Annotated in this window: 60 protein-coding genes and 1 tRNA gene (2 of these 61 running past the window's edge); 42 read left to right on the top strand and 19 right to left on the bottom strand. The window is 68.2% G+C overall.

All coding sequences use genetic code 11. The annotated features are described in order from the left end of the window. On the top strand, positions 1-573 hold the 3' portion of the coding sequence (locus tag JI739_RS12455; RefSeq protein WP_201684237.1) for a uracil-DNA glycosylase. It extends 243 nt beyond the left edge of the window; the window shows 573 of its 816 coding nt (coding positions 244-816); its start codon lies beyond the left edge, outside the window; it ends in the stop codon at positions 571-573. A gap of 71 nt (positions 574-644) precedes the next feature. Here the strand turns inward: JI739_RS12455 and JI739_RS12450 are convergent, their stop codons facing one another. After that, complete coding sequence (locus JI739_RS12450) at positions 645-2,138, bottom strand: FAD-linked oxidase C-terminal domain-containing protein (RefSeq protein ID WP_201684236.1); 1,494 nt, start codon at positions 2,136-2,138, stop codon at positions 645-647. Between the two features lie 9 nt (positions 2,139-2,147). Then, the gene (gene purU, locus JI739_RS12445) at positions 2,148-2,996 is read right to left on the bottom strand and encodes a formyltetrahydrofolate deformylase (protein ID WP_201684235.1); all 849 of its coding nucleotides are present in this window, start codon (positions 2,994-2,996) and stop codon (positions 2,148-2,150) included. A 149-nt stretch (positions 2,997-3,145) separates the two neighbouring features. Here purU and aptA point away from each other — a divergent pair, with 149 nt between their 5' ends. Then, positions 3,146-4,483, top strand: a complete 1,338-nt coding sequence (gene aptA / locus JI739_RS12440) for an omega-aminotransferase AptA (protein WP_201684234.1) — start codon at positions 3,146-3,148, stop codon at positions 4,481-4,483. 128 nt (positions 4,484-4,611) lie between these two features. On the opposite strand, the gene JI739_RS12435 is transcribed toward aptA, so the two are convergent. The 4 genes from JI739_RS12435 to JI739_RS12420 all read right to left on the bottom strand — a co-directional run bounded on the left by JI739_RS12435 (position 4,612) and on the right by JI739_RS12420 (position 7,585). Then, positions 4,612-5,349, bottom strand: a complete 738-nt coding sequence (locus tag JI739_RS12435; RefSeq protein ID WP_201684233.1) for a ChaN family lipoprotein — start codon at positions 5,347-5,349, stop codon at positions 4,612-4,614. 56 nt (positions 5,350-5,405) lie between these two features. Continuing rightward, on the bottom strand, positions 5,406-5,678 hold the full coding sequence (locus JI739_RS12430) for a BTH_I0359 family protein (protein WP_201684232.1): 273 nt from the start codon (positions 5,676-5,678) through the stop codon (positions 5,406-5,408). Between the two features lie 111 nt (positions 5,679-5,789). Further along, positions 5,790-6,824: a DUF3108 domain-containing protein gene (locus JI739_RS24700; protein ID WP_201684231.1), complete on the bottom strand. Its 1,035-nt coding sequence runs from the start codon at positions 6,822-6,824 to the stop codon at positions 5,790-5,792. Then, positions 6,821-7,585, bottom strand: coding sequence for an IclR family transcriptional regulator (locus tag JI739_RS12420; protein WP_354003723.1), 765 nt, complete (start codon positions 7,583-7,585; stop codon positions 6,821-6,823). Before JI739_RS12420 ends, JI739_RS24700 begins: the two co-directional genes overlap by 4 nt. A gap of 107 nt (positions 7,586-7,692) precedes the next feature. Between JI739_RS12420 and JI739_RS12415 the strand changes: the two genes are divergently transcribed. Beyond that, a complete protein-coding gene (locus JI739_RS12415) occupies positions 7,693-8,709 on the top strand; it encodes a fumarylacetoacetate hydrolase family protein (protein WP_201684229.1) in 1,017 nt (338 codons plus the stop codon). Positions 8,710-8,721: 12 nt separating this feature from the next. Here the strand turns inward: JI739_RS12415 and otsA are convergent, their stop codons facing one another. The 3 genes from otsA to JI739_RS12400 form a co-directional block, all read right to left on the bottom strand. Beyond that, positions 8,722-10,140, bottom strand: coding sequence for an alpha,alpha-trehalose-phosphate synthase (UDP-forming) (gene otsA, locus JI739_RS12410; RefSeq protein WP_201684228.1), 1,419 nt, complete (start codon positions 10,138-10,140; stop codon positions 8,722-8,724). Positions 10,141-10,157: 17 nt separating this feature from the next. Further along, entirely contained in the window at positions 10,158-10,898 is a 741-nt protein-coding gene (gene otsB / locus JI739_RS12405; protein ID WP_201684227.1) for a trehalose-phosphatase, read from the bottom strand. Between the two features lie 86 nt (positions 10,899-10,984). After that, entirely contained in the window at positions 10,985-11,398 is a 414-nt protein-coding gene (locus tag JI739_RS12400) for a VOC family protein (RefSeq protein ID WP_201684226.1), read from the bottom strand. 150 nt (positions 11,399-11,548) lie between these two features. Here JI739_RS12400 and JI739_RS12395 point away from each other — a divergent pair, with 150 nt between their 5' ends. The 4 genes from JI739_RS12395 (at position 11,549) to JI739_RS12380 (ending at position 14,686) form a co-directional block, all read left to right on the top strand. Beyond that, positions 11,549-12,058 (top strand): copper chaperone PCu(A)C, encoded by a 510-nt coding sequence (locus JI739_RS12395; RefSeq protein WP_201684225.1) that lies wholly within the window; start codon positions 11,549-11,551, stop codon positions 12,056-12,058. A 165-nt stretch (positions 12,059-12,223) separates the two neighbouring features. Then, positions 12,224-12,916 carry a PhaM family polyhydroxyalkanoate granule multifunctional regulatory protein gene (locus tag JI739_RS12390; RefSeq protein WP_201684224.1) on the top strand — a complete coding sequence of 231 codons (693 nt, stop codon included), beginning with the start codon at positions 12,224-12,226 and terminating at the stop codon, positions 12,914-12,916. A gap of 19 nt (positions 12,917-12,935) precedes the next feature. Further along, positions 12,936-14,207: an FIST signal transduction protein gene (locus JI739_RS12385; RefSeq protein ID WP_201684223.1), complete on the top strand. Its 1,272-nt coding sequence runs from the start codon at positions 12,936-12,938 to the stop codon at positions 14,205-14,207. Continuing rightward, complete coding sequence (locus JI739_RS12380; RefSeq protein WP_236589529.1) at positions 14,207-14,686, top strand: DUF456 domain-containing protein; 480 nt, start codon at positions 14,207-14,209, stop codon at positions 14,684-14,686. The genes JI739_RS12385 and JI739_RS12380 overlap by 1 nt, the downstream gene beginning before the upstream one ends. A gap of 63 nt (positions 14,687-14,749) precedes the next feature. Here the strand turns inward: JI739_RS12380 and tgt are convergent, their stop codons facing one another. Beyond that, complete coding sequence (gene tgt / locus JI739_RS12375; RefSeq protein WP_201684222.1) at positions 14,750-15,910, bottom strand: tRNA guanosine(34) transglycosylase Tgt; 1,161 nt, start codon at positions 15,908-15,910, stop codon at positions 14,750-14,752. Positions 15,911-15,912: 2 nt separating this feature from the next. Next, on the bottom strand, positions 15,913-16,944 hold the full coding sequence (gene queA / locus JI739_RS12370) for a tRNA preQ1(34) S-adenosylmethionine ribosyltransferase-isomerase QueA (RefSeq protein ID WP_201684221.1): 1,032 nt from the start codon (positions 16,942-16,944) through the stop codon (positions 15,913-15,915). A gap of 65 nt (positions 16,945-17,009) precedes the next feature. Here queA and recG point away from each other — a divergent pair, with 65 nt between their 5' ends. The 3 genes from recG to ubiA all read left to right on the top strand — a co-directional run bounded on the left by recG (position 17,010) and on the right by ubiA (position 21,049). Further along, positions 17,010-19,076: an ATP-dependent DNA helicase RecG gene (gene recG / locus JI739_RS12365; protein ID WP_201684220.1), complete on the top strand. Its 2,067-nt coding sequence runs from the start codon at positions 17,010-17,012 to the stop codon at positions 19,074-19,076. Positions 19,077-19,160: 84 nt separating this feature from the next. After that, positions 19,161-20,114 (top strand): LysR substrate-binding domain-containing protein, encoded by a 954-nt coding sequence (locus JI739_RS12360; RefSeq protein ID WP_201684219.1) that lies wholly within the window; start codon positions 19,161-19,163, stop codon positions 20,112-20,114. Between the two features lie 41 nt (positions 20,115-20,155). Beyond that, positions 20,156-21,049 (top strand): 4-hydroxybenzoate octaprenyltransferase, encoded by an 894-nt coding sequence (ubiA, locus tag JI739_RS12355; protein ID WP_201684218.1) that lies wholly within the window; start codon positions 20,156-20,158, stop codon positions 21,047-21,049. Here ubiA and proC read toward each other — a convergent pair whose 3' ends face one another. Further along, positions 21,050-21,892 carry a pyrroline-5-carboxylate reductase gene (gene proC, locus JI739_RS12350; protein WP_201684217.1) on the bottom strand — a complete coding sequence of 281 codons (843 nt, stop codon included), beginning with the start codon at positions 21,890-21,892 and terminating at the stop codon, positions 21,050-21,052. Between the two features lie 34 nt (positions 21,893-21,926). On the opposite strand from proC, the gene JI739_RS12345 reads away from it, so the two are divergent. The 19 genes from JI739_RS12345 to JI739_RS12255 all read left to right on the top strand — a co-directional run bounded on the left by JI739_RS12345 (position 21,927) and on the right by JI739_RS12255 (position 32,561). Then, positions 21,927-23,534, top strand: a complete 1,608-nt coding sequence (locus JI739_RS12345) for a glycerol-3-phosphate dehydrogenase/oxidase (protein ID WP_201684216.1) — start codon at positions 21,927-21,929, stop codon at positions 23,532-23,534. Positions 23,535-23,721: 187 nt separating this feature from the next. After that, complete coding sequence (gene rplN / locus JI739_RS12340; protein ID WP_201684215.1) at positions 23,722-24,090, top strand: 50S ribosomal protein L14; 369 nt, start codon at positions 23,722-23,724, stop codon at positions 24,088-24,090. An 11-nt stretch (positions 24,091-24,101) separates the two neighbouring features. Continuing rightward, the gene (gene rplX, locus JI739_RS12335) at positions 24,102-24,419 is read left to right on the top strand and encodes a 50S ribosomal protein L24 (RefSeq protein ID WP_201684214.1); all 318 of its coding nucleotides are present in this window, start codon (positions 24,102-24,104) and stop codon (positions 24,417-24,419) included. Positions 24,420-24,430: 11 nt separating this feature from the next. After that, positions 24,431-24,970, top strand: coding sequence for a 50S ribosomal protein L5 (gene rplE, locus JI739_RS12330; RefSeq protein WP_201684213.1), 540 nt, complete (start codon positions 24,431-24,433; stop codon positions 24,968-24,970). A gap of 9 nt (positions 24,971-24,979) precedes the next feature. Continuing rightward, entirely contained in the window at positions 24,980-25,285 is a 306-nt protein-coding gene (rpsN, locus tag JI739_RS12325) for a 30S ribosomal protein S14 (protein ID WP_201684212.1), read from the top strand. Between the two features lie 19 nt (positions 25,286-25,304). Continuing rightward, on the top strand, positions 25,305-25,700 hold the full coding sequence (rpsH, locus tag JI739_RS12320; RefSeq protein ID WP_201684211.1) for a 30S ribosomal protein S8: 396 nt from the start codon (positions 25,305-25,307) through the stop codon (positions 25,698-25,700). A gap of 15 nt (positions 25,701-25,715) precedes the next feature. Continuing rightward, entirely contained in the window at positions 25,716-26,249 is a 534-nt protein-coding gene (rplF, locus tag JI739_RS12315; protein ID WP_201684210.1) for a 50S ribosomal protein L6, read from the top strand. Between the two features lie 11 nt (positions 26,250-26,260). Next, positions 26,261-26,626: a 50S ribosomal protein L18 gene (gene rplR, locus JI739_RS12310; protein ID WP_201684209.1), complete on the top strand. Its 366-nt coding sequence runs from the start codon at positions 26,261-26,263 to the stop codon at positions 26,624-26,626. Positions 26,627-26,644: 18 nt separating this feature from the next. After that, positions 26,645-27,166 carry a 30S ribosomal protein S5 gene (gene rpsE, locus JI739_RS12305; protein ID WP_201684208.1) on the top strand — a complete coding sequence of 174 codons (522 nt, stop codon included), beginning with the start codon at positions 26,645-26,647 and terminating at the stop codon, positions 27,164-27,166. Between the two features lie 14 nt (positions 27,167-27,180). After that, entirely contained in the window at positions 27,181-27,363 is a 183-nt protein-coding gene (rpmD, locus tag JI739_RS12300) for a 50S ribosomal protein L30 (protein ID WP_201684207.1), read from the top strand. A gap of 1 nt (position 27,364) precedes the next feature. Continuing rightward, positions 27,365-27,799: a 50S ribosomal protein L15 gene (gene rplO / locus JI739_RS12295; protein WP_201684206.1), complete on the top strand. Its 435-nt coding sequence runs from the start codon at positions 27,365-27,367 to the stop codon at positions 27,797-27,799. A gap of 21 nt (positions 27,800-27,820) precedes the next feature. Then, positions 27,821-29,137 (top strand): preprotein translocase subunit SecY, encoded by a 1,317-nt coding sequence (gene secY / locus JI739_RS12290; RefSeq protein ID WP_201684205.1) that lies wholly within the window; start codon positions 27,821-27,823, stop codon positions 29,135-29,137. Positions 29,138-29,175: 38 nt separating this feature from the next. After that, on the top strand, positions 29,176-29,289 hold the full coding sequence (rpmJ, locus tag JI739_RS12285) for a 50S ribosomal protein L36 (RefSeq protein WP_011481465.1): 114 nt from the start codon (positions 29,176-29,178) through the stop codon (positions 29,287-29,289). A 25-nt stretch (positions 29,290-29,314) separates the two neighbouring features. Beyond that, positions 29,315-29,680: a 30S ribosomal protein S13 gene (gene rpsM / locus JI739_RS12280; RefSeq protein WP_013902953.1), complete on the top strand. Its 366-nt coding sequence runs from the start codon at positions 29,315-29,317 to the stop codon at positions 29,678-29,680. An 18-nt stretch (positions 29,681-29,698) separates the two neighbouring features. Beyond that, the gene (gene rpsK / locus JI739_RS12275) at positions 29,699-30,103 is read left to right on the top strand and encodes a 30S ribosomal protein S11 (protein WP_201684204.1); all 405 of its coding nucleotides are present in this window, start codon (positions 29,699-29,701) and stop codon (positions 30,101-30,103) included. 110 nt (positions 30,104-30,213) lie between these two features. After that, complete coding sequence (gene rpsD, locus JI739_RS12270; protein WP_201684203.1) at positions 30,214-30,837, top strand: 30S ribosomal protein S4; 624 nt, start codon at positions 30,214-30,216, stop codon at positions 30,835-30,837. A gap of 134 nt (positions 30,838-30,971) precedes the next feature. Beyond that, the gene (locus JI739_RS12265; protein WP_201684202.1) at positions 30,972-31,961 is read left to right on the top strand and encodes a DNA-directed RNA polymerase subunit alpha; all 990 of its coding nucleotides are present in this window, start codon (positions 30,972-30,974) and stop codon (positions 31,959-31,961) included. Positions 31,962-32,051: 90 nt separating this feature from the next. Beyond that, a complete protein-coding gene (gene rplQ, locus JI739_RS12260) occupies positions 32,052-32,447 on the top strand; it encodes a 50S ribosomal protein L17 (protein ID WP_201684201.1) in 396 nt (131 codons plus the stop codon). Between the two features lie 37 nt (positions 32,448-32,484). Continuing rightward, positions 32,485-32,561 (top strand) — tRNA-Met (locus JI739_RS12255). A 134-nt stretch (positions 32,562-32,695) separates the two neighbouring features. On the opposite strand, the gene JI739_RS12250 is transcribed toward JI739_RS12255, so the two are convergent. Then, positions 32,696-33,106 (bottom strand): RNA-binding protein, encoded by a 411-nt coding sequence (locus JI739_RS12250; RefSeq protein ID WP_201684200.1) that lies wholly within the window; start codon positions 33,104-33,106, stop codon positions 32,696-32,698. A 255-nt stretch (positions 33,107-33,361) separates the two neighbouring features. Between JI739_RS12250 and JI739_RS12245 the strand changes: the two genes are divergently transcribed. Genes JI739_RS12245 through JI739_RS12225 form a run of 5 tightly spaced genes read left to right on the top strand, consistent with a single transcriptional unit; the run spans position 33,362 to position 38,423 of the window. Continuing rightward, on the top strand, positions 33,362-34,714 hold the full coding sequence (locus JI739_RS12245) for a c-type cytochrome (RefSeq protein ID WP_201684199.1): 1,353 nt from the start codon (positions 33,362-33,364) through the stop codon (positions 34,712-34,714). A gap of 16 nt (positions 34,715-34,730) precedes the next feature. Next, complete coding sequence (locus tag JI739_RS12240; RefSeq protein WP_201684198.1) at positions 34,731-36,530, top strand: cytochrome c oxidase subunit I; 1,800 nt, start codon at positions 34,731-34,733, stop codon at positions 36,528-36,530. A gap of 4 nt (positions 36,531-36,534) precedes the next feature. Continuing rightward, positions 36,535-37,233: a cytochrome c oxidase subunit 3 gene (locus JI739_RS12235; RefSeq protein WP_236589527.1), complete on the top strand. Its 699-nt coding sequence runs from the start codon at positions 36,535-36,537 to the stop codon at positions 37,231-37,233. 36 nt (positions 37,234-37,269) lie between these two features. After that, positions 37,270-37,998 carry a heme-copper oxidase subunit III family protein gene (locus tag JI739_RS12230; RefSeq protein WP_201684197.1) on the top strand — a complete coding sequence of 243 codons (729 nt, stop codon included), beginning with the start codon at positions 37,270-37,272 and terminating at the stop codon, positions 37,996-37,998. A 14-nt stretch (positions 37,999-38,012) separates the two neighbouring features. Further along, complete coding sequence (locus tag JI739_RS12225) at positions 38,013-38,423, top strand: cytochrome C oxidase subunit IV family protein (RefSeq protein ID WP_201684196.1); 411 nt, start codon at positions 38,013-38,015, stop codon at positions 38,421-38,423. 20 nt (positions 38,424-38,443) lie between these two features. On the opposite strand, the gene JI739_RS12220 is transcribed toward JI739_RS12225, so the two are convergent. After that, the gene (locus JI739_RS12220; protein WP_201684195.1) at positions 38,444-39,394 is read right to left on the bottom strand and encodes a LysR family transcriptional regulator; all 951 of its coding nucleotides are present in this window, start codon (positions 39,392-39,394) and stop codon (positions 38,444-38,446) included. Positions 39,395-39,507: 113 nt separating this feature from the next. On the opposite strand from JI739_RS12220, the gene JI739_RS12215 reads away from it, so the two are divergent. Genes JI739_RS12215 through gtdA form a run of 3 tightly spaced genes read left to right on the top strand, consistent with a single transcriptional unit; the run spans position 39,508 to position 42,587 of the window. After that, complete coding sequence (locus tag JI739_RS12215; RefSeq protein WP_354003721.1) at positions 39,508-40,686, top strand: 3-hydroxybenzoate 6-monooxygenase; 1,179 nt, start codon at positions 39,508-39,510, stop codon at positions 40,684-40,686. Positions 40,687-40,705: 19 nt separating this feature from the next. Beyond that, on the top strand, positions 40,706-41,557 hold the full coding sequence (locus tag JI739_RS12210; protein ID WP_201684193.1) for a fumarylacetoacetate hydrolase family protein: 852 nt from the start codon (positions 40,706-40,708) through the stop codon (positions 41,555-41,557). Between the two features lie 4 nt (positions 41,558-41,561). Further along, complete coding sequence (gene gtdA / locus JI739_RS12205) at positions 41,562-42,587, top strand: gentisate 1,2-dioxygenase (protein ID WP_201684192.1); 1,026 nt, start codon at positions 41,562-41,564, stop codon at positions 42,585-42,587. Positions 42,588-42,684: 97 nt separating this feature from the next. On the opposite strand, the gene JI739_RS12200 is transcribed toward gtdA, so the two are convergent. From JI739_RS12200 to JI739_RS12190, 3 genes are read right to left on the bottom strand one after another with little or no spacing between them, the layout of a single operon-like run. After that, positions 42,685-43,653 carry a Bug family tripartite tricarboxylate transporter substrate binding protein gene (locus JI739_RS12200; protein ID WP_201684191.1) on the bottom strand — a complete coding sequence of 323 codons (969 nt, stop codon included), beginning with the start codon at positions 43,651-43,653 and terminating at the stop codon, positions 42,685-42,687. Positions 43,654-43,694: 41 nt separating this feature from the next. Then, positions 43,695-44,753: a Rieske 2Fe-2S domain-containing protein gene (locus JI739_RS12195; protein WP_201684190.1), complete on the bottom strand. Its 1,059-nt coding sequence runs from the start codon at positions 44,751-44,753 to the stop codon at positions 43,695-43,697. Next, positions 44,750-45,709 (bottom strand): amidohydrolase family protein, encoded by a 960-nt coding sequence (locus tag JI739_RS12190; protein WP_201684189.1) that lies wholly within the window; start codon positions 45,707-45,709, stop codon positions 44,750-44,752. The genes JI739_RS12195 and JI739_RS12190 overlap by 4 nt, the downstream gene beginning before the upstream one ends. A gap of 239 nt (positions 45,710-45,948) precedes the next feature. Here JI739_RS12190 and ilvD point away from each other — a divergent pair, with 239 nt between their 5' ends. From ilvD to JI739_RS12175, 3 genes are read left to right on the top strand one after another with little or no spacing between them, the layout of a single operon-like run. Continuing rightward, positions 45,949-47,631, top strand: a complete 1,683-nt coding sequence (ilvD, locus tag JI739_RS12185; protein ID WP_201684188.1) for a dihydroxy-acid dehydratase — start codon at positions 45,949-45,951, stop codon at positions 47,629-47,631. Between the two features lie 47 nt (positions 47,632-47,678). Further along, positions 47,679-48,662, top strand: coding sequence for a tripartite tricarboxylate transporter substrate binding protein (locus JI739_RS12180; RefSeq protein ID WP_236589525.1), 984 nt, complete (start codon positions 47,679-47,681; stop codon positions 48,660-48,662). 16 nt (positions 48,663-48,678) lie between these two features. After that, on the top strand, positions 48,679-49,566 hold the full coding sequence (locus JI739_RS12175; RefSeq protein WP_201684187.1) for a TauD/TfdA dioxygenase family protein: 888 nt from the start codon (positions 48,679-48,681) through the stop codon (positions 49,564-49,566). 143 nt (positions 49,567-49,709) lie between these two features. Here JI739_RS12175 and JI739_RS12170 read toward each other — a convergent pair whose 3' ends face one another. Together JI739_RS12170 and JI739_RS12165 are read right to left on the bottom strand one after the other, a co-directional pair. Then, complete coding sequence (locus JI739_RS12170) at positions 49,710-50,894, bottom strand: ATP-binding protein (RefSeq protein ID WP_201684186.1); 1,185 nt, start codon at positions 50,892-50,894, stop codon at positions 49,710-49,712. 50 nt (positions 50,895-50,944) lie between these two features. Further along, the gene (locus tag JI739_RS12165) at positions 50,945-51,601 is read right to left on the bottom strand and encodes an AlbA family DNA-binding domain-containing protein (protein ID WP_201684185.1); all 657 of its coding nucleotides are present in this window, start codon (positions 51,599-51,601) and stop codon (positions 50,945-50,947) included. 299 nt (positions 51,602-51,900) lie between these two features. Between JI739_RS12165 and JI739_RS12160 the strand changes: the two genes are divergently transcribed. Further along, positions 51,901-53,331, top strand: coding sequence for an FAD-dependent oxidoreductase (locus JI739_RS12160; protein WP_201684184.1), 1,431 nt, complete (start codon positions 51,901-51,903; stop codon positions 53,329-53,331). 5 nt (positions 53,332-53,336) lie between these two features. Further along, positions 53,337-53,562, top strand: the 5' portion of a protein-coding gene (locus JI739_RS12155; protein WP_354003720.1) for a feruloyl-CoA synthase. 1,616 nt of this gene lie beyond the right edge of the window; the window shows 226 of its 1,842 coding nt (coding positions 1-226); it begins with the start codon at positions 53,337-53,339; the stop codon falls past the right edge of the window.

The following is a 53,562-nucleotide window of genomic DNA, read 5'->3' as shown; positions in this document are numbered from 1 at the left end:
CGCTTCGCCGAGATGGACTGGGATGAGCTTCAACAGGCTGCGGCCGGCTGCCAGGCCTGTGCGTTGGGCGAGACGCGGCGCCAGGTGGTGTTCGGCTCCGGACCCCGGCAGGCCGACTGGCTGGTGGTGGGCGATGCGCCAAGCGAGCAGGACGAGTTGCAGGGCGAGCCCTTCGCGGGCGAGGAGGGGCGCCTGCTCGACCAGATGCTGCGGGCCGTCGGCCTGGCTCGCGGCGAGGGCGTCTACCTCACCCACCTGCTCAAGTGCCGGCCCCCTGGCAACCGCAACCCGGCGCCCGAGGAGATCGCCAGCTGCGAGCCCATCCTGCGCCGCCAGCTGGCGCTGCTGCGGCCCAAGGTCGTGCTGCTGATGGGCCGGCTGGTGGTGCCATCGCTGCTGCAGACCACCGAGCCGCTGGGCCGGCTGCGCGGCCGCGTGCACCAGTGGCAGGGCGTGCCGGTGGTGGTGACCTACCACCCGTCCTTCCTGCTGCGCAATCCGGCCGAGAAGGGCAAGGCGTGGGCGGACTGGTGCCTGGCGGATGAGGCACGGAATACAGGGTTCAGGGGCTAGGGCCTGGGGTCCCGGGACACAGCCGGGGGACGACGGCTTCTGCGCACAGGCCCGGTCCCTATCCCTGATCCCTAGAACCGCGGCAGCTCGGGGTGCGCCAACCGCCCGCCACGCACCAGCATCTTTCCGTACTCGGCGCAGCGGACCAGCGTGGGGATCACCTTGCCGGGATTGAGCAGTCCGGCGGGATCGAAGGCGCGCTTGACGCCCAGCATCTGCTCGCGCTCCTCGGGTGAGAACTGCACGCACATCGAGTTGAGCTTTTCGACGCCGACGCCGTGTTCTCCGGTGACGGTGCCGCCCATGGCGACGCTGGTCTCCAGGATGTCCGCGCCGAACAGCTCGCAGCGGCGCAGCTGGTCGGGGTCGTTCGCATCGAACAGGATCAGCGGGTGCAGGTTGCCGTCGCCCGCGTGGAACACGTTGGCGCAACGCAGGCCGTACCGCTGCTCCATCTGCTGGATGGCCAGCAGGATGTCGGCCAGCCGCTTGCGCGGAATGGTGGAGTCCATGCACATGTAGTCGGGGCTGATCCGCCCGGACGCCGGAAACGCGTTCTTGCGGCCACTCCAGAAGCGCAGGCGCTCGGATTCGTCGCGGCTGACGGCCAGCGCCGTGGCGCCGGCGGCACGCAGCACCTCGCTCATGCGGCCGATCTCCTCTTCGACTTCCTCGGGCGTGCCGTCGCTCTCGCACAGCAGGATGGCTTCGGCCGCGAGGTCGTAGCCCGCGTGCACGAAGTCCTCCACCGCCGCCGTCATGGGCTTGTCCATCATCTCCAGCCCGGCCGGGATGATGCCGGCCGCGATGACCGCTGCCACGGCATCGCCGGCTTTGCGCACGTCGTCGAAGCTGGCCATGATGCAGCGGGCCAGCTGCGGCTTGGGCACCAGGCGCACGGTCACCTCGGTGGTGACGGCCAGCATGCCCTCGCTGCCCACCACCACCGGCAGCAGGTCGTAGCCGGGCGCCTCCAGCGCCTCGCTGCCGAATTCCACCGGCTCGCCGTCGGCGGTGAAGCCGCGCACCCGCAGCACGTTGTGCAAGGTCAGGCCGTACTTCAGGCAGTGCACGCCGCCGGAGTTCTCGGCGACGTTGCCGCCGATGGTGCAGGCGATCTGGCTGGATGGGTCGGGCGCGTAGTACAGCCCGTGCGGCGCGGCCGCCTCGCTGATGGCCAGGTTGCGCACCCCGCACTGCACGCGGGCGGTGCGGGCGAGCGGGTCCAGCGACAGGATGCGGTTGAAGCGCGCCAGCGACAGCGTGACCCCCTGCGCGTGCGGCATGGCGCCGCCGGACAACCCGGTGCCGGCGCCCCGGGCCACCACCGGCACGCCCAGGCGGTGGCAGGTGCGCAGCACCGCCTGCACCTGCGCCTCGGTCGCCGGCAAGGCCACGGCCAGCGGCCGCTGCCGGTAGGCGGTGAGCCCGTCGCACTCGTAGGGCGTGGTCTCCTCGGCGCTGGACAGCACGGCGTGCGGCGGCAGCACCTCGCGCAGCGCCTGCAGCACCTCGGCCGGCGAGGGCGCCGGGGCCAGTCGATTCGGCTCGAGGGGCGCGTTCATGGCCGCAACCTACTTGAAGATCACCGTTTTATGGCCGTTCAGCAGCACCCGGTGCTCGCTGTGCCACTTCACGGCCCGGGCCAGCACCAGGCTCTCGGTGTCCCGGCCGATGGCGGTGAGGTCTTCGACGGTCTTGCTGTGGTCCACCCGCGCCACGTCCTGCTCGATGATGGGCCCCTCGTCCAGGTCGGCCGTCACGTAGTGGGCGGTGGCGCCGATGAGCTTCACGCCGCGGTCGTGCGCCTGGTAGTAGGGCTTGGCACCCTTGAAGCTGGGCAGGAAGCTGTGGTGGATGTTGATTGCGCGCCCGGCGAGCCTGCGGCACAACTCGTCCGACAGCACTTGCATGTACCGGGCCAGGACCACCAGATCGGCGCCCTCGGCTTCGATGATCTCGTACTGCCGGGATTCGGCCTGGGGCTTGGTCGCCGCCGTCACCGGGATGTGGTGGAAGGGCACGTTGTAGCTGGCGGCCAGTTGGTAGAACTCGCGGTGGTTCGACACGATGGCGCGGATGTCCAGCGGCAGCAGCCCGCTCTTCCAGCGGAACAGCAGGTCGTTCAGGCAATGGCCCTCGCGGCTGACCATGATCACGGTGCGCATGGGCGCGCCGGCCGGGTGCAGCTGCCACTGCATGCCGAAGCCCTGGGCGAAGTCGCGCCACTGGGAGCGCAGTTCTTCGTGACCCGGCTTGTCGCAGGCGAACTGCACCCGCATGAAGAACAGGCCGGTGTCGGGGTCGTTGTACTGCGCGGCCTCTTCGATGTTGCCGCCGCGCTCGAACAGGAAGCCGGACACCGCGTGCACGATGCCGGGCCGGTCCGCGCACGAGAGGGTGAGGATGAAGGCGTGGCTCATAACCGCTCGATTGTCGCAGCCGCGCGGGTGTGCCGGCCGGCCCATGGCCCGGCCGGGCTAGCCCCGGGCAGGCCAGGGTCCGCAGCCGAGTCGATCGACGGCACAATGGTCCGGGCAGCCCGCTGCACGGGATGAAAGGAGACAAAGGCATGGCCTACAACGAAACCGAATTCGACACCGGCAGTCACTGGCTGCCGTTCACCCCCAACCGTCACTTTCGCAAGGAGCCGCGCGTCTTCGTCGCCGCCTCCGGCATGCATTTCACCACCCACGACGGCCGCCAGGTGATCGACGGCATCTCCAGCCTGTGGTGCGTGGGCGCCGGCCACGCCCGGGCCCCCATCAACGAAGCCATCAAGAAGCAGCTGGACACGCTGGACTACGGCACCACCTTCCAGGCCACCAACGACCGCGCCTTCGAGGCGGCCGACATGATCACGGCCCTGGCGCCGGGCGACCTCGACAAGGTGCTGTTCTGCAACTCGGGCTCCGAGGCGGTCGATACCGCGCTGAAGCTGGCGCTGGCCTACCACCGCGCCCGCGGCGAGGGCCACCGCAACGTGTTCATCGGCCGCGAGCGCGGCTATCACGGCGTGGGCTTCGGCGGCATCAGCGTGGGCGGCATTCCGGCCAACCGCAAGGCGTATGGCACGTCCATGCTGCCGCGGGTGGACCACATGCGCTTCATCCACGACCCGGCCCAGGCCGCCTACATCCATGGCGAGGAGCCGGTCTGGAAGGACGATCCGCTGCTGGAGCTGGAGCAGCGCATCCTGCCCCTGCACGACCCGAGCAACGTCGCGGCGGTCATCGTCGAGCCGGTGGCGGGCAGCGCGGGCTGGTACCTGCCGCCCAAGGGCTACCTGCAGCGGCTGCGCGAGATCTGCGACAAGCACGGCATCCTGCTGGTGTTCGACGAGGTCATCACCGGCTTTGGCCGGATGGGCACCAATTTCGCCGCCGATTTCTACGGCGTGGTGCCGGACATGCTCACCTTCGCCAAGTGCGTGACCAACGGCGTCATCCCCTTGGGCGGCGTGATCTGCCGGGGCAAGCTGTACGACCAGATGATGAAGACCGACGCCCCCGAGCACATGGTCGAGTTCTTCCACGGCTACACCTACTCCGGCCACCCGGTGGCCTGCGCGGCGGCGGTCGCCACGCTCAAGCTCTACAAGGAAGAGAACCTGTTCGCCCGCGCCGGCGACATGGGCAAGGTGCTGGGCGACGCCTTCCACGCCACGTTCAAGGGCCTGCCCAACGTGGTGGGCATCCGCAGCCTGGGCTGCGCGGCGGCGGTCGAGCTGGCGCCGATCGCCGGCGCACCGGGCAAGCGCGCCTACGACATCTTCATCGACTGCTACAAGCGCGGCGCATTGGTGCGCCCGGCAGGAGACGTGATCGTGATCGCGCCTCCGTACATCGTCGAGAAGCCGCACATCGAGCAGCTGGTCGACACCCTGGCCGGCTCGATCCGGAAGCACTAGGTCCACCCCGGAAGTAGGACCACCCCGAAGCGCCTTCGGCGCCTCCCCTCGAGGGGCGCCACCGGCGGCCCGGCAAAGCCGGTTCCGCGGTGGCCCTGGGGTGGCCTGCCGCTGCGCGGCGGCGGTGATCAGGGGCGCGGGCGGAAGTGCTGGCGCAGTTCGGCGCAGGCGTCTTCGACGCTGCGCGAACCTTCGGCCGGTGGCCAGGCGCGGGGCTCCACGCTCAGCCCGGGCGGCAGGTGCCGCGGCACGCCCAGCGCCTCGTCCACGTGGCCGCTGCCGGCCAGCAGCACCACGGTGCGGCCGCGCGTGGCGGCAGCCGCCACGCCCTCGGCCATGCTGCGGTCACGGGCGATCTGCACGCGCACCATGGGCAACACCTGCGATTCGGGCAGCAGGTCGCAGTGGCCCTCACGCACCGCCGTCTGTTGCCTCGCCAGCGCCTCGGCGGGCAGTGCCCGCTCCAGGTTCGCGTCCGCCATCGCGGCCCGCATGTGCGCGCGTGGCAGGTTCACGCCGATGACCGGCACGCCGGCCCGCACGGCTTCCATCACCGCCGGGCCATAGGCCGCCCAGGGCCAGGCGCGCTCCTCCCAGCGCAGCGCGGCTCGCACCTGCTCCTGGGACGCCTCGCGGGGCAGGTGCGCGGTGGAGGCGCCGCGCTCGGCCATCTCCAGCGCCAGCGCAGCCAGGCGCTCGCGCCTGGCGAGGTCGCGCACGGTCTCATGGTGCCAGCGCTTGTGCTGCGGCGCATCATGCTGCTCGCCGAGCAGCAGCGCGTCGGGCAGCGTTGTGGAAGCGGGGGCAAGGTGGCCGCAGGCGGCAAGTGCGCCAGCCAGGCCGAGGGGGGTGATGAGGCGCAGCATGGGACGGCGCGCGAGGCCCGGAAGAAAAAACCGCCGGCGGGGCCGGCGGTCGGGGTTCAGTGCATCACGAGCGGGTTCTGCGCCAGCTCGGCGTACCGGTCGAGGGTTTCCTCGACCTCTTCCTGGGTGGGCGTGTTCGCCTGCCAGGCGTTGATCTGGCGCTGGAAAGCCTCGGCCCAACTGCCGTCCAGGTAAACCTCCTTGTTGGATCGCTTGTCGACGATCTCGAAGCCGTGCCGAACGATGCTGGGCTCAGCCTCGCCATCTGACGGGGCGTTGGCCTGCATGTGCACGACCACGAACGAGTCGGAGTCATAGAGCATTTGCATGTGTCTGGTTTCCCTTCTGGCCAGTTAGATGGGCCGTGACGCAATCGGTTCAAGAGGTTCAACCGTGAAGTCGCGCCACATGCGACGACTTCAGGCTAAGGCGCGGGGCGCTCAGGACCTGTCGGTTCCAGACCATTGCTGATCCAGCCAATCCCCATGCGCCCATGTCAGACGCAGGCGCACCGGGGCGTAATCAAGCTCAGGGGCCAGCCAAAGCTCCAGCCTGTAGTCGAATTCCATCCGCGGCAGGCGAACCAGCCGCAGCGTGGCCAGGCTGCCGCCCGGCAGTTGCAGGGCATCGCGCGCCTGCACCTCGAAGTGCCAGGTCTCCGCCTCGTGCAGCCCCGCCACCTGCATGGCCAGCGAGGTCCCCAGCGGCACCGGTGCCTGCTGGCGGGCGAGCAAGGCCCCCAGTTGCATCAGCACGCTGAGGCGGTCCTGGGCGCCGGCTTCCAGCGCCGCCGCCGCGCGGTTGTTGCTGAACACGATGCGTTCGCGATCACGATCGAAGTGCACCGCCTCCTCGGTCCGGCGCCGCTCGGAAAACCGCACCGGTTCCAGCCCGCGCGCCGAGAGCTGGCCGGTGCTGCGCTGGGTGCGGGTGGGCAGCAGCGGCACGCGCAATTCGAGCAGCGCCTCGTAGCTGCGGCCGTCGGGGCGCCAGTTCAGGACGCCTTCGCCGGTGGGGAAGTCGATGCCCCGGGTGCGGCCGCGCACTTCGTAGCGCAGGCGCATGGGCGGCGCCACGCGGGCCGCCGGCTCACGGGTGCCCGCGGCGGCGGCGGGCGCAGCGGGCGTGGCCGTCGGTTGCCATCCTTGCTCCGGCAGCACGGCCGGATCGGGTGAAGGCTCTTCGGATGCGGAGGGCGTCCGACGGGCCTGCGCCTCGTGCGGGATCGGCGGCAGGTGGCTGGCCGATGAGGCGGGGGACCGGGTGGGTCGACGCGCCGGTGCGGCCTCGTCGCCCGCAGGGGCGAACTCGAGCGGCGCAGCCACATGCCGCACCGACACGGCAATCGCTTCAGGCGTGGACGCGCGCTGTGGCCGGGCCGGTGGCGAGATCTGCTCGAGCAGCAGCAGGTGCGCGACCAGGAGCAAGGCGGCCAGCAGGGCCAACCGCCGCCCCGGCGACTGCCTGGTGTTCACGGCCGGTACCCCAGCTCCTGCGAGAGCCGCGCCGCCTCGGTCCGCATCGGCCTCGCGACGGCGCCGTTCCAGTCCGTGTCGAAGCTGCCATTCGGACCCATGGCCAGAATGCCCAGCACCAAGTGGCTGTCGGCGTCGAACACCGGCGCGCAGAAGCCCGAGACGCCGGGCAGCAGCACGTCGACGACGCGCGCGATACGGTGTTCGCGCACCTCCTGCAGCATGCGTTCCACCTCCGCCATGGTGGCGGGCACCTCGCGCAGGCCTTGGCGCCGGGCCCGCGCGAGCTCGTCGCGCAGCAGGGGGCCGATGGCTTCCTGGGCGTGCCAGGCCGCGAAGCAGCGGCCGGTGGCGGAGGTGAGCAGCGGCATGACGTCGCCCAGGCGCAGGTTGACCGTGATCGCGTGGGGCGACTCTTCCCAGTGGACGATGGTGGGCCCATGGTTGCCCCAGACCGCGATGGCCAGGGTGTGCTCGACCTGCGCCATGAGGGCCGGCAGGCGCTCCCGCGCGAGCTTCACCGCATCGAGCCGCGACAGCGCCGCCAGCCCCAGTTGCAGCGAACCGGGACCGAGGTCGTAGCGCGTGGAGGCCGGGTCCTGCACCACCAGGGCCAGGCGCTGAAAACTCACGAGGTAGCGATGGGCCTTGGCCGCGCTCATGCCGGCGGCGGCGGCCAGGTCGCGCAGCATCAGCGGACCGCTGGCACGACCCAGCGCGTTCAGGAGCGTGAAGCCCACCTCGACCGATTGGATGCCCACGCGCTCCTTCACGGCCGTCCCGTACAATTTCGTTTAGTTGAATTCATTTCACCAAGCGTAATGGCGGGCTGACTGTAGCACCGCTGCATCCGACAGGAGATCAGGCAATGAAGCTCGCCACCTACAAGGACGGTTCGCGCGATGGCCAGCTGGTGGTCGTCTCGCGCGATCTCGGTTCGGCCCATTATGCGACCGGCATCGCCAGCCGCCTGCAGCAGGTCCTGGACGACTGGAGCTTCCTGTCGCCCCAGCTGCAGGACCTGTACGACAGCCTGAACCAGGGCCGAGCGCGCCACGCCTTCGCGTTCGATCCGGCGCGTTGCATGGCACCGCTGCCGCGCGCCTATCAGTGGGCCGACGGCTCGGCCTACATCAACCATGTGGAGCTGGTGCGGGCCGCGCGCAACAGCGAGGTGCCGGCCAGCTTCTACACCGATCCCTTGATGTACCAGGGCGGCAGCGACGACTTCCTCGGCCCGTGCGACCCGGTGGTGGTGCCGCGCGAGGAGTTCGGCATCGATTTCGAGGCCGAGATCGCCGTCATCACCGGGGACGTGAAGATGGGCGCGAGTCCCGAACAGGCGTTGGACGGCATCCGCCTCGTGATGCTGGCCAACGACGTGAGCCTGCGCAACCTGATTCCGGCCGAACTGGCCAAGGGCTTCGGCTTCTTCCAGAGCAAGCCCGCCACGGCCTTCAGCCCGGTGGCCGTCACGCCCGATGAACTCGGCGACGCCTGGCTAGGCGGCCGGGTGCACCTGACCCTGCAGAGCAGCTGGAATGGCCGCAAGGTCGGCCTGTGCGAGGCCGGTCCCGACATGACCTTCCACTTCGGCGAGCTGATCGCCCACATCTGCAAGACGCGCAACGTGCGCGCCGGCAGCATCGTGGGTTCGGGCACCGTGAGCAACAAGGGCGTGGCCGGCGAGGGCGGCCGGATGGAATGGCCGCGCGGCTACAGCTGCATCGCCGAGAAGCGCGCCATCGAGACCATCCAGGACGGCAAGCCCAGCACCGGTTTCATGAAGTTCGGCGACACCATCCGGATCGAGATGAAGGGCAAGGACGGCCAGTCCGTCTTCGGCGCGATCGACCAGGAGATTCGCGCGCCGGGCGAGGCCTGAGCAGCCGCACGACTACAGCCGCAGCCAGGGGGTGCCCGATTCCTCCGCCTGCGACTTGTTCAAGGTGTCCAGGAAGCTGTCGCACCACCAGTGCACGTCCCAGCGCTTGCAGCTGGCCAGCAGCGCCTGGTGGCGCGTGATGCGCTCCTCCAGCGGCATCTGCAGCGCCAGGTGGATGGCCTCGGCCGTGCCCTCGGAGTCGTAGGGGTTGACCAGCAGCGCCTCGCCGAGCTGCTCGGCAGCGCCGGCAAAACGCGACAGCACCAGCACTCCCGGATCGGCCGGGTCCTGGGCCACCACGAATTCCTTGGCGACCAGGTTCATGCCGTCGCGCAGGGGCGTGACCAGCCCCACCTGGCTCGCCCGGTACAGGCCGGGCAGGCGGGCCCGGGCCACGGTGCGGTGCATGTAGCGCACCGGCATCCAGTCCAGCTCGCCGAAGTTTCCGTTGATCGAGCCGCACAGGCTTTCGAGCTGGTGGAGGATGTCCGTATAGGCGGTGACGTCCTCCCGGCTGGGGGACGCGATCTGGATCAGCGTGGCGCTGCGGTGGGTGTCGGGGTACTTCTGCAGCAGCTCGCGGAATGCGCGCAGCCGGTGTGGCAAACCCTTGGAATAGTCCAGGCGGTCCACCCCCACGAGGAGCTTGCGTCGCGAGTACTCGCGCTTCATGCGCTGGTACAGCTCGCGCGCTTCCGCGCCTTCGGCCAGGGCGTTGAACTCCTCCACGTCGATGCCGATCGGGAATGCGCCGGCGCGCAGCGTGCGGTTGAAGACGCGCCACTGGCCGTCACCCAGGTCTTGCGCATGGGCCTCGCGCTGGATGTAGCGGCAGAAGTGCTCGTGGTCGGCCTCGCTCTGCAGGCCGACCAGGTCGTACGAGCACAGCCCGCGCATCAGCCAGTCATGCCCAGGGATGGCGGCGAACATCAGCGGCGGCGGCAGCGGCACGTGCAGGAAGAAGCCGATGCGCTGGCGGCAGCCCAGGGCGCGCAGCTCGCTGCCCAGGGGGATCAGGTGGTAGTCGTGTACCCAGATCACGTCGTCGGGCTTGAGCAGTGGCGCGAGCTTGCGCGCGAACATCTGGTTGACCCGTCGGTAGCCCGCGATGTAGCTGGACTCGAAATCGGCCAGGTCGAGGCGGTAGTGGCACACCGGCCAGAGCACGCCGTTGGAGTAACCGAGGTAGTAGGCGTCGTGGTCCTCGCGGCTGAGGTCCAGCGTGACCAGCTTCACCGGTCCGGCCTGGTGGGTGTGCAACTCGGCTTCCCCGGCGCGCCCGCCATGGGCCGATTCGACGACCTTGCCGCTCCAGCCGAACCAGAGCCCGCCGGTGTTGTTCAGGAATTCGGCCAGCGCCACGGCCAGCCCCCCGGCTGCCGTCTTGCGCGGATCGGCCACCCGGTTGGAAACGACGACGAGTCGGGACATGTGGGGCTCTCTCCTGGTCAGGTCAGGCTCGTCCGGGTTGTCCTTGCCATTCGCACGAGTTGTTCGCGGACCGCAGCCGCACTCGGCAGCCGGTGCCGGGCGACGCTGGCGCCCTCGCCCACCTTGATGCCGAGGCCGCCCGAGCGCTGCACGGCCGAGAAGCCGACCTCGTCGGTGACGTCGTCGCCGATGAACACGGGGCGGCGATCGCGAAAGGGCGCCTCGCCCAGGAAGGCCTCGATCGCGCGGCCCTTGCTGGCGTCGGCCGGCTTGGCCTCCGCCACCATCTTGCCGCGCAGCAGGATCAGCCCGGGCGACGCATCGACCGCCGCCTGCATGGCGGCGACGCACAGCGCTTCGAGTTCCGGGGCACCCCGGTAGTGCAGTGCGATCGAGCCGCGCTTGATCTCCAGCTGCAGGCCGGCATGACGCGCCGCCAGCTCTTCGGCCGCCTGCCGCACGCGATCGGGCACGGCCGCGTCGACCACTTCCACGCCGCCGTCGGAGCGCCGGCGCTCGACCCCATGCACGCCCGCAGCCGGCAGGCGCAACGGATGCAGGAAGGCGTCGATCTGCTCGATCGGGCGCCCGCTGATGACTGCCAGGGCACCCCCCAGCCGTTCGTGCAGCTCCCCCAGCGCGTCGATCAGGCCCGGCGGCACGACCACGGCATCCGGCGTGGGCGCAATGTCCACCAGCGTGCCGTCGAAATCGAGGAAAAGGGCGCTGTCCTGCCCCAGCTGTTCAAGAAGATTCATTTGATGTCGACGCTAATCGAGCGGTGAAGCCGCGTCAGTACCCGCTGGCCCCTGCGTTCGTAGGAGGTGGCCGACAGCGCAGGCGTTCACCGGGCGTACAGGCCTTCCAGCGAGGCGAAGCCCTTGACCTCGATCGGGTTGCCGAAAGGGTCGCAGAAGAACATGGTCCATTGCTCGCCGGGCTCTCCGGCGTAGCGCAGCTGCGGCTCCAGGACGAAGTCGGTATTGGCGGCGCGCAGCCGTTCGGCCATGGCCTGCCAGTCGGGCAGCGCGAGCACCAGCCCGAAGTGCGGCATGGGCACCAGCTGGTCGCCCACCCGCCCGGTGCGGCGCGTGGCAAACGGCTCGCCCAGGTGCAATGACAGCTGGTGGCCGTAGAAATCGAAGTCGACCCAGCTGTCGGCACTGCGGCCTTCGCCGCAGCCCAACACGCCACCGTAGAAACGACGGGCGATATCCAGGTCGGTCACGTTGAAGGCCAGGTGGAAGATGCTGCGCATGGCCGCGAGCTTAACGGCTGCGCAGCACCGGCAGGCCGCCGGAATCCGAGGCGCCGCGCCGGTCAATGGCGGGCAGGCACAATGCCGGCGGCCCTCTCGGCATGCTGCCGACCGCGGCCCGAACCCTCTCAATTCCAGTTCCTGTTCCACATGCTCTCCCTGCTGTCGCGCCTGCCGGCGCTCGTCCTTTCCCTCCTGGCCGTCACGGCAAATGCCCAGACGGCGCCAGTCCAGGTCGACGGTGCCTGGGCGCGCGCAAGCGTCCCCGGCCAGAAGTCCAGCGGCGCCTTCATGCGCCTGACCGCCCGCGAGCCGCTCAGCCTGGTGGGCGTGCAATCGCCCGTGGCCGGCGTGGCCGAGGTCCACGAGATGCGGCTGGATGGCGACGTCATGCGCATGCGCCCCCTGCCCAGCCTGCCGCTGCCGGCGGGTCGGATCGTCGAGCTCAAGCCCGGCGGGCTGCACCTGATGCTGATGGACCTGAAGGAGCCTTTGCGTGCCGGTACCCGGGTGCCGGTCACACTGCTGGTGCGCGATGCCCAGGGCGTCGAGCGGCGCGTCGAACTCGAGCTGCCGGTCGCCACCCGGGCGCCCGGACCGGCCGCTGGCGAACGCCACCCGGCGCCGCATGGCGAAGCCGGCCATGGCCACCGGCACTAGTCCACTGAAACACTGGAATCAGGCGGTGCTGTGCAGCCGATGCGGGCTTCGACCGCCCCAACATCCATTCCCATGTTTCAGCGCACTAGCCGATGGTTACCTCGGGGGAACACGCCGCATGCGCCCTGCTAAGCTGATTTCTCCATCCTGGAGGGGGCCATTTCGATGAACGACGGACAAGACTTCGCCTTCGGCCGCTTCGTGCCGGGCTTCGACTTCCTGCAGAGCCTGGCGAAGGGCGCCAGCGAGGCCATGCCGCAAATGCCGGGTCTGTCGAACTGGATCGCGCCCACGCTGAGCGTGGAGGAACTGGACAAGCGCATTTCCGAGTTGCGCGCGGTGCAGTTCTGGCTGGAGCAGAACGGCAAGGCCCTGGCGGCCACGATCCAGGCGCTCGAGGTGCAGAAGATGACGCTGTCCACCCTCAAGCACATGGACGTGACCATGGCCGACCTGGCCGAAGCGTTGAAGGCCCAGCCGCAGGCTGCGGCCGAACCCGAGCCCGCCAAGCCGGCCACGGGTGGCGTCGGGAAGCCGCCCGGCGTCGGGCGAGAGCCGGCCAGCCCTGGCGACGGCGCCCCGAAAAGCGGCGGACCCGCTCCGGTGGACCCGATGCAGTGGTGGGGCGCCTTGACCCAGCAATTCCAGCAGATCGCGGCCAGCGCGATGCAACAGGCCGCGCAGCAGCCGCCCGCGCAAACCGCCGGCGCCGCGACGGCCACGGCGGAGCCGGCCGACGTGCCCAAGTCCGCGGCCGGAGCCAGGCCGACCGCCGCGGCCAAGAAGGCGCGCAAATCCGCGCCGCGCAAGAGCGCCACACGCAAGAGCGCTGCCAGCGGAGCCGGGGGCGGCAGCTGACGCAGCCCAGGTAGGTGCCATGAAGCTGTTCCCCTTCGGCCATGCCACGCACCCGCAGTGGGCCATGGCCTGCGGGCTGGTGCTGGCGCAGCTCCGTGCCCAGATGGCGCGGCCCGAATACGCCAGCTCGCCGTCGCTTGGGCTGCTCTACATCACCGATCACTACGCCGACCAGGCGCGCGACATCCTCGATCACCTGTCGGCCGAACTGCCGGAGGTGACCGACTGGTCGGGCACGGTGGGCGTGGGCATCTGCTCTAGCAACGTCGAGTATTTCGATGAACCGGCACTCGTCGTGATGCTGTGCGAGTTGCCCTCCGACCAGTTCCGGGTGTTCTCCGGCGTCGCGCCGCTGGGCGTGGGCGAAGGCATGGGCTTCGAGGCGCACACCGCCCTCGTGCACGCCGACGCGTCCACCCCCGAGCTGGCCGAGCTGGTGGCCGAAATGGCGGGGCGCACCACCACCGGGTACCTGTTCGGCGGCCTCTCATCCAGCCGTGGCGACACGGTGCAGTTCGCCGTCGGCGGCAACGGCAACATGCGCGGCCAGGGCGCCGCCGGTGGCGTGTTCCGCGGCGGATTGTCGGGCGTGGCCTTCGGCGAAGGCGTGGCGCTCGTCTCGCGCGTGACCCAGGGCTGCCTGCCGGTCACGCCGCAACGGCGCGTCACCGCAGCCGAGCAGAACCTGATCCTCACGCTGGACGACGAGCCGGCGCTCGACCTGCTGCTGCGTGAGCTGGACATCAGCCTCGACGAACCGCAGCGCGCGATGGCGGTCTTGCGCGCGACCCTGGTCGGCCTGACCTCGCCGGGCTCGCGCGCGGTCTCTCGCACCGGCAGCTTCGGCACCGACGTGCGGGTGCGCCACATCATCGGACTGGACCCCGGCCGGCGCGGCGTGGCCGTGGCCGATCGGGTGGAGGTCGGCATGCCCATGGCTTTCTGCCAGCGCAATGCCCGCGCCGCCCGTGCCGACCTGATGCGGGCCTGCGCCGAAATCCGCGAGGAGCTCGAACCCGAGGACATGAGCCTGCCGATGGCCACGGCCCTGGCGGCCGACGAGGCCATGTCCGCGCCCAGTCCAGCGCGGCGAATCGCCGGCGCCATCTATGTCAGCTGTTCAGGCCGCGGCGGTCCGCATTTCGGCGGCCCCAGCGCCGAGCTGCAGATCGTGCGCCACGCGCTGGGCGATGTGCCGCTGGTGGGCTTTTTCGCCGGCGGAGAGATCGCCCGCCATCACCTCTACGGCTACACCGGGGTGCTCACGGTGTTCACGGGCGGCGCGCCCTGATGGACGCGCTGCTCTGGGTCCTGAGCGGGCTGCTCATCGTTGCCGGCGTGGCCGGCACGGTGCTGCCCGCCTTGCCAGGTACGGCGCTGGTGCTGGCCGGCATCCTGCTCGGCGCCTGGATCGACGACTTCACGCGCATCGGCTGGCTGGCCGTCACCTCGGTGAGCATCCTCGCCGTGGCCAGTTGGGTACTCGACTACATCGCGGGCCTGATCGGCGCCAGGCGCGCCGGGGCCAGCAGGCTCGCGGTGATCGGGGCCGCCATCGGCACCGTGGCCGGCATCTTCATGGGCTTCGTGGGCGTGCTGTTCCTGCCGCTGGTCGGCGCGGCGGTCGGCGAGTGGCTGGCCCGGCGTGACCAGCAACGCGCCATGCGCGTGGGCATCGCCACCTGGGTCGGGCTGATGGTGGGCATGGTGGCCAAGGTGGCCCTGGCCTTCGTGATGATCGGCGTCTTCGTGGTCGCCCTGCTGGTCTAGGGCCCGTTCACACTGTTCTCGCCCCGTTCGCACACGTGACAACCGTGTGAACAGGCCCTAGCCTCAGACGCCGCGGGCACGGTCCTCGCGGAAGCGCGCGGCGAACTCCGCGAACCGCCCTTGCTCCAGTGCCAGCCGCACCTCAGCCATGAGGTTCAGGTAGTAGTGCAGGTTGTGGATGGTCGCCAGCATGGGAGCCAGCATCTCGCCGCAACGCTCCAGGTGATGCAGGTAGGCGCGCGAAAAGCCACCCGAGACCGTGCCGTCGGGGGCGGTGCTGCCGCGGCAGGTGTAGCAGCCACAGCTTTCGTCCAGCGGGCGTTCATCGCTGCGGTGCCGCGCGTTGCGGATCTTGAGGTCGCCGAAGCGGGTGAAAAGATGGCCATTGCGCGCGTTGCGCGTGGGCATCACGCAGTCGAACAGGTCCACGCCCTGTGTCACGCCCTCCACCAGGTCCTCGGGCGTGCCCACCCCCATCAGGTATCGCGGCTTGTGCGCGGGCAGCCGGTGCGGCGTGTGCGCCATGATGCGGCGCATCTCCTCCTTGGGCTCGCCCACGCTCACCCCGCCGATCGCATAGCCGGGGAAGTCGATCTCGACCAGCGCGTCCAGTGATTCCTGGCGCAGGTGCTCGAACATGCCGCCCTGGACGATGCCGAAGAGCGCGTTGCGGTTTTCCAGCCGCGCGAACTCGGTCTTGCAGCGCACGGCCCAGCGTCGGCTCAGCTCCATGGAAAAGCGCGCCTCGGACTCGGTGGTGAGGTGGCCGCGGGTCTCGTAGGGCGTGCACTCGTCGAACTGCATCACGATGTCGCTGTCCAGGATGGTCTGGATCTGCATCGAGATCTCGGGCGTGAGGAACAGCCGGTCGCCGTTGACGGGCGACGCGAACTTCACGCCTTCCTCGCTGATCTTGCGCATCTCTCCCAGGCTCCAGACCTGGAAGCCGCCGGAGTCGGTGAGGATCGGACGGTTCCAATTCTCGAAGCGGTGCAGGCCGCCGAACTGCTGCAGCACGTCCAGTCCCGGGCGCATCCAGAGGTGGAAGGTGTTGCCCAGGATGATCTGCGCGCCCATCTCCTCCAGGGATCTCGGCGTGACGCCCTTGACGGTGCCGTAGGTGCCCACGGGCATGAAGATCGGCGTCTGCACCACGCCGTGGTTCAGGGTGAGGCGGCCGCGACGCGCGCGGCCTTCGGTGGCGAGGATGTCGAACTGGAGCATGGTCAATCGGGCTGGCGCGCGAGCAGCATCGCGTCGCCGTAGCTGAAGAAGCGGTAACGCGCTTCGATGGCGTGGCGGTACAGCGCCATCACGTGCTCGTAGCCTGCGAAGGCGCTGACCAGCATCATCAGCGTCGAGCGGGGCAGGTGGAAGTTGGTCAGGAGCCGGTCGACCAGTCGGAACTCGTAACCCGGCGTGATGAAGATGCTGGTGTCGCCCGTGGCCTGGCCGGAGCCGGCCCACGATTCGAGCGTGCGCACGGTGGTCGTGCCCACGGCCACGATGCGCCCGCCACGGCGCCGCGCGGCGGCGATCGCCTCCTGCGTCGCGGCGGGCACGTCGTACCACTCGCTGTGCATGCGGTGCTCGGCGATGTTCTCGGTCTTGACCGGCTGGAAGGTGCCGGCGCCCACGTGCAGCGTGACGCTGGCCCGTTCGATGCCGCGCGCCTGCAGCGCCGCCAGCACCGGCTCGTCGAAGTGCAAGGCGGCCGTAGGCGCGGCGACGGCGCCCGGGTGGCGCGCGAACACCGTCTGGTAGCGGCGCTCGTCCTCGGCGCTGTCGGCATGCTCGATGTAGGGCGGCAGAGGCACGTGGCCGTGCTGTTCCATCAGCGCGTGCGGCTCGTCGCTGAACTCGAACCGGAACAAGGCCCCGAACTCGTCGGGCCAGCGCCCGAGCAGCCGCGCCGTGAAGTCGCCATGCATGGCCAGCACGGTACCCACCGGCGGCTTCTTGCTGACTTTCATGTGGGCCACCACCTCGCGGCCTTGCAGCACGCGCTCGACCAGCAATTCGAGCTTGCCGCCGCTGGGCTTTTCGCCGAACAGGCGGGCCTTGACCACGCGGGTGTCGTTGAAGACCAGCAGGTCGCCGGGTGCCAGCAGCGAGGGCAGGTCGCGGAAGCCGCGATCCACGGGCTGGCTGCCGGTGCCATCGAGCAGGCGCGAGGCGCTGCGCTCCGGCGCGGGGTGCTGGGCGATGAGTTCGGGAGGAAGGGCGAAGTCGAAGTCGCCGAGGGTGTAGCTGCGCATGCTTGAGGGCTGGACGAGCCCGTGCCAAGAGGTGGGACGAGTGGCGGAAGAGGCAGAATTCTCCCATGCCCGGCAGCGCCTCCCTGTCCGCTCCCCAGAAGGCCCTGCGCAAGCTGGGCCTGGCGCGCGACATCGACCTGGCCTTGCACCTGCCGCTGCGCTGGGAGGACGAAACCCGCATCACCCGGCTCGCGCAGGCGCGCGAGGGCGAGGCCGTGCAGATCGAAGGGACGGTGACCGACAGCCAGCTCGCCTATCGCCCGCGTCGGCAGCTGGTGGTCACCATCGATGACGGAAGCGACACCTGCCAGCTGCGGTTCTTCAGCTTCTACCCTTCGCAACAGAAGGCACTGGCGGTGGGCCAGCGCATCCGAGCCCGCGGCGAGTTGCGCGGCGGCCTCTACGGCTGGCAGATGGTGCACCCCACCTGCCGGCCCGCGGGCGAGCCGCTGCCCACCGCGCTCACGCCCGTGTATTCCACCGTGGCGACGCTGCCGCAGGCCTACCTGCGCAAGGCGGTGATGGCGGGCCTGGCGCGGGCCGACCTCAGCGATTCGTTTCCGCCGGGCCTGGCGCGGCACCTCGGGCTGGACGAAGGCTGGAGCTTGCGCGAATCGCTTCAGTTCCTGCACCACCCGGCGCCGGATGTCTCCATGGCGAGCCTGGAGAACCGCGAGCATCCGGCCTGGCAGCGGCTGAAGGCCGAGGAGCTGCTGGCGCAGCAACTGTCGCAACTGGTCAGCAAGCGCGAGCGCGACGCGCTGCGCGCGCCGCGGCTGGCGCCGACGCCGGGCGGGCTGCACGAGCAATTGCTGCAGGCGCTGCCATTCGCGCTGACGGCGGCCCAGCGCCGGGTGGCCGAGGAGATCGCACGGGACCTGGGCCGCTGCGTCCCCATGCACCGCCTGCTGCAGGGCGACGTGGGATCGGGCAAGACGGTCGTGGCGGCGTTGGCGGCGGCGGTCACCATCGATGCGGGTTGGCAGTGTGCGTTGATGGCGCCCACCGAGATCCTGGCCGAGCAGCACTTTCGCAAGTTGATCGGCTGGCTCGAGCCGCTGCTCGCACCCCGGGGGCTGTGCGTGGCCTGGCTCACCGGTAGCCAGAAGAAGAAGGAACGCACGGCCATGCTGGCGCCGATCGCCAGCGGCGAGGCGGCCTTGGTGGTCGGCACGCACGCCGTGATCCAGGAGCAGGTGCAGCCGCCGCGGCTGGCGCTGGCCATCATCGACGAGCAGCATCGCTTCGGCGTGGCCCAGCGCCTGGCCCTGCGTTCCAAGATGCTGGCCGAAGGGCAGGAGCCGCACCTGCTGATGATGTCGGCCACGCCAATCCCGCGCACGCTGGCCATGAGCTACTACGCCGACCTCGACGTCTCCACCATCGACGAGTTGCCACCGGGCCGCACGCCGGTGGTGACCAAGGTGGTCAGCGACAGCCGCCGGGGCGAGGTGATCGAGCGCATCCGCGCGCAGTTGCAGCAGGGCCGCCAGGTCTACTGGGTCTGCCCGCTGATCGAGGAGAGCGAAGTGCTCGATCTGAGCAACGCCACCGAGACCCACCAGTCCCTGAGCGAAGCACTGCCAGGGGTGCAGGTGGGACTGCTGCACTCGCGCATGCCGGTGGCCGAGAAGAAGGCGGTGATGGCGCGGTTCGAATCCGGCGAGATGGGCGTGCTGGTGTCGACCACCGTGGTGGAGGTGGGCGTGGACGTTCCCAATGCGTCGCTGATGGTGATCGAGCACGCCGAGCGCTTCGGCCTGTCGCAGCTGCACCAGCTGCGCGGGCGCGTGGGCCGCGGCGCCGCGGCCTCGGCCTGCGTGCTGCTGTATGCGCCGGGCGAAAACGGCCGCTTGGGCGAGACCGCACGCGAGCGCCTGAAGGCCATGGTGGAAACCAGCGACGGCTTCGAGATCGCCCGTCGCGACCTGGACATCCGCGGGCCCGGCGAGTTCCTGGGGGCCCGGCAGTCGGGTGCGCCCCTGCTTCGTTTCGCCGACCTGGAACTCGATCGCCCCTTGCTCGAAGCGGTGCGTGCGGTTGCCCCGCGCGTGCTCGAACGCCACCCCGAGATGGCGGCCCGCCATGTCGCCCGCTGGCTCGGTGGAAAATCGGAGTATCTGAAGGCCTAGGGATCAGGGCCTTGGGGCCAGGGACCAGGGAAAGCCCGGTTTCTCCCTAGCCCCCAGGCCCCAGCCCCTAACCCCTGCATTCCAATGACCCTCACCGAACTCAAGTACATCGTCGCCGTGGCTCGCGAAAAGCACTTCGGCAAGGCGGCCGAAGCGTGCTTCGTGTCGCAGCCCACGCTGTCGGTGGCGATCAAGAAGCTGGAGGAGGAGCTGGAGGTGAAGCTCTTCGAGCGCAGTGCCAACGAGGTGGCGGTCACGCCGCTCGGCGAGGAGATCGTGCGGCAGGCGCAAAGCGTGCTGGAGCAGGCGGCGGCGATCAAGGAGATCGCCAAGCGCGGCAAGGATCCGCTGGCCGGGCCGCTGCGGCTCGGGGTGATCTACACGATCGGCCCGTACCTGCTGCCGGATCTGGTGCGCCAGGCGATCTCGCGCACGCCGCAGATGCCGCTCATGCTGCAGGAGAACTTCACGGCGCGGTTGCTGGAGATGCTGCGCACGGGCGAAATCGACTGCGCGATCATGGCCGAGCCCTTCGCGGACACGGGACTGGCCATCGCGCCCCTGTACGACGAGCCCTTCCTGGCCGCGGTGCCCAGCACCCATCCGCTGGCCGCGCGGGAGACGGTGAACGCGCAGGAACTCAAGAGCGAGACGATGCTGCTGCTGGGAACCGGCCACTGCTTTCGCGACCATGTGCTGGAGGTGTGCCCCGAGTTCGCGCGGTTCTCCAGTAACGCCGAAGGCATCCGCAAGAGCTTCGAGGGCTCGTCCCTCGAGACCATCAAGCACATGGTGGCCGCCGGCATGGGCGTGACCCTGGTGCCGCGGCTGTCGGTACCCAAGGAGGCGCTCGGGCCCAAGCCCAAGCGGCGCCGCGAGGACCAGTCTTTCGTGAAGTACATCCCCTTCGACGGCGACGTGCCCTCGCGCCGCGTGGTGCTGGCCTGGCGCCGCAGCTTCACCCGCTACGAGGCCATTGCCGCGCTGCGCAACGCGATCTACGCCTGCGAGCTGCCGGGCGTGCTTCGCCTGTCCTGATTGCCGGTCCCGCTTCGACGGTCGAGTCCCGAGGAGATCCGATGAACCATCCAGGCATTCCCGCGAACGGGCAGTCCGGCACGGCGCGATGGCGGCTGTACCTCGACCTGATCCGCTGGGACCGGCCGGCCGGGTGGCTGCTGCTGCTCTGGCCGAGCCTGTCGGCCCTGTGGATCGCGGCCGATGGCTTTCCCGGCCTGCATCTGCTGGCGGTGTTCGTGGGGGGGACCATCCTCATGCGCAGTGCCGGGTGCTGCGTCAACGACGTGGCCGACAAGGAATTCGACCGTCACGTCAAGCGCACGGCTCGACGGCCGGTGACCGCCGGCCTGGTGTCCTCGCGGGAGGCCCTGGTGCTGGGCGCGGTGCTGGCGTTGCTGGCCTTTGCCCTGGTGCTGACCACCAACCGCACCACGGTGCTGTGGTCCTTCGCCGCGCTGGCAGTCACCCTGCTCTACCCCTTCGCCAAGCGGGTGGTGTCGATGCCGCAGGCGGTGCTGGGCGTCGCCTTCAGCTTCGGCATACCGATGGCCTTCGCGGCGGTGCAGGCGCAGGTGCCGCCGCTGGCCTGGCTGCTGCTCGCCGGCAACCTGTTCTGGGTGCTGGCCTACGACACCGAATATGCGATGGTCGATCGGGACGACGACCTGCGCATCGGCATGAAGACCTCGGCCATCACGCTGGGCCGCGCCGATGTGCCGGTGGTGATGGCTTGCTATGGCGCCTACCTGGCGGTCTGGGCGGCCGCCTTGCTGCCGCGAGTGGCGGTCGTGCCCTTCGTGCTGGCGCTCGGCGCGGCTGCGGCGCAGTCCGCATGGCACTTCACGCTGATCCGCGGCCGTACCCGCGAAGGCTGCTTCCGCGCCTTCCGGGTGAACCACTGGCTCGGGTTCACCGTGTTCGCGGGCGTGGTGCTCGGCTACGCCATGCGCTGATCAGGCGCTGCCGAACTCGTCGCCCAGCTCCCTGGCCCGGGTGCGCGCGGCATGCAGCGCCTTGACGAAGTGCGCCGGCACCTGGTCCTGCTGCATGGAGGTGATGGCGGCGTAGGTGGTGCCGCCTTTCGAGGTGACCCGTTCGCGCAGCACCGTGGGTGGCTCCTGGGAGCGCCGGGCCAGTTCGGTGGCGCCGGCAAAGGTGCCGACGGCCAGCCGCGCCGCCTGCTCGCGCGCGAGCCCCATTTCGGCGCCGGCCTGGATCATGGCCTCCAGGAACAGGAAGACGTAGGCCGGACCGGAGCCGGACAGCGCCGTCACCGCATCCAGTTGTTCCTCGGCATCGACCCAGATCCATTCGCCGCTGGGCGCGATCACCTGCTCGACCTGGGCCCGGTCCGCGGCCGTGACCGCATCGCGTGCGAACAGGCCGGTCATCCCCTGGCCGACCAGCGCGGGCGTGTTGGGCATGGCGCGCACCACGCGCGTCGTGCCCAGCCAGGTGCCGATGCTGTTGGAGCGGATGCCGGCGGCCACGCTCAGGTGCAACGCGCCGGGATCGACGAAGGGTCGGGCCTGGGCGGCTGCTTCGGCGAAGGTCTGCGGCTTCACCGCCCACACGACCAGTCCTGCGTCGGCCAGCGCCGCCTCGGGCGCGAGTGCGGCGGCGATGCCGAACTGCTGGCGAAGCCGGTCACGCGCGCCCTCGAACGGCTCCACCACCTGGATCGACGCCGGTTCCAGGCCGCGCGCGAGCAGCCCGCCGATCAAGGCGCTGGCCATGTTGCCGCCGCCGATGAAGGCAAGGCGCGTGGACGGGACGGAGGGGGCTGCTGCGGTCATCGGGCAAGTCTAGCCGGGGGCCGTTCGCGCCCTGATGCGCGGACAGGCTGCCAGAATCCAGCTCGTGCACAGACAAGACATCGTGGCGCGGTTGTCCCGGCCCGAACCCTTCGATCTGGTGGTGGTCGGCGGCGGCGCGACCGGACTGGGCGTGGCGCTGGATGCCACGCTGCGCGGGCTCTCGGTCGCCCTGGTGGAGTCACACGATTTCGCCGGCGGGACCTCGTCCCGCGCCACCAAGCTGGTGCACGGCGGGGTGCGTTATCTCGCGCAGGGCCGTATCGGGCTGGTTCGAGAAGCGCTGCGTGAGCGGGCGCTGCTGTTGCGCAACGCACCGCACCTGGCGGGTCCGATCGCCTTCGTCATGCCGGCCTACGACCTGTGGGAGAAGCCGTTCTACGGCGCCGGGCTCAAGCTCTATGACACGCTCGCCGGCCGCGCCGGCCTGGGCGCCACTCGTTGGTTGAACCGTACCGAGACGCTGGAACGGATGCCGGGGCTACGGCCCGAGGGGCTGCGCGGTGGCATCGAGTACTGGGATGGTCAGTTCGAGGACGCCCGCCTTGCGTTGGCCCTCGCGCGCACCGCCCAGCGGCATGGCGCCACGGTCCTGAACTACTGCGCCGTCACGGATCTCTGGCGCCGCGACGGGCGCCTGGCCGGTGTCCGCTGCCAGGACCGTGAAGAAGGCCGCTCGTTCGAGATCGGGGCGCGATGCGTGGTCAATGCCACGGGTGTCTGGGTCGATGCCCTGCGGAGCATGGACGGCGAGGCCGACGGCTTGCCGGCGCCCGCCTTGGTCAAACCCAGCCAGGGCCTGCACGTGGTGGTTGACCGGCACTTCCTGCCGGGCCGGGGCGCCCTCATCGTGCCGCGCACGGCCGATGGCCGGGTGTTGTTTGCCGTACCCTGGCTCGGCAAGCTCATCCTGGGTACGACGGACACTCCGCGCGACGACCTGCCGCGCGAGCCGGTTCAGTTCCCCGGCGAACTTGATTTCATCCTGCGCGAGGCGGGCCGGTACCTGGCACGCCCACCTTCGCGCGAGGACATCCGCAGCCTGTGGGTCGGGCTGCGGCCGCTGGTCAAGCCGCTCCAGGCGATGGACCGCGACACCGGCGCCATCAGCCGCGAACACCTGATCGAGGTCCGTCCGAGCGGGCTGGTGACGGTGACGGGCGGCAAGTGGACCACCTATCGTTCAATGGCGTCGGCCGTGCTCGAACGCTGCGCCAGTGAAGGCCTGGTTCCCGCCCATGCTGCCGCAGCGTCCGCACACGAGCGGCTGCTGGGAGCGGGTGAGGCGGTCGCGCCATCGGACCTGACGCTGCCTCCCGGCCCGCACCTGTACGGCACGGAAGCTGCAGCGGTGAATCGCCTGCCAGGGGCCGGCAACGAGTTGGGGGGTGGCCTGACCGAGGCGATGGTCCGCTTCGCGGCCCGCGAGGAATACGCGCGAACGGTCGAGGATGTGCTGGCTCGACGCTCGCGCCTCCTGTTCCTGGACGCCCGGCTCGCCGCCCGCCTGGCCGGCGATGTGGCGACGATCCTGCAGGAGGAGACGGGCGTCGATCCCGCGCGCGCCGCCTTCGCCGACCTCGCCGCGCGCTACCTGCCCGCGGCTTCACGGCGAGTCGCTTGACAGCGATCAGTTTCATGCCACAATCGCGGGCTCGCCTATTTTTGGGCGAGAGTTCGTTCATGAACTTTCAGCCTACTCGGATGCCTTCAGGCCCTCGGCCTGGGTGCGGACGACAGGCCCAAGACTGACTCGATGATCCCGGCGGCGCGTTGCCGCGGGGCGTTGGGTACAAGTTGGGAATACCGAAATGATCCAAACTGAATCCCTGCTCGAGGTTGCCGACAACACGGGCGCGCAGGAAGTCCTGTGCATCAAGGTGCTCGGCGGCTCCAAGCGTCGCTATGCCGGCGTGGGCGACATCGTCAAGGTCGCCATCAAGAAGGCTGCGCCGCGCGGTCGCGTCAAAAAGGGCGAGATCTATAGCGCAGTGGTTGTCCGTACCCGCAAAGGTATCCGTCGCGACGACGGCTCCCTCGTCAAGTTCGACGGCAACGCCGCCGTTCTCCTCAATAACAAGCTGGAGCCGATTGGCACCCGCATCTTCGGCCCGGTCACGCGCGAGCTGCGTACCGAGAAGTTCATGAAGATCGTGTCGCTGGCCCCTGAAGTTCTGTAAAGGACGCGTTCATGAACAAGATTCGCAAAGGCGACGAAGTGATCGTGCTCGCGGGCCGCGACAAGGGCAAGCGGGGCCGGGTGGTGCTGCGTACCGATGACGACCATGTCATCGTCGAGGGCATCAACCTGGTCAAGAAGCACACCAAGCCGAACCCCATGAAGGGCACGACCGGCGGCATCGTGGAAAAGTCCATGGCCATCCACCAGTCCAATGTGGCCATCTACAACCCCGCTTCCGGCAAGGCCGACCGGGTGGGTATCAAGGTCGAGGGTGACAAGCGCGTGCGCGTGTTCAAGTCCTCCGGCGAAGAAATCAAGGCGGCCTGAGGGATAGCGACATGGCACGACTCAAACAGCATTACCTCGAGAAGGTGGTCCCCGAACTGACCGCCAAGTTCGGCTACAAGTCGCCAATGGAGGTGCCCCGCATCACCAAGATCACCCTGAACATGGGTGTGTCCGAGGCGGTCGCCGACAAGAAGGTCATGGACAACGCCGTGGGCGACCTGACCAAGATCTCCGGCCAAAAGCCGGTGGTGACCAAGGCCAAGAAGGCCATCGCCGGCTTCAAGATCCGTGAGGGACAGGCGATTGGCACGATGGTCACGCTGCGCGGTACGCGCATGTACGAGTTCCTCGATCGCTTCGTCACCGTGGCTTTGCCCCGGGTGCGCGACTTCCGCGGTATCTCGGCTCGCGCCTTCGACGGCCGCGGCAACTACAACGTCGGGGTCAAGGAGCAGATCATTTTCCCCGAGATCGAGTACGACAAGGTCGATGCCCTGCGCGGCCTGAACATCAGTATCACGACGACGGCCAAGACCGACGAAGAGTGCAAGGCGCTGCTCTCCGGCTTCCGTTTCCCGTTCAAGTCCTGAAGGTGCATCGTGGCTAAGAAAGCTTTGATCGAGCGCGAGCTCAAGCGAGAGAAACTGGTTGCCAAGTTCGCGAAGAAGCACGCCGAGCTGAAGGCGATTGCCGATGACGCCAGCAAGAGCGACGAAGAGCGCGGCGCCGCCCGCCTGGCGTTGCAGCAGTTGCCGCGCAACGCCAACCCGACCCGCCTGCGCAACCGCTGCGAAATCACGGGTCGTCCGCGTGGCACGTTCCGTCAGTTCGGGCTGGCCCGCAACAAGATCCGCGAGATGGCCTTCACCGGCGACATCCCGGGCGTCATCAAGGCCAGCTGGTAAGCGGGCAGGAGAGACGAATATGAGCATGAGTGATCCCATCGCCGACCTGCTGACCCGCATCCGCAATGCGCAGATGGTGGCCAAGGCTACGGTGAGCGTGCCCTCTTCGAACCTGAAGGTGGCCATTGCCCAGGTCCTGAAGGACGAGGGCTACATCGACGGCTTCCAGGTCAAGCAAGACGGTGGCAAGAGCGAGCTTGAGATCGCGCTCAAGTACTACGCCGGACGTCCGGTGATCGAGCGCATCGAGCGTGTGAGTCGTCCTGGCCTGCGCATCTACAAGGGCCGCGACGCGATTCCGCAGGTCATGAACGGCCTTGGCGTCGCCATCGTCACCACGCCCAAGGGTGTGATGACCGACCGCAAGGCGCGTGCTAGCGGCGTCGGTGGCGAAGTGCTTTGCTACGTCGCCTAAGGGAAGGAACAACGCATGTCCCGAGTTGGAAAAAACCCCGTTGCCGTCCCGCAGGGCGTGAACGTGGAAATCAAGGAAGACCAGATCAGCGTCAAGGGCTCTGGCGTGCAGCTTGCTTTGGCTGCCAATGCCTTGGTGACGGTGGCGCAGGCCGATGGCAAGCTGACCTTCACGCCGGCAGACGAGTCGCGTGAGGCGAATGCGATGTCCGGCACCATGCGGCAGCTGGTCAACAACATGGTGGTCGGCGTGACCAAGGGCTTCGAGAAGAAGCTCTCGCTGGTCGGCGTCGGCTACAAGGCCACTGCCCAGGGCAACAAGCTGAACCTCGCGGTCGGCTTCTCCCATCCGGTCAACATCGAGATGCCGGAAGGCATCACCGTGGCGACCCCCGCGCCGACCGAAATCGTGGTCAAGGGCGCTGACCGCCAGCGCGTCGGCCAGGTGGCCGCCGAGATCCGTGCGATTCGTCCGCCCGAGCCCTACAAGGGCAAAGGCATCCGCTACGCGGACGAAAAGATCACGATCAAAGAGACCAAGAAGAAGTAAGGGGCAGCACGATGTTGACCAAGAAAGAGCAGCGGCTGCGCCGCGCCCGCCAGACCCGCATCCGCATTGCCCAGCAAGGCGTTGCGCGTCTGACCGTCAATCGCACCAACCTTCACATTTACGCTGCCGTCCTCTCCGAAGACGGCAGCAAGGTCCTGGCTTCCGCTTCGACGGCCCAGGCCGATGTGCGCGAGTCGCTCGGCGGCTCCGGCAAGGGGGGCAACACCGCCGCCGCCCAGGTCGTCGGCAAGTTGATCGCCGAAAAGGCCAAGGCCGCGGGTGTCGAGAAGGTTGCATTCGACCGGTCGGGTTTTGCCTATCACGGCCGCGTCAAGGCGCTGGCCGAGGCGGCCCGCGAAGCCGGCCTGCAGTTCTAAACGGACACGGATACACACATGGCAAAAGTTCAAGCGAAGACCCAGGGTGACGGTCCGGAAGACGGCCTGCGGGAGAAGATGATTGCGGTCAACCGCGTCACCAAGGTGGTCAAGGGCGGCCGGATCCTCGGCTTCGCCGCGTTGACTGTGGTGGGCGACGGCGACGGCCGCGTCGGCATGGGCAAGGGCAAGTCCAAGGAAGTGCCGGCGGCCGTGCAGAAGGCGATGGAAGAAGCCCGCCGCAACATGACCAAGGTGCAGTTGAAGAACGGCACCATCCACCACAACGTGGTGGGTCACCACGGTGCCGCCCACGTCATGATGGCGCCCGCTCCCAAGGGTACCGGCATCATCGCCGGCGGCCCGATGCGCGCGGTGTTCGAAGTCATGGGCATCACCGATATCGTGGCCAAGAGCCACGGTTCGACCAACCCGTACAACATGGTCCGCGCCACCTTCGATGCGCTGCGCAACTCCACCACCCCGGCGGAAGTGGCAGCCAAGCGCGGCAAGTCGGTCGAAGACATCTTCGCCGCCTGATGGGAGACCCCGACATGGCCAACCAACAAACCGTCAAGATCCAGCTGGTCCGCAGCCCGATCGGCACCAAGGAGTCGCACCGCGCCACGGTGCGCGGCCTGGGCCTGCGCAAGGTGAACAGCACGAGCGAACTGGAAGACACGCCCGCAGTGCGCGGGATGATCAACAAGGTCGCCTACCTGGTGAAGGTGCTCTGATATGGAACTCAATAACCTCAAGTCCGCCCCCGGCGCCCGCAAGGCGCGCCGACGCGTGGGCCGCGGTATCGGCTCGGGCCTGGGCAAGACCGCTGGTCGCGGCCACAAGGGCCAGAAGTCGCGCGCGGGCGGCTACCACAAGGTCGGCTTCGAAGGCGGGCAGATGCCGCTGCAGCGGCGCCTGCCCAAGCGCGGCTTCAAGTCGCAGAAGCTGAAGTACAACGCCGAGATTTCGCTGGCAACCCTCGACCAGCTGGGCGCTGCCGAAGTCGACCTGCTGTCCTTGAAGGCAGCCGGCCTCGTGCCGGAGCTCGCCAAGGTGGTCAAGGTCATCAAGACCGGCGAAATCAGCCGCGCCGTGAAGCTGACCGGTATCGGTGCCACCGCAGGTGCCAAGGCGGCCATCGAGGCCGCTGGCGGCAGCTTGGCCGAGTGATCCAGGAAGAGGTAGCAATTCGTGGCAACTAGCGCAGCCCAGATCGCCAAGACCGGGAAGTTCGGCGACTTGCGTCGCCGGCTGGTCTTCCTGTTGCTGGCGCTCGTGGTCTATCGGATCGGTGCACACATTCCCGTGCCCGGCATCGACCCCGGCCAGCTCCAGGCGCTGTTCCAGCAACAGGGCGGCATCCTGAACCTGTTCAACATGTTCTCGGGTGGTGCGCTCTCGCGCTTCGCGGTGTTCGCGCTGGGGATCATGCCGTACATCTCGGCCTCGATCATCATGCAGCTGCTCACCTATGTCGTCCCGACACTCGAGCAGCTGAAGAAAGAGGGCGAGGCGGGCAGGCGCAAGATCACGCAGTACACGCGCTACGGCACCTTGGGTCTCGCGATCTTCCAGTCGCTGTCCATCGCGATTGCGCTGGAGTCGTCGGCCGGTCTGGTTCTGAACCCCGGCTTCGGATTCAGGATGACGACGGTGGTGAGCCTCACGGCCGGCACCATGTTCCTGATGTGGCTGGGCGAACAGATCACCGAACGCGGTCTTGGCAACGGCATCTCGATCCTCATCTTCGCCAGTATCGTGGCCGGCCTGCCGGCTGCCGTGGCGGGGCTGCTGGAGCTGGTGCGCACCGGGGCCATGAGCATCCTGGTCTCGCTGCTGATCGTCGCCCTGGTGGCCTTGGTCACCTGGTTCGTGGTGTTCGTCGAGCGAGGCCAGCGCAAGATCCTCGTCAACTATGCGCGGCGGCAGGTAGGCAACAAGGTGTACGGGGGCCAGTCCTCGCACCTGCCACTGAAGCTGAACATGGCTGGCGTGATCCCGCCGATCTTCGCCTCGTCGATCATCCTGCTGCCGGCGACGGTGGTGGGCTGGTTCTCGGCGGGTGAGGGCATGCGCTGGCTCAGGGACATCGCGGCGACGCTGTCGCCGGGACAGCCGATCTACGTGATGCTCTATGCGGCGGCCATCATCTTCTTCTGCTTCTTCTACACCGCGCTGGTGTTCAACAGCAGGGAGACGGCGGACAACCTGAAGAAGAGCGGCGCGTTCATTCCGGGCATTCGTCCGGGTGACCAGACGGCTCGCTACATCGACAAGATCCTGGTGCGCCTCACGCTGGCGGGAGCCGTCTACATCACGGCCGTCTGCCTGCTGCCGGAGTTCCTGATCCTTCGCTACAACGTGCCGTTCTATTTCGGTGGCACGTCCTTGCTGATCATCGTGGTCGTCACGATGGACTTCATGGCTCAGGTGCAGAACTACCTGATGTCGCAGCAGTACGAATCGCTGCTGAAGAAGGCCAACTTCAAGACCACCTTGGGCGGCTGAACCACGGTCCCCGCCGCAGAGTATTTAGGAGAAAACCAATGAGAGTTTCGGCTTCCGTCAAGAAGATCTGCCGCAACTGCAAGATCATCCGTCGCAAGGGCGTTGTCCGCGTGATCTGCACCGATCCGCGCCACAAGCAGCGCCAGGGCTGACGACAACGTTTCAGGAAAGACGCACATGGCACGTATTGCTGGCATCAACATTCCGCCGCACCAACACGCCGAGATCGGCCTGACGGCCATCTTTGGCATCGGCCGTACCCGGGCGCGCAAGATCTGCGAAGCCTGCGGCATCGCCTACTCCAAGAAGGTCAAGGACCTGTCGGACGCGGACCTCGAGAAGATCCGCGACCAGATCGCCCAGTTCACCATCGAGGGTGACCTGCGCCGCGAGACCACGATGAACATCAAGCGCCTGATGGACATCGGGTGCTACCGCGGTTTCCGCCATCGCCGCGGCCTGCCGATGCGCGGCCAGCGCACGCGCACCAATGCCCGCACCCGCAAGGGTCCGCGCAAGGCGGCTCAGGCTCTGAAGAAATAAACGGGAAAGAGATTCGATATGGCCAAGGCTCCCGCCAGCAACGCCGCGCAACGTGTGCGCAAGAAGGTTCGCAAGAACGTGTCCGATGGCATCGCGCACGTGCACGCATCCTTCAACAACACCATCATCACGATCACCGATCGCCAGGGCAATGCGCTGTCCTGGGCCTCCTCCGGTGGCCAGGGCTTCAAGGGTTCGCGCAAGTCGACTCCCTTTGCTGCACAGGTGGCCTCCGAAGTGGCCGGTCGCGCTGCGATCGACCAGGGCATCAAGAACCTGGACGTCGAGATCAAGGGTCCCGGCCCGGGTCGCGAGTCGTCGGTGCGTGCGCTGGCTGCCCTGGGCATTCGCATCACCTCGATCGCCGATGTGACGCCGGTGCCGCACAACGGTTGCCGGCCTCAGAAGCGCCGTCGCATCTGATCCTCGATCAGGTCGATTCGGCTCACCCACCAAGACCACCGCCGGCCTCTCCGGAGGATCGGCTCCCGCGGCAATAGGCCGCGGCAGTCTCGAGCAACAAGGATTCACAAGTGGCACGTTATCTCGGCCCCAAGGCCAAACTATCCCGCCGCGAAGGCACCGACCTGTTCCTGAAGAGCGCCCGCCGTTCGATCAGCGACAAGGCGAAGTTCGACTCCAAGCCCGGCCAGCATGGCCGCACCTCCGGCCAGCGCACCTCCGATTTCGGCCTGCAGCTGCGCGAGAAGCAGAAGGTCAAGCGCATGTACGGCGTGCTCGAGAAGCAATTCCGGCGCTACTTCGCCGAAGCCTCGCGCCGCAAGGGCAACTCGGGCGCCAACCTGCTGTCCATCCTCGAGTCCCGCCTGGACAACGTGGTGTTCCGCATGGGTTTCGGGTCGACTCGCGCCGAAGCTCGCCAGTTGGTGTCGCACAAGGCCATCACGGTGAACGGCCAACCGGTCAACATCCCCTCCTACCTGGTCAAGGCAGGTGACGTGGTCGCCGTCCGCGAGAAGTCCAAGAAGCAGAACCGCGTGGTCGAGGCCCTGCAACTGGCGCAGCAAGTCGGCATTCCGGCCTGGGTCGAGGTCAACGCCGACAAGGCCGAGGGCACGTTCAAGAAGGTGCCGGACCGCGACGAATTCGGTGCGGACATCAACGAATCGCTGATCGTCGAACTGTATTCGCGCTAAGCGACCGTCGAGGCTGCGCCGCCTGGCCAGCCTCGGCCCAAAGTTTTTTGGTACCTGTCAGGCCCGCATCCCTGGCAGGCGCTTCACCAGCCTTACCGGTGTAACGAGCCGGGGGTATTGAGAGGAAGTCCTGCATGCAAACCAATTTGCTGAAACCCAAGTCCATCAACGTGGAGCAGCTTGGCCCCAACCGTGCCAAGGTCACGCTGGAGCCGTTCGAGCGTGGCTATGGCCACACGCTGGGCAATGCCCTGCGGCGCGTGCTGCTGTCCTCGATGGTCGGGTATGCGGCAACCGAAGTCACCATTGCCGGTGTGCTTCACGAGTATTCCTCGATCGATGGCGTCCAGGAAGACGTCGTGGCGATCCTGTTGAACCTCAAGGGCGTGGTGTTCAAGCTCCACAACCGCGACGAGGTCACGCTCTCGCTGCGCAAGGACGGTGAAGGTCCCGTCACAGCCGCCGACATCCAGACGCCGCACGACGTCGAGATCATCAACCCGGACCATGTCATCGCGCACCTGTCGCAGGGCGGCAAGATCGACATGCAGATCAAGGTCGAGAAGGGTCGCGGCTATGTGCCCGGCACGATGCGCCGCTATGCCGACGAGCCCACCAAGTCCATCGGCCGGATCGTCCTCGATGCCTCGTTCTCGCCCGTCAAGCGCGTGAGCTACACGGTCGAGAGCGCACGGGTCGAGCAGCGCACCGACCTGGACAAGCTGGTCGTCGAGATCGAGACCAATGGCGCGATCACGGCTGAAGACGCCGTGCGGGCTTCGGCCAAGATCCTGGTCGAACAGCTCGCTGTGTTCGCGCAGCTCGAGGGCAGCGAACTCGCCGCCTTCGACCAGCCGGTGCAGCGCACCTCGCAGCAGTTCGACCCGATCCTGCTGCGTCCGGTCGACGAGCTCGAGCTCACGGTCCGTTCGGCCAACTGCCTGAAGGCCGAGAACATCTACTACATCGGTGACCTGATCCAGCGTACCGAGAACGAGCTGCTCAAGACCCCCAACCTCGGTCGCAAGTCGCTCAACGAGATCAAGGAAGTGCTCGCCTCGCGCGGTCTCACCTTGGGCATGAAACTCGAGAGCTGGCCTCCGGCCGGCCTCGACAAGCGTTAAGAGAATCGAGGAGGGGCATGTGCCCCTCCGGATGGTGAACTGGCAGTACCTGATCCGGCTGCCTTTGATCGATAAGGAAAGGAACACACCATGCGTCACGGACACGGCCTTCGCAAACTCAATCGCACCAGCGAGCATCGCCAGGCGATGCTGCGCAACATGATGAACTCGCTGCTCGAGCACGAAGTCATCAAGACCACGGTGCCCAAGGCAAAGGAACTTCGTCGCGTCGTCGAACCGATGATCACGCTGGCCAAAGAGCCCACGGTCGCCAACAAGCGACTGGCCTTCGACCGCCTGCGCAATCGCGACATCGTGACCAAGCTGTTCGCCGAACTGGGCCCGCGCTTCAAGGAGCGTCCGGGTGGCTACACGCGCATTCTGAAGATGGGCTTCCGCGTGGGCGACAACGCCCCCATGGCCTTGGTCGAGCTGGTGGATCGCCCCGAACCCACCGAAGGTGAAGAATCTTCGGCAGCTGAGTAAAAAGAGCCTTTCAAGCCCCTATAATCTCGAGTTCTGACGCGCGGTGGAGCAGCCTGGTAGCTCGTTGGGCTCATAACCCAAAGGTCGCAAGTTCAAATCTTGCCCGCGCAACCAATTCAAAGCCGGTCGATTCAATCGACCGGCTTTTTTCTTGCCAGCCAGAAACAACGCCCAGCGGGTAACGGGCGGATGGCGGGCTTCGCGATCGGGTCAGGTCAATGCCGGGGCACCGGCAGCGCGCCCGGTGGTCAGCAGACCAGGTCTTCGATGACGAGGAATCGGTAGCGCTGTCCGTACGAGCAGTGCGTGTCCTTCAGCAACTCAACCACGTGGTGAGAGGTGAGCTTGGCGCCCGCGTGCACGATGAGGGCGTGGTGCCCCTGATGGGCGAGTCGCCGCAGGTGCTGCGCAGTTTCGGCCTCGGTGCCGACCGATGGCAACAGCACGTCGGGGTGGTCCTGGCACAAGCCCTTGATCTCCCGCTCGAATTCCTCCGGAGTCGCGACCGACAGATCGTCCTCCGAAACGCCGTCCTGTCGCAGCAGGTCCGCTGCCATCAGAACGTCCTGCTCCGTCGGGAACATCAGGACGATGTGTCCGCGCGGATAGAAGACGCCACGCATCGTCGTCATGCCGGAAGAGAGGCTGAAGTGCTTCATCCGAACCTCCAAAGGCGAACCCTGAGACACACAGCATAGGCCTGTGCCGTCCCGCGCTTCGCAAGACCCTTCCGGCGACCCCGGAAGCGTCGCATCGACCGCGCCTGAGCCTGCTGCTGAATTTGCAATGTGGCGCGGCGGGATGTACAAGTGAATCTCTGCACTATCGCGTGCGAAGGAGGCTGCCATGCACAGGCCCCTGCGTTTGCGTGCCGCGTCCGCCCGTCCGGGGCTCTGTCGAACGCGGGCCTAGCCATGGCAATCGCGATCGTTCTGGTGGTGCTGGCCCTCGGGTCGGTCCTCTTCCACTTCCTGAGCCCCTGGTACTTCACGCCCATCGCATCGAACTGGGGCGCGATCGACACCACGATCGCGATCACCTTCTGGGTCACCGGCGTGGTCTTCGTCGCCGTGAACCTGTTCATGGCCTGGGCCCTCGTGCGCTACCGGTACCGCCGCGAAGGACGGGCCGCCTACGAGCCTGAGAACAAGAAGCTCGAATGGTGGCTCCTCGTGCTCACCGGTGGCGGCGTAGCCGCGATGCTGGCGCCGGGCCTGATGGTCTGGGCCGACGTGATCGGCGTGCCGAAGGATGCGCAGGTGGTGGAGGTGGTCGCCCAGCAATGGAGCTGGAGCTACCGGCTCCCCGGCAAGGACGGCCAGCTGGGCCGGGTGCATGCGAGGCTGGTGACGGATGCCAATCCCTTCGGCCTGGACCGCCACGATCCCCATGGTCGTGACGACATCCTCGTGGCCGGCCCCGAGTTGCACGTGCCCCTCGGTCAGCCGATCAAGCTGCTGCTGCGGTCCAAGGATGTCCTGCACAACTTCGGCGTGGCCCAGCTGCGGGTGAAGATGGACCTGGTCCCGGGCCAGGTCACCTACACCTGGTTCACGCCCACGCGGACCGGCTCGTACGACCTCCTGTGCGAAGAGCTGTGCGGCGTCGGTCACTTCGCGATGCGGGGTCGCGTCGTGGTGGATGAGCCCGCCGTCTATGGCGAATGGCTGGGTCGGCAGACCACGTTTACGCAATCCGCCGACCGCCCGGCCGGCAGCGTCTCGGCCGGCCGGGCGCTGTACGCGAGCTGTGCCGCCTGTCACGGCGCGAACGGCGAGGGCAACGTGGCGCTCCATGCGCCTCGCCTGGGCGGGCAGCCCGCGTGGTACCTCGCGCGCCAGTTGCAACTGTTCAAGGCCGGTGCGCGCGGCACGCACGAGCAAGACACCTTCGGAAAGATGATGGCGCCCATGGCGGCCACGCTGCCCGACGACCAGGCCATGGCCGACGTCGCTGCCTACATCGCCGCACTGCCCGAGGCGCCACGAACGGCCACCATCCAGGGCGACCTCGACCGGGGACGACGCCTTTACGCGACCTGTGCGGCGTGCCACGGTGCCGACGGGCGCGGCGTGGCAGCGACCCATGCGCCGCGGCTGCAGGGCATGAGCGACTGGTACATGGCGCGGCAGTTGAAGAACTTCCGCGACGGGGTGCGGGGCGGGCACCCGCAGGACACCCACGGTGCGCAAATGGCCCTGATCGCCGCCATGCTGAACGACGACGCGGCGATCGGCGACACGCTGGCCTACATCAACTCGCGCTGACCACGGAGACCGCCCCATGAGCAGCCATGTCGCGCACGACGAAACCGGCTTCGCGCCGCCGGCCGAAATTCCCGAGGCCGAGCTCTATCACCCGAAGACGTTCATCGGCAAGTACATCTGGAGCCAGGATGCCAAGGTGATCGCGATCCAGTACGCGCTCACCGCGATCGGCATCGGCCTGGTGGCGCTCGTCTTCTCGTGGCTCATGCGCCTGCAACTCGGCTTCCCCGGCCGCGTCGCGTTCATCAACCCGTCGACCTACCTGCAGCTGGTGAGCATGCACGGGATGATCATGGTCGTGTACCTGCTCACCGCCTTGTTCCTGGGCGGCTTCGGGAACTACCTGATCCCACTGATGGTGGGCGCCCGTGACATGGTGTTCCCCTACCTGAACATGCTGAGCTACTGGATGTACCTGCTGGCGGTCATCCTGCTCGTGGCCAGCATGCTCGTGCCGGGTGGTCCCAGCGGGGCAGGCTGGACCATGTACCCGCCTCAGGCCATCCTGGAGGGCACGCCCGGCGCGAGCTGGGGAATCATCCTGCTGCTGGTCTCGCTCCTCGTCTTCGTGGTCGGGTTCACCATGGGTGGACTGAACTACGTGGTCACGGTGCTCCAGGCGCGCGCGCGTGGCATGACGCTGATGCGCATGCCGCTCACCGTCTGGGGCATCTTCATGGCGACCATCCTGGCGCTGCTCGCCTTTCCGGCGTTGTTCGTGAGTGCCGTCATGATGCTGCTGGACCAGACCTTGGGGACCAGTTTCTTCATGCCTTCGCTGGTGTCCCAGGGAAAGCAGCTGGCCTACACGGGCGGAAACCCGCTGTTGTTCCAGCACCTGTTCTGGTTCTTCGGCCACCCGGAGGTCTACATCGTGGCCCTCCCGGCCTTCGGCATCGTCTCGGACCTGATCAGCACCCACGCCCGCAAGAACATCTTCGGCTACCGGATGATGGTCTGGGCCATCCTGGTGATCGGTGGCCTCAGCTTCGTCGTGTGGGCGCACCACATGTACGTCAGCGGCATGAATCCCTACTTCGGCTTCTTCTTCGCGACCACCACGCTGGTGATTGCAGTACCCACGGCCATCAAGGTCTACAACTGGGTGCTGACCCTCTGGCGCGGCAACATACGCCTCACGGTGCCGATGCTGTTCGCCATCGCCTTCATCTTCACCTTTGTCAACGGCGGCCTCACTGGCCTCTTCCTGGGCAATGTCGTGGTCGACCTGCCGTTGTCGGACACCATGTTCGTCGTCGCACACTTCCACATGGTCATGGGCATCGCCCCGGTGCTGGTGGTGTTCGGCGCCATCTACCACTGGTATCCGAAGATCACGGGTCGGATGCTGGACGACCCGCTCGGCAAGCTGCACTTCTGGGTGACTTTCGTCGGCACGTACGCGATCTTCTATCCCATGCACTACCTGGGCTTCATGGGCGTCCCGCGGCGCTACTACGCCATCGGCGGAACGAGCTTCATCCCGGAGTCGGCCCACCTGCTCAACGCCTGGATCTCCATCGCGGCCTTCGTCGTGGGCGCGGCGCAGCTCGTCTTCCTCTACAACCTGGTGGCCAGCTATTTCCGCGGCAGGCCCGCCGGTGGCAACCCCTGGGGCGCCACGACACTGGAGTGGCAGACCTCCGAAACACCCCCGCGGCACGGCAACTTCGGCAAGGAACTGCCGGTGGTGTATCGCTGGGCCTACGACTACGGCGTGCCGGGCGTGCAGGCCGACTACATCCCGCAGAACGTGCCGCCGTCGGAGGTGGCTGACGCCGCCTGGGTGAAGGGCGAGCGGGCCGCCGGAGCCTAGCGACATGACCATCGGAATGGTCTTCCTCACGCTGCTGATGGCCGTCATCGTCGGCTGGCTGCTGCGCCATACCGTCAACGTGCAGCCCTGGGGCCCGGAGGCGCCGACGGACGCCGCGCCGCGGGCGGAGCTGGCGCTTCCCGCGGCGCGCGCCGGCCTGTGGGTGTTCCTGGGCGTGGCCAGCTCGCTGTTCGTGCTGTTCGTCAGCGCCTACGCCATGCGACTGGGCTTCGCCGACTGGAGCCCGATACCGCGCCCGCGCTTGCTTCAGCTGAACACGGTCCTGCTGGCCGCCGCGAGCCTGGCCATGGCGGCCTGCGTACGCGCGGCACGCCGCGGCGATGAGGCCGCGCTGCGCCGGGGGCTGCTGGCCGCTGGCGTGCTCACCACCGCCTTCCTGGCCGGCCAGCTCGTGGTCTGGAAGCAGTTGCACGAGGCGGACTATTTCGCGACCCGCAGCGCCGCGGCCGCGTTCTTCTACCTGTTCACCGCCGTGCACGGTCTGCACGTGGCGGGGGGGCTGGTCGCCTGGGCGCGCACCCTCTACCGCGCCGGCCGCGCCCGCGGTACGCGCGAGGGAAGGCTGGCGGTGGAGCTGTGCGCGACCTACTGGCATTACCTGCTCGCCGTCTGGCTGGTCCTGTATGCCCTGCTGGTGTCCGAGGACCTGGGGCTGGCGATCTGTTCCACCACGCCCCTGTGACGGGCGGACCGGCGTGCGTTCACGGAGGCCTGCACCATGAGCTCGATACCGGCAACGACAGCGACAACGACGCAGACCTCGGCTGCAGCCGGCCCCTGGCGCAGCGTCGTCGCGGACGTGTCGTCGGACCAGCGCGCCTTCAAGGGCGTTCCCTGGGCCAAGCCGATGATGTGGATCTTCCTGGTCAGCGACACCTTCGTCTTCGGCACTTTCCTCATCTCCTACATGACGGCGCGCATGTCGACCGTCGTGCCGTGGCCGAACCCGAGCGAAGTGTTCTCGCTGACGATGTTCGGCACGCAGGTCCCGCTGCTGCTGATCGCCATCATGACCTTCGTCCTGATCAGCAGCAGCGGCACGATGGCGCTGGCCGTGAACTACGGCTATCGCCGCGACCGCCGGCGCACCGCCGCGCTGCTGCTTGCCACGGCGGTGCTCGGTGCCGCCTTCGTCGGCATGCAGGCCTTCGAGTGGGCCAAGCTGATCTCCGAAGGGGTGCGGCCCTGGGCCAATCCGTGGGGCGCCGCCCAGTTCGGCTCGTCGTTCTTCATGATCACCGGCTTCCACGGCACGCACGTGACCATCGGCGTGGTCTTCCTGCTGATCGTCGCCCTGAAGGTGGCCCGCGGCGACCTCGAGGGGGAGCGCCCGGGCTTCCTGACCGGGCGCCGCGGCAACTACGAGATCGTCGAGACCATGGGCTTGTACTGGCACTTCGTCGACCTCGTCTGGGTCTTCATCTTCGCCTTCTTCTACCTCTGGTAGGACGGGAGCATTCCATGGACACGGGCAGTCATCCGACACACGCCGCGCACGGCGGCACCGCCGCCGACGCACATGGGCAGGGTCAGCAACACCCGCTGGGCGTGTACTTGAAGATCTGGGGATTGCTGTTCGTCCTCAGCGCGGCTTCATACATGGTCGACTACTTCCAGCTGCAGGGCCTGCTGCGCTGGTCGCTGATCATCGTCTTCATGCTGCTGAAGGCAGGGCTGATCGTTGCGGTCTTCATGCACATGCTGTGGGAGCGGCTGGCGCTGGTCTATGCCGTTGTCGTGCCGCCCTTGCTGCTGGTCACGCTGTTGGGCATCGGCGCGCTGGAAGCCGGCAATACGCGGGTCACCCGGGGCGGTTTCTCTGCCGTCGCGGCCGAGCAGGCCACCCCCCCACAGGCCGCGCCGCACCGGTAGCCCGGGGTGGCGCCCGCCTCTCAGGGGGACACCCGGTCGGGCCTGTCCTCCGCCTGCGCGTGTGCCAAGGGAGCTTCGCGCGACAGGAACAGCCGGCTCATCATCTCGCGCAGCCACCGGTTGGCGGGGTCTCGCATCTGCCGTTCGTGCCAGTGCTGCTTGACCACATAGTCGGGCAACTCGAACGGCACGTCCCAGGCGGCGATGCCCTTGTCGCGCGCCATGATCAGCGCGGCGCGGCGCGGCAGCGTGCAGATGTAGTCGGTCGTGCCGACGATCGTCGCCAGTCCGAGGAAGTTGGGAATGCGCACCTTCACCGGCCGATGCACGTTCAAGCTCTGCAGTGTGCGCTCGAGGATCAGATGCCCGGTGCCGGACGTCACCACCACCACATGGCCTTCGGCCTTGAAGGCGTCTAGCGTCGGCGCGTCGCGGATGCGCGGATGGTCGGATCTTGCCAGGCAGGCGAAGCGCTCGCGGAACAGCGCCTGTTGATAGAAGCCGGCGGGAAACTGGGGCGCGAAGCCCACCACCAGGTCGAGCTCGCCGGACTCCAGCAGCTGGGGGGCACGGTCGGTGATGTTGCTCATCTCCACGCTGGCATGCGGCGCGGCCACCGCCAGTTCGTTCAGCAGCCGCGGCAGCAGCACGATCTGGCCGATGTCGGTCATCGCGATGCGGAAGGTGGTGTCCGTGGTCGCCGCATCGAAGCTCAGGCGGTAGGACAGCGTGCCCTCCAGCGCCGCGATGGCCGCCTGCACATTGGGCAGCATGCCCTCGGCCTGGGGGGTTGGCCGCATGGTGTGCCCGATCCGCACGAACAGCGCGTCATCGAACTGGCGGCGCAGCTTGGCCAGCGCGATGCTGATCGCCGGCTGCGTCAGGCCGAGGCGTTCCGCGGTCTTCGACAGGCTCCCGCTCTTGTAGATCTCATCGAAGACGCGCAGCGTGTGCAGGTCGATGTTGGCCATGGTTCATGATCGCATAAGCCTCCCTTAGTCCATCCATAAGGCGCATTGGCTGGCTTGATCGGGGGGCGGCCCCTAAGCTGCCGCATCCCACTAGCAAGCAACAGGAATCCATGATGGAGACAAGTGCAGGCGGGCCGCTCCTGATCGTGGGCGGCGGCATCGGCGGCTGCGCGGCCGCGCTCGCGCTGGCCCGGCGCGGCTTCGAGGTGACGGTGCTGGAGCAGTCAGCCGAGCTCAAGGAGATCGGCGCCGGCATCCAGCTCGGCCCCAACGCGTTCCGCGTGTTCGATGCGCTCGACCTGCGCGAGGCCATCGAGCGCGTCGTCGTCTATCCCGACGGCCTGGTGATGATGGACGCGCTCAGCGGCGAAGAGGTCACGCGCATCGGCCTGGGCCAGCCCTTCCTGGAGCGCTTCAAGCAGCCCTACGGCGTGATCTACCGGGCCGACCTCCACCAGGTGCTGGTGGACGCCTGCCGCGCCGAGCCGGCCATTCGCCTCCTCACGGGCCAGAAGCTGGTCGACTTCGAGGACGACGGCCGCCGCGTGCGGGTCACCACCGAGGCGGGCGCCACGCACGTGGGCGCTGCGCTGATCGGCGCCGATGGGCTGTGGTCGCGAATCCGCGAGAAGGTCGTCGGCGACGGCAAGCCGCACGTCTCCGGCCACATCGCCTACCGCGCCGTGCTGCCCGCCGCCGAGGTGCCCAGCCACCTGCGCTTCAACGACATGACGCTGTGGGCCGGCCCCAAGCTCCACCTGGTGCAGTACCCGCTGCGGCGCGGCGAGTTGTTCAACCTGGTCGCGGTCTTCCACAGCGACCGATACGAGGAGGGCTGGGACACCTACGGCGACCCGGCCGAGCTGCACCAGCGCTTCAGCGCCGCCTGCGAGCCGGTGCAGCAGCTGCTGTCCAAGATCGAGACCTGGCGCATGTGGGTGCTATGCGACCGCGAGCCGGTGTCCGACTGGAGCCAGGGCCGCGTCACGCTGCTCGGCGATGCCGCGCACCCCATGCTCCAGTACATGGCCCAGGGCGCCTGCATGGCGATGGAAGACGCGATGGTGCTGGCGCAACGCGCCGACCAGCATCGTGCCGACCTGGCGCAGGCCTTCCTGGCCTACCAGGCCGACCGTTCCGTGCGCACATGCCGCGTGCAGCTCACCGCCCGCCTGTATGGCGCGGCCTACCATGCGGAGGGCCCGGTGCGCGAGCTGCGCAACCAGTTCCTGCGCAGCCGCACCCCGGAGCAGTCGCGCGAGAGCCTGGCCTGGCTGTACGACCCGATTTGAAGAAACCCCAGGAGACCTTATGAAACTGTGCCGCTTCAACGATGACCGGCTGGGCGTGGTGCTCGGCGACGAGTTGGCCGACGTCACCTCCGTGCTCGACGAGCTGCCGGCGGTGCGCTATCCGCTGCCGCGCCACGACCCGCTCATCGCCCATCTGGCCACGCTGCGCCCGCGTCTCGAAGCGGCCGTGGCGAACGCGCCTCGCGTGCCGCTGGCCGGCGTGCGCCTGCTCAGTCCCGTGGCCAACCCCGGCAAGCTGGTGGCCGCGCCCGTCAACTACGTCAAGCACCTGCAGGAGGTGCTGGGTGACGCCAACCTGCACCACAACAACCAGATCAGCGAAATCCAGCGCGCGGGGCTCTTCCTCAAGGCCACCAGCTCGCTGGTCGGCGCCAGCGAGGGCGTGCCCATCATCCACCCCGACCGCCGCACCGACCACGAAGTCGAGCTGGCTGTCGTCATCGGCCGCACCGCCAAGAACGTGGCCGCCGCCGACGCCTTGTCCTATGTGGCGGGCTACACCATCGGGCTGGACATCACCATCCGCGGCCCGGAGGAGCGCAGCATGCGCAAGTCGCCCGACGGCTACTCGGTCCTCGGGCCCTGGCTGGTCACGGCCGACGAACTCGCCGACACGGGCGCGCTCGCCCTCGAGCTCAGCGTCAACGGCCAGTCGCGCCAGCGATCCAACACCGCCGAGCTGATCATCGACGTGGCCGGCCTCATCGAATTCGCCACGCGCTTCTACACCCTGCACCCGGGCGACGTGATCTACACCGGCACGCCCGAAGGCGTTGGTCCGGTCAAGCCTGGCGACACCATCGTCGCGCGCATCGAGGGCATCGGCGAACTGCGCGTGGCGGCGAGGTAAGCCCATGCCCGCCGACGCCCCAGAGAACCCGCGGCAGGCGTTCTACCGCCGCATCGACAGCCGCCATCTCGCGCCCCTGTGGGAGGTGCTGGCCGCGCTGGTGCCGCCGCAGCCGCGCAGCATCCTGGAGCCGGTGCACTGGTCCTTCGCCGAGGTGCTGCCCCACCTGGAGGAGGCCGGCCGCCTGATCAGCGCCGAGGAAGCCGAGCGCCGCGTGCTGGTGCTGGAGAACCCGGCCCTGCGCGGCAAGTCGCAGATCACCCGCTCGCTCTACGCCGGCATCCAGCTGCTGCTGCCCGGCGAGGTGGCCCACAGCCACCGGCACACGGCCACTGCCATCCGGCTGGTCATCGAAGGGCGCGGCGGCTTCACCTCGGTGGACGGCGAACGCACGCCGATGGAGGCGGGCGACTTCATCATCACGCCCTCGGGCACCTTCCACGACCACTCCAACCCGGGCAGCGAACCCGTGGTCTGGCTCGACGGGCTCGACGTGCCCATGATCCAGATGTTCGAGGCCGGCTTCAGCGAGCGCAACCCGGATCCCCACCAGCTGCTGGACCGGGCCGACGACGAGTCGATGGACCGCTACGCGCACAACATGCGCCCGGTGGGCGTGCCGGGCCCCGCGCGCAATCCGCTGTTCCGGTATCCCTATGCCCGTACCCGGGCGGTGCTGCAGCGCATGGCCGAGCGAGCGCCCGCGCATCCCTGCCACGGGCACAAGCAGGAGTTCGTCGACCCGACCACCGGCGGCCCCGCCACGCCCACGATGGCCGCCTTCATGCAATGGCTGCCGCGGGGCTTCCGCGGCGCCGCGCACCGCGCCACCGACGGCACCGTGTTCTGCGTCGTCGAGGGTGAGGGCGCCTCGCTGGTCGGCGAGCGGCGCATCGAATGGAAGCCGCACGACGTCTTCGTCGTGCCCTCCTGGGTGCCGGTGAGCCACGAGTGCGACGGCGACGCCGTGCTGTTCTCGTTTTCAGATCGACCGGTGCAGCAGGCCCTGCGCATCTGGAAAGAGGCGTAGGGAAAGCCGCCCCGGCCACCACGGAACCGGCTTTGCCGGGCCGCCGGTGGCGCCCCCTCGAGGGGGAGGCGCCGCAAGGCGCTTCGGGGGTCTGATCTCAGTCGATGCGGATCTGCAGCTTCTCGATCAGCGGCTTCCAGCGCGTGATGTCGGCGTCCACCACGGACGCGAACTCGGCCGGCGTGCTGGCGATCACCTCCATGTAGTTGTCGCTGAGGATCTTCTTCGTCTCGGGCGCGTTCAAGGCCGCGTTGATCTCGCGCCGCATGCGGGCGGCCACGTCCGCCGGCACCGATGCCGGCGCGACGATGCCCAGCCAGTTCGAACCATCGATGTCCAGTCCGTTCTCCTTCAGGGTCGGTACGTTGGGCAGCAGGGTCGAGCGCTTGTCGGCCGCCACACCCACCAGGCGCACCTTGTCGTCCTTCACGAACGCCATCACGCCGGCGGCCGGCAGGAACGCGAAGTCCACGTCGCCCCGCACCATGGCCACCAGGGTGGGCGCCGCGCCGTTGTAGACCACGTTCTGGATCGAGGAGCCCACCTGCGCGGCGAAGGCTTCCGCCAGCAGGCGGCCCAGCGACGCGGCGCCGGCCGAGGCGCTGTTGTACTTGCCCGGGTTCTTCTTCACCAGCGCCACCAGCTCGGGGAGGTTCCTGGCCTCCAGGTGCTTGCCGATGATCAGCACCGTGGGCTGCTGCACCGCGTTCGTGATCAGCTGAAGATCCTTCTTCGCGTCGTAAGGCATCTTCTTCATCATCAGCAGGTTGGTCGTCAGCGGCGCCGGGTAGGCCACGCCGAGCGTGTAGCCGTCGCCGGCCGACTTGGCCACCTGGTCGATCCCCAGGGAGCCGCTGGCGCCGGGCTTGTTCTCGATCACCACGCTCTGGCTGATGCGCGGCTGCAGCGAATTGCCCAGCAGGCGCGCGAAGATGTCGGGCGACGACCCCGGGCCGGTGGGCACCACCAGCTTCACCGGCTTGGCCGGCCAATCCTGTGCGTAGGCCATCGGGGCCGCCACGGCCAGGCTCAGCGCCGCGATCGCGGCGCGCGTGAACATCTTCATGCTTGTCTCCTTGGGTCTGTCGAACGAAATGGGTCTGAGGATCAGGTCGATGCCGCCTGGCGCGCCGCTTCTTCAGCGGCGATCCGTGCGGCCAGCACGCGACGGATGCGGATCGCGCCGGCGTCGCTGGCCAGCAGCACCGGCTTGAGCGCCAGCAGGTCGGTCATCCCGCCCATGCTTTGCTGCTGTGCCTCGATCATGGGCGCGTCCTCGCCGTGGAAGGCCTCCTGCTGCCACCGCCGGATCGATTCGTCGGCGGCGGGGTCGCCCACCTTGAAGTCGCGCACGTGGCAGTAGAAGTAATGCGTGGATGTCTCGGTCTCCGGCGTGAACAAGTGGGTGCCGATCGCGTTGATGCCTTCTCCACGGCTCTTCCCGGCATAGGTCACGCCGGCGTCGAGCCGGATGTTGCCCGGCGCATTCCAGGTGATCTCGGTCCAGCGGTCGACGACGGCATCGGAGTCCCCGAGATACCGGCCGTACATGGGTGGCACCGGGATCGAGGGATACCAGAACCGGCTGTGCACCACGTCCCCCACCTGCGTCACCTCGTGCTCGCCGCGCGGGTTGTCGATGCCCAGGTTGCTGCGGTGCAGGATGTGCGTGTGGCTCAGGTCCGCCAGGTTGTCCACCAGCAGCTCGTAGTGCGCCTTCACATGCTTGTAGCCCGGCACCTTCGATTTGCTCGCGTCTTCCAGGTAGCTGAAGTCGGGGATCAGCGCCGGATCGGCCTCGGCCGCATCGCCGCCCCACCACCACACGATCTGGTGCTTCTCGTGCACGGCGTAGGTCTTCACCTTGGCGTTGCGCGGCAGCTTGCCGTCGAAGGGATTGCCCACGCAATCGCCGCGGGTGTCGAACTGCAGGCCGTGGTAGCCGCACTGCACCGTGTCGCCCTCCAGGCGGCCCAGGTGCAGCGGCACGAAGCGGTGCGGGCAGCGGTCCTGCATCGCGACCACCTGCCCGTCCTCGCGCCGGAACATCAGCACCGGCTCGCCCAGGATCGTCCGGTGGAACAGGTCGCGCCCGATCTCGCTGGTCCAGGCGGCCACATACCAGGTGTTGCGCAGGAAAGCCATGGTGTCGAGTCTCCGGTTCATGAACTCAGGTGGGCCAGGCGCGGGAACAGCGCCAGCGCGTTGTTTCGGAAGGTGCCGGCGATCGCCTCGGCGTCGAGCACGCGCGAGCCGGCCACCGCGTCGGTCGTGGCCTGCACCACGGTCTCGGGGCAGTAGGGCCAGTCGCTGCCGAACAGGATGTGGTCGGGGGTGGTGACCTCGCGCAGCGTGGCCAGCACCGGGTCGCCAGCGGCTTGCGCGGTGTCGTACCAGAAGCGGCCGATCTCCCCCAGGATGCTGGCGCCGGTGTGCTCGGCGAAGCGCTTGTCCACCAGCGGCGCCACCGACAGGCGCCAGGCGAGGTAGGGCAGCGCGCCGCCCGCGTGGCTCAGGATGAAGCGGATGCGCCGGAAGCGGGCCGTGGCGCCCGACACCACCAGGTGCGTGGTCGCCCGCGTCGTATCGATCGGGAACTCGGTCAGGAAGCCCGGCAGCGCCCACTGGATACGCCGGCTGCTGGGGTGGAAGTTGGGATGCAGGAACACCACCGCCTCGCGCTCGTCCAGCAGCTGCAGCACCGGCTCGAAGGCCGCATCGCCGATGAAGCGCTCGCCGTAGCTGGCCAGCAGGCATACGCCGTCCAGCTTCAGCACGTCCAGCGCGTGCTCGATCTCGCGCAGGGCGCCGTCCACGTCGGGCATGGGCACGGTGGCGAAGGCGCCGAAGCGGCTCGGCCAGCGCTGCATCAAGGCCGCGGCGTCCTCGTTGCACTCCCGGGCCAGCGCGCGCGCCGCCGCGTCGTCGCCGAAGTGCACGCCCGGCTGCGAGATCGAGGTGATGGCGGTGGCGATGCCGTGGCGGTCCATCACCTCCAGCGACAGCTCGGGCGTCCACCGCGGAAATCCCGACGCGATGGTGGTGCCCAGCCCGGCGGCGGCGGCGGCCCGCTTGAAGCCTTCCGGCACGGGATGGAAATGGACGTCGATCCGGTCGCTCACGGTGTCTCCTCGGTGTTCTCTAGGGTGCGGGTGGGATGCGGGCAGGCAGGTTAGCGGCGACCGCCAGCCGGCGCGAGTGCGCCGGCCTTATGTTGTCCATAAGGCTTGCTCATTGGAAGCCCCTGGCCGTGGGCCATAAACAAATCGGAGGCCCCGGCACCCGGATGCATTGGTCAGGCCCTGGCGGCGCTGCCATCCTTGCCATCGTTCCCCTCCCCGCGCGCCAACCGCACACAGCCATGACCCGACCCCTCCGAAGCAACCTCCAGCCCGGCTCCACCTTGTGGGCCGGCCGCCGCGCCCAGTGGCGGGCGCTGGGTCTGAACGACGAGGAGCTCACCAGGCCCAAGATCGCGGTGGTGAACTCGTCCTCGAAGCTGTCGAGCTGCTTCTCGCACCTCGACGAGGTGGCGGCCGAGGTCTCCAAGGCCATCCGCGAGGCCGGCGGCGTGCCCTTCGAGATCCGCACCGCGGCCTCGAGCGACTTCATCACCAGCGCCGGCTGCGGCGGTAGCTACATCCTGCCCACACGCGACCTCATCGCCAACGACATCGAAGTGGCCGTCGACGGCGCGCTGCTCGACGGCATGGTCTGCCTGGCCTCGTGCGACAAGACCACGCCCGGCCAGCTCATGGCCGCGGCGCGCATGAACGTGCCGGCCCTCATCGTCAGCTGCGGCTACCAGCAGACCGGCGAATACAAGGGCGAGTCGGTCGACATCGAGGAGGTCTTCCTTCGCGCCGGCTACATCGCCAGCGGCGGCATCACGGTCGATGAGCTGGCCAACCTCGCGGACAACGCCGTGCGCAGCCCGGGCGTGTGCGCCGGCATGGGCACCGCCAACACCATGCACATCGCCGCCGAGTCACTCGGCATGAGCCTGCCGGGTTCGGCGCCGGTGCAGGCGCTCAGCGACAAGATGTTCGACAACGCCCGCGCCTCGGGCCGCCGCATCGTCGAGATGGTGTGGCAGGACCTCAAGCCGCGCGACGTGCTCACTGCCGGCGCCTTCCGCAACGCCGCCATCGCGGTGCTCAGCGTCAGCGGCTCCATCAATGCCGTGAAGCACCTGCAGGCCGTGGCCGTGGAAGCCGGCCTGGACATCGACCTCTACACCGTTTTCGACGAGTGCGCCCGCACCACTCCGCTGCTGGCGGCGGTGCGTCCCAACGGCCACGGCACCATCGCCGAGTTCGAGCAGGCCGGTGGCGCGCTCACCCTGCTCAAGCGGCTGGAGCCGCTGCTCGATCGGGAGGTGCTCACCGTGAGCGGCCGCAGGGTCGGCGAGGTGCTGGCCGGCGTGCAGCCCGGTGCGCCGGGTGCCATCGCCACCCTGGAGCAGCCGCTCTCGCGCGTGCCCTCGCTCAACATCGTGCGCGGCAGCCTGCTGCCCGGCGGCGGCATCGTCCGCATCGGTGGCACCGAGGGCCGCACCATGCGCTTTCGTGGTCCGGCGCAGCTTTTCCATTCACGCGACGAGGCGCTCGCGGCCATCAAGGCGGGCCAGGTTCGTCGCGGCTCGGTGGTCGTGCTGCGCGGCCTGGGCGTGCGCGGCGGCCCCGGCATGGCGATGACCTCGGCCGTCGTGTTCGCGCTCGACGGCGCGGGTCTGATCGACGACGTGGCCGTGATCACCGAGGGGCAGCTCTCCGGCCTGGTCAACAAGGGCCTGGTCGTGGGCGAAGCCTCGCCCGAGGCGGGCGACGGCGGCCCCATCGGCCTGATCAACGAAGGCGACGAGATCGAGATCGACGTCGAACGGCGCATCGTCGACCTGCACGTCCCCGAGGAAACCCTGCAGCAGCGTCGGGCCGAAAAGCGAGAATTCGGCGTGCCGGTGCCGCGCGGCTGGCTCACCATCTACCGCGACAACGTCGGTCCCGTGCACGAGGGGGCGGTGCTGCGCAACTCGACCCGCTGAAGACGTTTTCGCATTCCTTGACCCACATCAACCATCGGAGACAAACGATGAAACTCAACCGACGTCAACTGCTCGCCGTGGCCGCCGCCGCGACCACTCCCCTGCCGTTCGCGGCCATGGCCCAGGGCGCCACCAGCAACTGGCCGAACAAGCCCATCCGGCTGATCGTGCCCAACGTGCCCGGTGGCGGCATCGACATCCTGGCGCGCCTGATGCAGGGCGAGCTGCAGAAGATCTGGGGCCAGAACATCATCGTGGAATACAAGCCGGGCGCCGGCACCGTGCTGGGCACCGACTTCGTCGCCAAATCGGCGCCGGACGGCTACACGCTGGGCATGGTGGTCACCTCGCACGTGATCAATCCCAGCCTGCGCAAGTCCATGCCCTTCGACACGCTCAAGGACCTGGCCGGCGTCGGCATGACCGCGGTCTCGGGCATCGTCCTGGTGGCCTCGCCCAAGACACCGTTCAACAACCTGCGCGAACTGATCGCCTATGCCAAGGCCAATCCGGGCAAGCTGAGCTACGCCACGCCCGGCGCGGGCAGCTCCATGCACCTGGGCGGCGAACTGCTCAAGCAGCAGGCCGGCATCGAGATGGTGCACATCCCCTACAAGGGCAGCGGTGGCGCCTACCCGGACGTGTCCGACGGCCGGGTCGAGCTGCTGATCGATCCGCTGTTCGCCAGCATGCCGCACATCAAGAGTGGCCGCCTCAAGCCCATCGCGGTCCTGAGCGCCAAGCGCGACCCCAGCGCACCCGACATCCCGGCTTTTGGCGAGGTGCTGCAGGGCTTCAACGTGCAGAGCATCAACGGCCTCGTCGTGCCCGCCGCCACGCCGCGCGAGCTGGTGCGCAAGATCAGCGACGACGTCGCGAAGGCGCTGCGCACCGAAGACCTGAAGAAGCGGCTGCTCGACATCGGCCTCGAGCCGATCGGCTCCAGCCCCGAGCAGTTCGACCAGTTCGTGCGCGACGAGCTCAAGCGCTGGGAAGCCGTGGTCCGCAAGGCCAACATCAGCATCGACTGAGGCCGGGGAGAGCGACATGCCATTCACCATCAAGCCCGTCACCCCCACGTTCGCCTGCGAGCTGATCGGCGCCGACCTGCGTGTCGAATCCACCCCGCAGATGGCCGAGGCCACCATGCAGGCGATGGACGCCTATGGCGTGTCGGTCTTCCGCGACCAGCAGATCGGCGACGAGCAGCAGATCGCCTTCAGCCGCCTGTTCGGCCCCCTGGAGAGCTCGCCCCACTTCGGGCGCGGCAGCCAGGAGGTCGTGCGCATGAAGTACCCCGAGCTGTTCGATGTCTCGAACCTGGACGAGAACAACCAGATCCTGGAAGACAGCGACCGCCGCCGTGCCTACCGCAACGCCAACCTGATGTGGCACACCGACAGCTCGTTCCAGCCCGGCGGCGCCGGCTACTCGATCCTGTCGGCGCGCGTCATCCCCGGCGCGGGCGCCGACACCGAGTTCGCCGACATGCGCGCCGCCTACGACGCGTTGCCGTCGGACATGAAGCGGCGCATCGAGGGCCTGGTGGTCGAGCACTCGGCGTTCTACTCGCGCAAGCTGGTGGGCTTCGAGTTCACCGAGGAAGAACTCCAGCGGCGCCGTCCGACCAAGCAGTTCCTGGTGCAGACGCATCCGCGCTCGGGTCGCAAGTCGCTGTTCCTGGCCTCGCATGCCTCGCATGTGGTGGGCATGCCGGTGGAAGAGGGCCGCGCCTTGCTGAAGGAGCTGACCGAGTTCGCCACGCAGCCGCAGTTCGTCTACCAGCACAAGTGGCGCGTGGGTGACCTGCTGCTGTGGGACAACCGCTGCACCATGCACCGGGCGACACCGTTCGATGACTTCAGCGAGCGTCGGGATTTGCGGCGCACGACGGTGGTGGGGGATCTGCCGCTGGTGGAGATGGCGGAGGCTTGAAGAACGGGCGTTCGTGCCCCGGTGCTCAGCCCATGCCCGCAGGGCGCCAGCATGCCCGTTCGTCCCTGCAATGGCTTCGCGGCTCGCGCTGATCCCTGCTCAAGCTTGTTCAGGGCCCGTGTGAACAGGCTTCGTTCAGGAGCCTAGTTCGAGCCTTCGGTTGTGGCGCGGGCATTCGGTGCCACATAGCGCTGATCGGGGTGGTTTTCCATCTCTGGAATGGTGTAGGCCAGGAGTCCCTCGGCCACCATCGGACTCAGCAGTTCCCGGACGAGGTGTTTATGGTCCTGCCGCCCCAGAAGGGTCGCAAGCTCTCTGGCGCTCAGGGGCTTCCAGGCGCAAAGCTCAACCAGAAGAGCTTGCATGGCCTGCCGGCGCGGCTTGGTTCCGGGCGCGGGGAGACGTTGCCGCAGCGCCTCCGGCAAGGCGCCTGGGCCGATTGCTGGCTGGAGGGTATTCGCCCCAGCCTGGGGGGTATTTGCCGACGCCTGGTGTGTATCAGGCGATGAGCTGGTGGGGATTTGGCCTTGCGATTGGCGGAAGTCAGCCGCACGCTCGTACGCCGGTCCTGCAACGTAGTAAGTACGGTTGCCGCTCCCCTTCATCGAGAGCAAGCCCAGATCCCGCAGGCGACGCAGGTGGACCGACGCATTGAGCGTATCGGTCCGATTGATGTGGCGGTATGCCGCGTTATTGATGGCGCCCAGTTCCCGAACAAAGACCAGGGCACGGGCCTCCTCGTCGGAGAGCGCCTCGCTCGTCAATGCGCGCAGCCACGCCAGGTCTTCCGGCACGAGGAAGTGGTGGAACAGGAACGTCGCGACGAACTGGTCGGGACGACGGGTGGACTCGAATGTCGGCGGCAGCAAGTCGTGCGCCTGCATCAGTTCGCGCATGGCGCGGATGCCGCTCCCTTTGGTCTCCGCGACGTTCACTTCGTGCAGCACGGCGGCGATGCGCGGGTTGCGGGTTTCGCTGCCCGGCTCGCCGAGCTGCTCCTCCGCCTTGATCGAGTGGCCGGGGTTCCGCACCTCCAGCCGGTTGGCATAACGGATGATCTGGATTGCACCGTGGATACGGTAGCTCCGGTGCATCACTGCATTGACGATGGCCTCCCGGATCACGCGCAGCGGCAGCGCCGGTTCGTCTTCTCGGCTGAGCGCGCCTTCCGGCAGCGAGAACGATTGCATCAGTTCGTCGCGGACGGCAGCCTCCGCGCGACGAATGGCGGTGAGCATGGGCGCGCGGATTTCCAGTGTGTCGAATCGATGGTTCGGGTCTTCCACCCACTGCCGACCCGGCACGCGGATGTAGTCGATGCGCATCATGGGAAAGCAGCGCCGCAGTGCCGCCGCCGTACCGAACAGAAGCAGACCTGCTACGGTCGGGCGCAACTCGGCGCCATTCCGCACCGCAGCGCCGAGCGCTCCGGATCGTCCCAGCCCAGTTCCTCGGCGCTGGGGTTTGCGCGCTCTCGCAGGCGGCGGTACTCCTGCACTGCAGCGGCGTCGATGTCGTGCAGGTCGGTGTCCGGGAGCACCGCGCCGTCGAAAGCGTCCACCTGCTGGCCGGCATACAAGGCCATGAGGTCGTCCTCGCTGCTCTCCTGGTCGGTGGAGCCGACCCGGCGGAAGGCGCCCCGGGGCAAGCCCAGCTTGGTCAGAAAGATAGGCTTCTCCGCTGGTGCAAGCTCGGGCACCCAGATCACCAGGACGGGCTTCCCGCGCAGCGTCTCGACTGCAATGCGAGGACGTACCGGACGATTGAGCATGCTGGCGCACTGGCTGGCCAGATCAGACTGCAGCTTGTCGGGATCGGTTAAGCCGACCACGCGGTACGAGGTGCCGAACAGGTCGTCTGGGTCACGCTCGACGCCCAGCAGCAGGTAGCCGCCGCCCAAGCCAGGTTCGTTGGAGAAGGCCACCACCGTCTCCATCACCGAGCGGTCGATCTGCGAAGCGCGCTTGGCCTCGATGCGCTGCGACTCGTCGACGGCGAGCAGTTCCTGCAGGAGGTCTTCGGCGGTGCGGATCATGGCCGTGCACCCACGACGGGTCGGCGACCGGAGGCGGTCATACAAGTCTGCTCGGTGTGCTTTGCGCTTCGTCGAGCCAGTTGCCGGAAGTTGAGCTGGTTTTGGAGCATGGGGGCTGGTGATTGCCAGTGTAGGTTGCGGCCGCGTTGCACTGAGCCATCCGAGCCGCTACCGTCTGCGCGGTGGGCCGTCCACGCCACCGCCCATGCGAAGAACGCATCGGTGCCCGCACGATCCTGATGCCTGCCCCGCCCCCCTGCACCTAGCATCGCCAGATCACCCTCACCAGCCGTCCACCCATGAAAGTCATCACCCGCAGCGACGAGCGCATCCTCACCGCCGACGTCTTCGAGCGCCCCGCGCGCCGCGGCCCCCGGCCCGACCTGGGCACCTGGCCCGAGCCCGGCCGTGACATCCCCATCTACCACCGTTGCGACGTGCTGGTCGTCGGTGGCGGCCCGTCCGGCACCGCCGCCGCCGCGGCCGCCGCGCGCGAGGGCGCCGACGTGGTCCTGCTCGAGCGCTACAACCACCTGGGCGGCCTGTCCACCGGTGGCCTGGTGATCTGGATCGATCGCATGACCGATTGGCAGGGCAAGCACGTCATCCGCGGCTTCGCCGAGGAGTTGTTCGACCGCCTGCCGCCCGATGCGGTGGCCGGCCCCGACCGCCCCGACTGGGGCAGCCAGGACCCGGCCAAGGCGCACCACTGGTCCTTCCGCACCGCCGCCTGGCACGGCATCGTCACCTGGTCGCCCACCATCGACCCCGAGCGGCTCAAGCTGCTGTCGCAGGAGATCGCGCTGGAGCGCGGGGTGAAGCTGGTCTACCACTCCTGGGCCTGCCAGCCGATCGTGCAGGACGGCGCGACCCGTGGCGTGATCTTCGAGAGCAAGGAAGGGCGCATGGCCATCATGGCCAAGGTGGTGGTCGATGCCACCGGAGATGGCGACCTGTTCGCCCGCGCCGGCGCCGCCTACGAGAGCGACATCGAGGAGGGCGACGCACACCACTGCATGAACACCGCCTGGCTGTTCGGTGGGGTCGACATGAATCGGTGGATCGCCTTCCGCTCCGGCCAGCCTGATGCCTTCTCCGCTTTCATGCAGCGCGGCCGCGAGGAGTGCGGCTTGTTCGAGAAGCCCTACGTGAGCTGGCGCAACGACATCGCCGTGTTCATGGGGCCGCGCCAGTCGGGCTACTCGGCGCTCGACGTCGACGACCTCACCGAGGTCGAGATCCGCTCGCACCGAGCCATGGCCAGGCACCTGGAGTACTTCCGCAGGAACGCGCCGGGCTTCGAGAACGCCTACATGATGCTCAGCGCGCCGCAGCTGGGCGTGCGCCATGCGCGCCGCCTCAAGGGCGTGGGCCGGCTGGAGCGCGCGCAGTGGCCCACCGGCGCCACCCTGGCCGACGAGGTGGGCGTGACGCCGGCCGTGTCGCCCAAGTTTCCCAACATCTCCATCCCCTACGGTGCACTGGTGCCCGAGAAGCTCGACGGCCTGCTGGCCTGCGGCCGCCACGTCTCGTGCGACAAGAACTCGCACGGCTTCATGCGTGAGATCCCGCAGTGCTGGCTGACCGGCCAGGCGGCGGGCGTGGCGGCGGCGCTGGCGGTGGCGCAGGGCGTGGAGCCGCGCCACGTGGACGTGCCCTCGCTGCAGGCCGCGTTGATCAAGCAGGGCGCCTACGTGCGCCAGCCGGTGGCGCAGCCCGCGACCGTGTGACACCCGTGGACGCGCCGTTCCGTCCGATCTCCCTCGGCCCGTACGACGCGGAGGTGGAATACCGTCCCGACGGTGCCATCGTGCTTCGCTCGACCGAGCCGCTGGGTGACTACCCGCAGCGGTTCACCGACTGGCTGCAACAGTGGGCGAGGGAGCGACCCGATGCGACCTTCCTGCAGGAGCGCGACACCGAGGGCAACTGGCGCACGCTCAGCTATGCCAGCGCGCTGC

It is taken from the genome of Ramlibacter aurantiacus (assembly GCF_016722895.1).
In the GTDB taxonomy this organism is placed as follows: Bacteria; Pseudomonadota; Gammaproteobacteria; order Burkholderiales; family Burkholderiaceae_C; genus Ramlibacter; species Ramlibacter aurantiacus.
The sequence above is the reverse complement of the archived record's forward strand: the minus strand, read 5'-3'. Positions and strand labels throughout refer to the sequence as shown.

Bases quoted from the DNA above. Each gene is read 5' to 3' on its own strand.
- rplQ (WP_201684201.1), top strand. From the start codon at position 32,052: ATGCGTCACGGACACGGCCTTCGCAAACTCAATCGCACCAGCGAGCAT.
- rplE (WP_201684213.1), top strand. From the start codon at position 24,431: ATGGCACGACTCAAACAGCATTACCTCGAGAAGGTGGTCCCCGAACTG.
- JI739_RS12165 (WP_201684185.1), bottom strand. From the start codon at position 51,601: ATGATCCGCACCGCCGAAGACCTCCTGCAGGAACTGCTCGCCGTCGAC.
- ilvD (WP_201684188.1), top strand. From the start codon at position 45,949: ATGACCCGACCCCTCCGAAGCAACCTCCAGCCCGGCTCCACCTTGTGG.
- JI739_RS12360 (WP_201684219.1), top strand. From the start codon at position 19,161: ATGACCCTCACCGAACTCAAGTACATCGTCGCCGTGGCTCGCGAAAAG.
- JI739_RS12175 (WP_201684187.1), top strand. From the start codon at position 48,679: ATGCCATTCACCATCAAGCCCGTCACCCCCACGTTCGCCTGCGAGCTG.
- rpsK (WP_201684204.1), top strand. From the start codon at position 29,699: ATGGCCAAGGCTCCCGCCAGCAACGCCGCGCAACGTGTGCGCAAGAAG.
- rpsM (WP_013902953.1), top strand. From the start codon at position 29,315: ATGGCACGTATTGCTGGCATCAACATTCCGCCGCACCAACACGCCGAG.
- JI739_RS12265 (WP_201684202.1), top strand. From the start codon at position 30,972: ATGCAAACCAATTTGCTGAAACCCAAGTCCATCAACGTGGAGCAGCTT.
- JI739_RS12225 (WP_201684196.1), top strand. From the start codon at position 38,013: ATGGACACGGGCAGTCATCCGACACACGCCGCGCACGGCGGCACCGCC.
- JI739_RS12385 (WP_201684223.1), top strand. From the start codon at position 12,936: ATGAAGCTGTTCCCCTTCGGCCATGCCACGCACCCGCAGTGGGCCATG.
- aptA (WP_201684234.1), top strand. From the start codon at position 3,146: ATGGCCTACAACGAAACCGAATTCGACACCGGCAGTCACTGGCTGCCG.
- JI739_RS12200 (WP_201684191.1), bottom strand. From the start codon at position 43,653: ATGAAGATGTTCACGCGCGCCGCGATCGCGGCGCTGAGCCTGGCCGTG.
- JI739_RS12195 (WP_201684190.1), bottom strand. From the start codon at position 44,753: ATGAACCGGAGACTCGACACCATGGCTTTCCTGCGCAACACCTGGTAT.
- JI739_RS12390 (WP_201684224.1), top strand. From the start codon at position 12,224: ATGAACGACGGACAAGACTTCGCCTTCGGCCGCTTCGTGCCGGGCTTC.
- JI739_RS12210 (WP_201684193.1), top strand. From the start codon at position 40,706: ATGAAACTGTGCCGCTTCAACGATGACCGGCTGGGCGTGGTGCTCGGC.
- otsA (WP_201684228.1), bottom strand. From the start codon at position 10,140: ATGTCCCGACTCGTCGTCGTTTCCAACCGGGTGGCCGATCCGCGCAAG.
- recG (WP_201684220.1), top strand. From the start codon at position 17,010: ATGCCCGGCAGCGCCTCCCTGTCCGCTCCCCAGAAGGCCCTGCGCAAG.
- JI739_RS12435 (WP_201684233.1), bottom strand. From the start codon at position 5,349: ATGCTGCGCCTCATCACCCCCCTCGGCCTGGCTGGCGCACTTGCCGCC.
- JI739_RS12220 (WP_201684195.1), bottom strand. From the start codon at position 39,394: ATGGCCAACATCGACCTGCACACGCTGCGCGTCTTCGATGAGATCTAC.
- rpmD (WP_201684207.1), top strand. From the start codon at position 27,181: ATGGCCAACCAACAAACCGTCAAGATCCAGCTGGTCCGCAGCCCGATC.
- JI739_RS12170 (WP_201684186.1), bottom strand. From the start codon at position 50,894: ATGATGCGCATCGACTACATCCGCGTGCCGGGTCGGCAGTGGGTGGAA.
- JI739_RS12235 (WP_236589527.1), top strand. From the start codon at position 36,535: ATGACCATCGGAATGGTCTTCCTCACGCTGCTGATGGCCGTCATCGTC.
- JI739_RS12415 (WP_201684229.1), top strand. From the start codon at position 7,693: ATGAAGCTCGCCACCTACAAGGACGGTTCGCGCGATGGCCAGCTGGTG.
- rplO (WP_201684206.1), top strand. From the start codon at position 27,365: ATGGAACTCAATAACCTCAAGTCCGCCCCCGGCGCCCGCAAGGCGCGC.
- rpsE (WP_201684208.1), top strand. From the start codon at position 26,645: ATGGCAAAAGTTCAAGCGAAGACCCAGGGTGACGGTCCGGAAGACGGC.
- JI739_RS12380 (WP_236589529.1), top strand. From the start codon at position 14,207: ATGGACGCGCTGCTCTGGGTCCTGAGCGGGCTGCTCATCGTTGCCGGC.
- JI739_RS12230 (WP_201684197.1), top strand. From the start codon at position 37,270: ATGAGCTCGATACCGGCAACGACAGCGACAACGACGCAGACCTCGGCT.
- JI739_RS12400 (WP_201684226.1), bottom strand. From the start codon at position 11,398: ATGCGCAGCATCTTCCACCTGGCCTTCAACGTGACCGACCTGGATATC.
- JI739_RS12215 (WP_354003721.1), top strand. From the start codon at position 39,508: ATGGAGACAAGTGCAGGCGGGCCGCTCCTGATCGTGGGCGGCGGCATC.
- ubiA (WP_201684218.1), top strand. From the start codon at position 20,156: ATGAACCATCCAGGCATTCCCGCGAACGGGCAGTCCGGCACGGCGCGA.
- JI739_RS12240 (WP_201684198.1), top strand. From the start codon at position 34,731: ATGAGCAGCCATGTCGCGCACGACGAAACCGGCTTCGCGCCGCCGGCC.
- JI739_RS12160 (WP_201684184.1), top strand. From the start codon at position 51,901: ATGAAAGTCATCACCCGCAGCGACGAGCGCATCCTCACCGCCGACGTC.
- proC (WP_201684217.1), bottom strand. From the start codon at position 21,892: ATGACCGCAGCAGCCCCCTCCGTCCCGTCCACGCGCCTTGCCTTCATC.
- JI739_RS12345 (WP_201684216.1), top strand. From the start codon at position 21,927: ATGCGCGGACAGGCTGCCAGAATCCAGCTCGTGCACAGACAAGACATC.
- rpmJ (WP_011481465.1), top strand. From the start codon at position 29,176: ATGAGAGTTTCGGCTTCCGTCAAGAAGATCTGCCGCAACTGCAAGATC.
- JI739_RS12250 (WP_201684200.1), bottom strand. From the start codon at position 33,106: ATGAAGCACTTCAGCCTCTCTTCCGGCATGACGACGATGCGTGGCGTC.
- JI739_RS12180 (WP_236589525.1), top strand. From the start codon at position 47,679: ATGAAACTCAACCGACGTCAACTGCTCGCCGTGGCCGCCGCCGCGACC.
- rplN (WP_201684215.1), top strand. From the start codon at position 23,722: ATGATCCAAACTGAATCCCTGCTCGAGGTTGCCGACAACACGGGCGCG.
- JI739_RS12450 (WP_201684236.1), bottom strand. From the start codon at position 2,138: ATGAACGCGCCCCTCGAGCCGAATCGACTGGCCCCGGCGCCCTCGCCG.
- otsB (WP_201684227.1), bottom strand. From the start codon at position 10,898: ATGAATCTTCTTGAACAGCTGGGGCAGGACAGCGCCCTTTTCCTCGAT.
- JI739_RS12245 (WP_201684199.1), top strand. From the start codon at position 33,362: ATGGCAATCGCGATCGTTCTGGTGGTGCTGGCCCTCGGGTCGGTCCTC.
- JI739_RS12395 (WP_201684225.1), top strand. From the start codon at position 11,549: ATGCTCTCCCTGCTGTCGCGCCTGCCGGCGCTCGTCCTTTCCCTCCTG.
- tgt (WP_201684222.1), bottom strand. From the start codon at position 15,910: ATGCTCCAGTTCGACATCCTCGCCACCGAAGGCCGCGCGCGTCGCGGC.
- queA (WP_201684221.1), bottom strand. From the start codon at position 16,944: ATGCGCAGCTACACCCTCGGCGACTTCGACTTCGCCCTTCCTCCCGAA.
- JI739_RS12430 (WP_201684232.1), bottom strand. From the start codon at position 5,678: ATGCAAATGCTCTATGACTCCGACTCGTTCGTGGTCGTGCACATGCAG.
- gtdA (WP_201684192.1), top strand. From the start codon at position 41,562: ATGCCCGCCGACGCCCCAGAGAACCCGCGGCAGGCGTTCTACCGCCGC.
- purU (WP_201684235.1), bottom strand. From the start codon at position 2,996: ATGAGCCACGCCTTCATCCTCACCCTCTCGTGCGCGGACCGGCCCGGC.
- rplR (WP_201684209.1), top strand. From the start codon at position 26,261: ATGTTGACCAAGAAAGAGCAGCGGCTGCGCCGCGCCCGCCAGACCCGC.
- rplX (WP_201684214.1), top strand. From the start codon at position 24,102: ATGAACAAGATTCGCAAAGGCGACGAAGTGATCGTGCTCGCGGGCCGC.
- rpsH (WP_201684211.1), top strand. From the start codon at position 25,305: ATGAGCATGAGTGATCCCATCGCCGACCTGCTGACCCGCATCCGCAAT.
- rplF (WP_201684210.1), top strand. From the start codon at position 25,716: ATGTCCCGAGTTGGAAAAAACCCCGTTGCCGTCCCGCAGGGCGTGAAC.